A 57,671-nucleotide genomic window follows, 5' to 3' on the forward strand; every position below is an offset into this window, starting at 1 on the left:
TCATTACGAACACGTTTTACTGCTTCACACTCAAGCGCGAAACAGCGACGGAAATCGTCAGATACATAACGACCAGCGCCACGGAATCCTAACATTGGGTTCTCTTCATCTGGCTCATAACGATCGCCACCGACTAAGTTAGCATATTCGTTAGATTTAAAGTCAGACAAACGAACAATCACACGCTTAGGCCAGAATGCAGCGGCCAATGTCGCAATCCCTTCTGTTAATTTACTGATATAATATTCAACAGGAGATTCATAGCCCGCCATCATCTCATTAATTTCAGCTTTTAACGCTTCACTTTGGTCGTCATATTCTAATAACGCACGAGGGTGGACACCAATCATACGGTTGATAATAAATTCTAAACGTGCAAGACCAACACCGTCATTAGGCAAGCCTGCAAAATCAAATGCACGATCAGGATTACCGACGTTCATCATGATTTTCAGATCAAGTTCAGGCATGTTATCGATTGCGGAGCTCTGAATAGAAAAATCCAGTTTACCATCATAGACAAACCCCGTATCACCTTCAGCACAAGAAACCGTAACGACTTGCCCTTCTGTAATACATTCTGTTGCATCACCACACCCCACAACAGCAGGAATGCCTAATTCGCGTGCAATAATTGCGGCATGACACGTTCTACCACCACGGTTGGTCACAATCGCAGAGGCTTTTTTCATGATAGGTTCCCAATCTGGGTCTGTCATGTCAGTAACCAGTACATCACCAGTTTCTATTCTATCCATCTCATTTAAGTTATGAATAACTTTGACTGTACCTGTACCAATGCGATGACCAATAGCACGACCTTCAATAATGACTGAACCACTTTCATTTAGCTGATAGCGTTCCATCACTTGTTGATTAGAGCGAACTGTTTCAGGGCGAGCTTGTACAATGTATAAACGACCATTATGCCCATCTTTAGCCCACTCAATATCCATAGGGCGTCCATAATGACGTTCAATCAATACGGCTTGTTTTGCTAACTCTTGAACTTCATTATCAGTCAAAGAGAAACGATTGCGCAGTGATTCTGGGGTATCTTCAATACGAACCTGTTTACCATGCTCAACACTGTCTGCGTAAACCATTTGGATCTTTTTAGAACCAAGGTTACGACGAACAATGGCAGGTAGACCTTTTGCTAAAGTTGGTTTATGTACATAAAATTCATCAGGGTTTACCGCCCCCTGTACCACCATTTCACCTAAACCATACGCTGATGTAATAAAGACAACCTGATCAAAACCAGATTCTGTATCAATGGTAAACATCACACCTGAAGAAGCAAGATCTGAACGTACCATACGTTGAACACCCGCAGATAAGGCAACACCACGGTGATCATAACCTTGGTGAACACGATAAGAAATTGCACGATCGTTAAATAACGAAGCAAATACGTGTTTGATTGCGACAAGTATGGCATCAATACCTTGAACGTTTAAAAACGTCTCTTGTTGACCTGCAAAAGAAGCATCAGGCATATCTTCTGCAGTTGCCGATGAACGAACAGCAAAAGAAGCTTCTGATTCGCCTTCACTTAATGTGAGATAAGCATCGCGAATATCTTTTTCAAACTGAGGCGTAAAAGGCGTATCAATTACCCATTGGCGAATTTGATTACCTGCCTGAGCTAGTTGATGAACATCATCAACATCAACTCTATCAAGTAATTCATAAATACGCTGATTGATACCGCTCTGTTCCAGAAAATCATTAAACGCTTGCGCTGTGGTAGCAAACCCATTAGGAACAGAAACACCCAGTTCCGCGAGGTTTGTGATCATTTCACCGAGGGAAGCATTTTTCCCACCAACACGATCAACGTCATTCATACCTAATTGGTTATACCAAAGTACATTGCACGGGGTGAGGCTATTGCTGGACATTGAGAACAATCCTTTTTTAAACAATTATGAGAGAGAGAAAAAAAGAAAAACCCGCTGTCAAAATGACAACGTAAATAAGCGTATCACAATGTGATGCTGAATATAGAAAGGTGAATCGATCAACCAGAAAACTTTATTTTTTTATCCTTTATAATCACTAAAAATGCTATAGATAATATTGTTTGATTTGATAATTCAGCTAAAAAAAGGTGAGTGTTATGATATTAAGCTTGAATTCTATTAATTGTGATAATAATGAACCTATTGATAGAACAGTCTTTTTTATCTCTGATGGTACAGCTATTACGGCAGAAGTATTAGGTCATGCCGTACTTTCTCAATTTCCATTAAAAATGAAAAGTTATACATTACCTTTTGTTTCTACAGTGGAAAGAGCAGAAGAAATAAAACAGAAAATCGCTGAAATTTATAAAAAGAGTGGCGCAAAACCCCTTGTTTTTTATTCTATAATTAGTCCTGAAGTTAAACAGATAATAAATAGTAGTGAAGGTTTTTGTCAGGACATTGTGCAATCCCTCGTATTACCCCTTGAAAAAGAAATAGGTATTCAAGCATCACCAAAATTAAACAAAACCCACGGCTTAACAGAAAAAAACCTTAGCAAATATGATGCTCGTATTGCTGCAATCGAATACACCCTTTCCCATGATGATGGCATATCGTTACGTAACCTCGATCAAGCACAAGTGATTTTAATTGGCGTTTCTCGTTGCGGGAAAACCCCCACCAGCCTCTATTTAGCCATGCAATTTGGTATCCAAGCAGCCAATTATCCATTTACGGCAGATGATATGGATTTCTTAAAACTCCCTGTTGAATTAAAAGAGTATCAACATAAATTATTTGGCTTGACCATTGCGCCAGAACGTCTCGCTGCCATTAGAAGCGAGCGCCGCGAAAATAGCCGTTACGCCTCGATTCGCCAATGTAGAATCGAATTAGCGGAAGTCGAAGCACTTTTTAGAAAAAACAATATTCCTTATCTCAATACCACTAATTATTCTGTAGAAGAAATTTCAACCAAAGTCATTGATTCGATGGGATTAGCAAGAAGAATGTTCTAAACCCTAACCATATTTTTTTTATTGATTTTTCTCTAATAACGCTGTTGAAATTAGCTGAATTTCGTTTATTGTGATCTTAATCACTGGGTAGACTTACCCTGTATATTTATTGAGATAAATTATGTTAAAGACAGACGAACTACGGACTAAGGCTTTAGACAGTCTGGTAACACCAGAAACCTTAGCAAAAGAGTTCCCCATTTCTGATGAGATAACTCAAAATATCACATCAGCACGTAAACGAATTGAAGCAATCCTTACCGGCGAAGATAAGCGACTTTTAGTGATCGTAGGACCTTGCTCTATCCATGATCCTAAAGCTGCTAAAGAGTACGCTATTAAGCTTAATCAGCAAAAAGTGCGTTATCATGACCGCTTAGAAATTGTCATGAGAACCTACTTTGAAAAACCACGTACAGTGATTGGTTGGAAAGGTTTAATTTCAGATCCTTACCTTGATAATTCATGCAATGTTAATGAAGGTATCCGCCTTGCAAGAAAATTATTAATTGAGATAAACACGCTGGGTTTACCAACAGCAACCGAATTCCTTGATATGGTTACGGGACAATATATTGCAGATTTAATTAGTTGGGGCGCTATTGGCGCAAGAACAACAGAAAGTCAAGTTCATCGTGAAATGGCATCTGCACTTTCTTGCCCTGTAGGCTTTAAAAATGGCACTGATGGTAATACCCGTATTGCTATTGATGCTATTCGAGCCTCTCGTGTTGGTCACACATTCTTGTCACCTGACAAAAATGGCCAAATGACGATTTACCAAACCAGTGGTAATCCTTATGGCCATATTATTATGCGTGGCGGTAAGAAACCTAATTACCATGCAAGTGATATTGCAGATGCGGTTGATGCACTAAAACAAGTAGATTTACCTGAACATCTTATTATCGACTTTAGTCATGGTAATTGTGAAAAAATTCATCGTCGCCAATTAGAAGTAGCGCGCAATGTCAGTCAACAAATCAAAGATGGCTCACAAGCCATTGTTGGTGTTATGGCTGAAAGCTTTTTACAAGAAGGCTCACAAAAAGTCGTACCAGAAAAACCACTGGTTTATGGACAATCGATCACCGATCCTTGCTTAAGTTGGAATGATACTGAGCAATTGCTTCAATTATTAGCACAAGCGGTTGAGAGTCGATTTCAATAAACGCAATATTGAAATACAGTAAAAAGGAGAGCCTTAGCTCTCCTTTTATTTCCATTATCAGAAAGAAATTATCATATTAACGCAATAATTCACCTTGAGATTGGATAATGCTTTGATACCAATAAAAGCTTTTCTTACGTTTTCTTTCTAATGAGCCTTTTCCTTGGTCGTCTCTATCCACATAAATAAAGCCATAACGTTTAGACATCTCAGCTTTTGACGCACTCACCAAATCAATCGGTCCCCAACTGGTATACCCCATTACATCAATACCATCTTCAATCGCATCACCGATTTGTACCAGATGATCGTTAATATACTGAATACGATAATCATCATTGATTTCGCCTTCCGAAGTGATTTTATCAATCGCGCCAAGTCCATTCTCTACAACAAATAAAGGTTTTTGATAACGATCCCACAATAGATTAAGCACAATACGAATACCTTTAGGATCGATTTGCCATCCCCATTCAGAACTTTCTAAGTAAGGATTTGGCACCATACTGAGAATATTTCCTCGCTTCATCTCATATTCTTCTTTATCTGCGGTAATACAACCGGTCATATAATAACTAAATGATACAAAATCGACCGTTTGTTTGAGATCTTGTCGGTCTTCATCCGTTATCACAACATCAATATGATTATCTCTAAAATAACGCAACATATAAGCAGGATATTGACCACGGCATTGTACATCACCAAAAAATAGCCATTTACGATTTTCGTTCATAGCTTCCCAAACGTCGTCTGGCTTGCATGTTAATGGGTAAACCAATCCACCTAATAACATATTGCCGATCTTTGCATCCGGAATAATACAATGACACGCTTTAACAGCTCTGGCACTGGCAACTAACTGATGATGTATGGCTTGATAAATCTCTGATTGTGTTCTTTCACCCGCTAAACCAACCCCCGTCATTGGTGCATGTAATGACATATTGATTTCATTAAAGGTAAGCCAAAGTTTAACTTTATTTTTATAACGTTGAAAAACGCTGCAAGCATAACGCTCAAAAAATGCAATAGTCTTACGATTTCCCCAACCACCATATTGCGTCACTAAGTGATAAGGCATTTCATAATGAGATAAGGTAATAATCGGCTGAATATTATATTTAGCCATTTCATCAAATACGCGATCATAAAATGCCAGCCCTTCTTCATTAGGTGTAGATTCATCACCTAATGGAAAGATACGGCTCCATGCAATAGAGGTTCTTAAGCAGGTAAAACCCATTTCAGCAAAGAGTGCAATATCTTTTGCATATTGATGATAAAAATCGATAGCAATATCTTTAATACAAAAATCATTTTTTGCTCTTTCAACCACAGGCCCAAAAATACCTTGTGGTTGAACATCTGAAGTACTTAACCCTTTACCTGCAGTTAAATAAGCGCCTTCAACTTGATTAGCAGCAATAGCGCCTCCCCATAAAAATGTATTAGGAAATTTCTTCATTGTTAACTCCTTATTGATGATTAACGCTGATAAGCGCTGAACCCGAATTCACCGGTTTATTTAACTCCAGGCTAGTAATTGCACTGTAATTATCGGTATTGCTCACAATAACGGGGGTTGTTAAATCATAACCAGCCTCAAGAATTTTTTTACGATCAAAAGTAAGTAATAAATCACCTGTTTTAAATGTATCCCCTACTTTAACTTTGGGTGAGAAATACATCCCATTTAACTTAACGGTATCAATTCCAATATGAATAAATAACTCAATACCCTTTTCGCTTAATAAGCCCAAGGCATGGCCTGTTTTAAAAAACGAAGCAACTTCACCATCAAAAGGCGCATAAACCTCGCCAGCACTTGGAATAACAGCGACACCTTCACCTAATAAACCACTCGCAAAGGTTTCATCTGGTGTATTTTTTAATGAAATCACTATGCCTGATAACGGTGAATATACTATTTCCTGTTCTGAGTTTTGCTCAGCACTGCTCAGAGGGTTTGCTGGTGAGTGAATAGTCGGTTCGGACTCTGCGTTATTTTCTTTTTTCAGCCCGAATAAGCGCGTTGCAACGCATGCGAAAACAAATGAAATTGATGAACCAATAATGGCCCCCCATACAGTACTATCAATTCCTGTTGTAGGTATAATTTGTGTGAAAGTAAAAATATTTACTAAACCAAATGAAAAGGTAAGTGTATTGCTATAACCAACTATCGCGCCACCAATGCTGCCACCAATACAGGCAAAAATAAAAGGCTTACGCAACGGTAAAGTGACTCCATATACCGCAGGCTCTGTAATACCAAAAATACCCGCAGTGACTGATGAGCCCGCCATAATACGTAATTTAGTCTCTCGAGTTGCCCATAAAACGCCAAGTGTTGCGCCAACTTGCCCTGCGATTGCTGGTAATAGTAAAGGCACTAGCGCATCTTGACCTAATACACTCAGATTATTAATACTGATGGGGATAATGCCCCAATGTAGACCAAAAATAACGCAAACTTGCCAAATCCCTCCCATAATCGCACCTGCGATAACTGGCGTTACGTTATAAGCGGACTGAAAACCATCAGCAATCAATAAACTTATCCAAGTTGCTAAAGGCCCTATGACTAAAAAAGTCAGCGGTACAATAATTAATAAACACAGTAACGGAGCAATGAAGTTTTTCATGGATGAAGGCAACATGGTATTTAATTTTTTTTCTAATAAACAACTCACCCAAGCAGCAAAAATAATAGGAATAACCGATGCACTGTAATTAATAAATGTAACAGGAATACCTAAAAAATATTCAGTAGTTTCTTGTTGAAATGCTGCAAGCATTAATGGATGAACTAATGCACCGCCAATTGCCATGGTTAAGAATGGATTCCCGCCAAATTTATTTCCTGCGGTATAACCTAAAACAAGAGGAAAAAAGTAAAATAACGAATCGCTTGTAGCAAATAGAATTTGATAACTTCCACTTGAAGCGGACAACCAATTTAAAGTGATTGCTAATGATAATAGTCCTTTTAAAATACCTGACGCTGCCATGATCCCCAAAATTGGAGTAAAAATACTAGATACAATATCTATAAAGTGGCTAAAAATATTGTCCTTACGCTTTTTCTTTTTGTTATTACAAGTATTTTCACTTTGAAAATTTCTATTTTTTACCTCACCAATAAGAGCAACAATCGCCTTATACACCTCACTGACATGATTACCAATAACAACCTGGAATTGCCCACCACTTTCAACAACAGTAATAACCTCCGTATTTTGCTTTAACACTTCGACATTGGCTTTAGTACTATCTTCCAGTTTAAAACGCAAACGAGTTGCACAATGTATCACACTGAGGATATTGTCTTTCCCACCTACATTATTAATGATTTGTTCTGCTAATGTTCGGTATTCCATACTCAATTCCTTTATGACTTAAATAATGAAATGCTTAATCAACAATGAATATGTAAAAAAAAACCTGACTACTCTCATTAACAAATGGGAGTAAATCAGGTTTTGCCTACCGAATATCGGCAGTAACAATCCATCACATTTTAATTTGATATTTTTATATCAACTACACGCTTGATTAATTAATCATGTCGTTTCTTTCTTAATCGCTCAATATGAATAACTAAAAACATACGTTCTTCATCCGTTAACTCACGCTGATATTTATTCAGCAAAAACTGACTGATTTTTTCTGCGCAGCACCAAGAAAGTGGGTAATTTTCTTTGATAACAATATGCATAGAAACATCATCATTAGGCACTGTTTTTCGACTCATCATTCTGTGGGTAAAAAATTTCAAATGTGTGACGAATCGCTGATAGTCTAAAGTATCTTCTTGATATTCAATATTAAAATGATACTTAACGATATTCATGACCTCATGCATGATAGTCATGGTTTCCATCACAATTGGCATATCACCCGTTAATTGTGCATTAACAAAGTGAAGAGCGATAAACCCAGCTTCATCAACAGGTAATGCCACCTGTAATTCTTGTTCAATCCGCTTTAATCCTTCTAGCCCAAGTTGATACTCTTTAGGGTATAAGCGCTGAATTTCCCACATCATAGTATTTGAAATAGCCAACCCTTTTTTCTGCCTTTCAATGGCATAATTGCAGTGATCTGTTAACGCAATATAAATATTTTCATTAAGCTCGCCTAATTGATTACGAGCAACAGAAATCATGCTATCGCAGACCTTCATGACAGAAATTGGAATGTGACTCAATAACTCACTTAAACGAGAAATAAGTTCATTACTGCGTAACTCGAATATTTTCTCAATTTTATCTCGTTCAATGTCTTCATTAACTTTCTTTTGAAACGCTAATCCCCTTCCCATAACAACGAGCTCTTGGTTATTTTCACTTAAGGCAATGACCACATTGTTATTTAATATTTTTGCGATCTTCATTTTATTTCCCCAAAAATGAAAAAACCCGATAGTTCCATAGCAATCTATGGTCTTATCAGGTTTTGCCTGCTAATATCATTAGCAGTAACAATCCGGTAAACTCGTTTTCCTACTGTAAACAAACCTTTTACGTTATTCAAATCACAATTTTAAAAAGTGTGACTTTCATATCACTTTTATGTGATATACAAATTTCAGCAGATTGACTCCTTAATTAAATTTCTTTATGTTCAATAAAATAAAAAGTATTACTCATCATAAATATTCTAAAGAGATATTTTAGAGTAACTTATTCATTTTTCAATTTTATTTATCATCAATAAGGTGTAATAAACTTAATATAGTATTATATTTCAATCATGAAATTCATAATTAATAAGAATATATCTAACTTATTATCCTATGAACTCGATCACACTTATTAATACTAATAATAAATAGTGTTTTTTTTTATTATATTTGGTGCTACCGTTATCGATGTTGGATTGTTACTGTTAAATACAGGCGAAACCTACGTAAGATAAATCGAACAAGCATAATACCGTTTATGCCTGTCTCGTTTCTCTAGCGTAGGTTTTTTTTTGCTTATTAAAAAGACCATTCTATGAGGATTATTATGAAAAAATGGCTTATCGCATTAATTTTAGCAATGAGTACATCAACCAGCTTTGCCACTGAAACAGCGATTAGTGTTAAAGGAGATGACGGTATCACTATTTATTTTGCTCGTCATGGTAAAACATTGCTAAATACTTTTGATCGAGTTCAAGGTTGGGTAGATTCGCCATTAACAGAAGACGGTATTCGTGTTGCTCGTTATTTGGGCGAAGGTTTAAAAGGTATACCTTTTGATAGTTTTTATTCTAGCGATGCCGGACGTCAACGTGAAACAATGAGTGTGATATTAAAACAAATAGGTATCGAAAATTATAAATTAAATGAACTCAGTGGATTACGAGAAGCTTTCTTTGGTGGATTTGAAGGTGGATTTAATATAGATATGGCTGATGCTGGTGCAAAACAGCTCTACCTAAAAGATGCTACAACTTTATTTAATCAAATGAAAGCAGGCACAATTACTGCAGAGGAAAACCAAAATGCTTTAGCCGCTGCTGATCCTAAGAAAATGGCAGAAAATTATCAGCAAGTAAAAGCACGCACTCAAGAGGCACTTTATACTATTGTTAAAAATGCCCAAGAACATGGTGATAAAAATATTCTGGCAATTTCATCGGGTATTGCAATGCAAATTATGATCTCTGATTTAACCGATGATATTGCAAAAAATAAACCACTTTCTAATGCTGCTGTTGTTAAAATTATTTATAAAGATGGCAAATATACCGTGACTGAAATTGGTACACTAAAATATGTCGAGATAGGAAAGCAATCTTTCGCTCAAAAATAAAGTTAATATCTAATTATTCATGTGACATATTCAGGCGAAATAGCTTCGCCTGGGTAACTACGCTTATCCACTGGGGAATATTATGAAAATAAAGATGATAAGTATCATCATAATTTTATTAATTAATCCAATAAAAACATTAGCTAAAATACCAGAAAATAATATTAAAGAAAATCATTTTATAGATACCGTATTTGAAGATCCTTTATTTAGTCAATCTACCATGTCGCTGTCATTAAAAAACTATTGGAAATATTTAAAAGAAGAGGATACCGGTAGTACTCGTGTTCATAATGCATGGGGACAAGGCTTTGGTCTTGATTTTCAATCTGGTTATTTCGCTAATATTATTGGCTTTGACGTTGCTTATTACGGTGCAGTTAAATTAGGTGCAAGTGATTATTTTAATTCTCGTGGTGTACTATATAATCACGGAGAAGGAAATAATAAGAATAATGCGGAAGGCTACTCTAAATTTGGTCAACGTAATATAAAATTACAATATCAACTTGCTGATATTAATTTCAATACGCGTTGGGGATGGCAAACAATAAAAAACGTTGGCGTCATTTCTAATTCAACACGTTTATCGCCAACTACTTATTCAGGTTGGACCGGTTCTGTCAATTATGGTGCATTAACATTACGAGGCGCTTATATTGAAAACGCTATGGATCGTAATTCACCAGATAAAAAACAATTTCAAACCAACAGTGGTGAATATATTAATCACATTGCCAGTAGTGATTTATTGTGGAAAAGTAATAATCTGAATATGCAATATGGGTATGGTGAAAGTGATAATTATCTACGTCGAAGTATCTTATTTTTAAATATGAAGCCCATAAAAGAACTAAATATAGGTACACAAATTTATACAACTCATGCTTTAGATAAATATAAAATAATGTCTACCAATAAGAGAGACTTTGATAATAATGCTTGGCATTTTGCCATCGATGTTAAATGGCAGACAGATAATTGGAGCACTAAATGGGGATTAGGTTATACTAATGCAAATAAATCCAATGAAGTGGGCTTTTATCCACGAGCAATGAGTAAAAACTCACGGGGTACATTTACTTCGATGGCATTTGCCGGAAATGATTATATGCGTGATGGTGAAATTGTACTTTCAACGATGTCAGATTACACCTTAACTCCTGAACTGGTTGTTGGATTTGCTGGTAATATTGCTCAGTTTAACTATCGTGGTAATCATGTTCGTACTGGTGAAATTAATGCCTTCAGTCGCTGGGTTCCGGCTAATTCAAAACTTAAAAACCTCACTGTTTGGGCTATGTTTGGTCCTGGTTGGTCTTATCAAATGAAAGGCAAAACTCCTGTTCTAACTAATGGTAAATATCATCACGCCAATACACTCTCTTCAGAAATTGTCATCGAATATAAATTTAATTTATTTTAACTATTATGTCTCATCATTTTGGTGAGACATCACCCTCTTTTCCTACCGCACCTTTAATACTTAACCACAAGAGTATTATAAAACAACACATTTATCATTTAGGTTATTCATCCGTTGTGTGATTTTTCTTCAGATTTTTTCTTATCTCGCTCAAATGACTCACAATATGACTTAAATTTACCTCTTTGCGTTAAAAAAAGCTTGTTTAAATACTTTTGTTAACGATAATGATTATCATAATGATAACGCTTATTACTCTTGCTTGATTATGAATAAAAAAGCTAATAATTTGGAGAATTCTTTAACTAAACAGAATTCTCATTCTTCAATAATTCAATCTATCAATAGTATTGAATTATTGGGTAAAAATGGCGTGGTTTACATTCAACATAACGGAGAGCTGTATCAACTACGTCAAACAAAAGCAGGAAAATTAATCCTGACTAAATAATCATTTTGACAATAACGTGCAAGCCACCTACCACCACAGCTAGGCAGCCAGCTAAATAACTCCATATACAAGGATTTTTTATGGACATTTATGGTATGTGTATGCTGAAAAAACATTACAAATATTCAGGTATAGCAACAACACTGTGTTTGTTGTACACCCCGATTACCTCTGCACAATCAGACAATACAGAGATGGACTCTCTCACAGTTGTTGGCCATTCTATTGATAAAAAAATTCACGACTTTCATTCCATTCTTGATAGTTCAACACCTCTGGCACAAACTGCATCAACAACCGGTGAAATGCTAAACAAAGTGGCTGGTACAACAATATCCGGAACAGGTGTTACGAATGGTGCCAACATCCTTATGCGTGGCTATGATCAAAAAGGTGTTAAAATTTTGGTCGATGGCATTCAGCAACCTTTAGAAAATACCATAAATAATTTAGGTGGTATTTTTCTTGATCCTTCATTAATAAAGCGCATTGATATAAAACATGGCTCATCACCTGTATTACATGGTAATGGTGCTATGGGTGGTGTTGTTTCATTTCAAACACTAGACCCACGAACTCTATTGCATGCTAATGAAAAATTGAGCGCTAAACTCTTTACCTCTGTTTCATCGGCAGATAAACATTTTACATATGGCGGTATTCTTGCTGGGCGAGTCGATATTGCTGAAGGTTTATTTGCTTATAGCCAGCGTCAACGAGGTCCTATTCATTTAGCTAATGGTGATAAACTCGAAAACCACGAACACATTAAAAACTTTTTTGCCAAAGCCTATCTTTATCCAACAACAGCCCAGACACTTCTTCTGTCTGCTCGTCATTATTATAATGATGGAAAGCAACGTGAAGTATTACACCGTATGGGTGGCTATGGTAAAAATGAAAGTAACCAAGTTGAACGTCGATCTGAACAAAAAAACTATTCTTTAACTTATTATTATGAACCTGAAGCGAATACGTGGATTAATTTAACCAGCCATTTGTATTATTCAGAGTTCAATATTAATCAAACATTTTTAACTGACACATCTCTTTCTGACTATCAACGTAGAAAAAACCAGCAAGGGAAAATAGGTAGAAATGAAGATCGGACACAATCAACTTATGGATTGAAATTCGAAAACAACGCTCAATTTTCCTATTTAGAAAAATTTAATCAAAAGCTCACTTTAGGTACAGAAGCTTATCAGCAAAAAATGGTTTCTAACCAAGCGGCCAAAAACTTTCCTCTTGCAAAAATGATTTATGTTGCTGGTTGGCTAGAAAGTCAACTTTCAACACCACATATTCCTTTAGCATTAACAACTGGATTACGTTATCACTATTACAAAAACAAACCTCAAAGTGAGTTAAATTCGCTTTTAGAAGACTTTAAACAGCATAAACCCGATTTTCATCAAACAAGTGAAAATGAAATTAGTAAAAATATTGCGCTAACCTTTACACCGGCACAATGGCTACAACTCTATACCTCATATTCAACCAATATGAGAGTACCGACACTAAATGAAATGTTTAACGATTCACTTCATTTTGAGATACCCGCTATTTTTGGGCGTACCGCAAAAGGATTTTGGATCCCAAATCCGAATCTTAGACCTGAGAAAAATCGCACTTGGGAATATGGTGGAAAACTAACTTTTTCACACTTACTAACATCTGACGATGAATTTTCTCTAAATGTGGCTTATTTTGATACAAAAGCGATAGACTATATTACGTATGATGTTTGGGATGCTCGTGTATTAACGAAAAAACTTCATCTACAAGCCATTAATATTCCCCAAGCACTTATTGAAGGTGTTGATCTCGGTCTGCGCTATTCACATCCATTCATTTCTATTGGGTTAGGTTATAACCGTACTCAAACCCTTGAATTAACATCTCATGAAACCATTTCACCGGTTCGCCCTGAAATACTGACGACTTTTATTCAACTTCCTGTTGCTAAAACACCATTCTCATTAGGGTGGTCAGGAAAATTTGCCAGCGCAACTGAGAATAGAGGGACGCATAAAGGAAGAGCGCCTCATGTAAAAGGGAAAACCACGAATCGCATGCAAGAGCTAATAACTCAATATCCAGGTTATGGCATCCATGATTTTTCAATTAGTTATCAATCTCAAAACAATAAAGATATTCAAGCTGCATTGGTGCTCGCAAATGCCTTTAATCGAGAATATTTCTCAGCGATGGGCGTACCACAAGAAAGCAGAAATATCAAAATGTCCGTCAGTTATCGCTGGTAGATGAGGAGCAATAATTTATATAACAAAGGGCTGTTTTAACAGCCCATTAAAATAACGGAGATCCATCTACATGTCTCAGTCATCCTTATTAATTAAATTTAGTTTACTGGCTGTTGCTGTTTCTTCTGCTTGTGTGTCAGCACAAGAGAAAACACAAACTAGCGAGGAGAAAAAAACAGAAGTACTTACTGTTTATGCGACGGGTAATGAGCGTGATAGCTTTACGTTACCCATGATGTCAACCGTTATTAAAAATAACAATGCGTTGTCAGAAACCGCAGGTAGTGCTTCTGAACTACTTCGTCATATGCCCGGAATTTCTATTTCAGGCGCAGGTCGTACTAATGGTGAAACCATCAGTATGCGTGGATACAGTAAAAATGGAATATTGACACTTGTAGATGGTGTACGTCAAGGAACTGACACTGGCCATATTGACAGTATTTTTGTTGATCCTCTTCTTATAAAGCAAGTTGAAGTAGTTAGGGGACCTTCTGCATTGTTGTATGGTAGTGGAGCACTTGGCGGTGTTATTGCTTACGATACTGTTGATGCCAGCGATCTACTTTTAAAAAACGAACAAGGTGGTGTGCGTGTCACTGGTCTTGGTAATACCGCGCAACATAGCCAAGGTTTGGGTATTACTGCTTTTGGTAAACACGATAACCTTGATGGTCTCGTTGCATTATCAGCGCGTGATAAAGGTGATACTCGTTATGGTGGAGGTTACCGTGCACAAAATGATGAAACCATTATTAACCTACTCTCCAAAGGGCGTTGGTTTATTGATGATAGTAATACTTTAAGTGGTCAATTCCGCTATTACCATAATAATGCTCATCAACCTAAAAACCCTCAAGTTGCTGGAAATTCCACACTGACAAATGTGGAAACTGACCGGACAACAACACAAAAAGATGCACAGTTAACCTATCAATACAATCCTTCGAATTTACAATGGGTTAATCTAAAAACACAAGCTTATTACAGTGAAATTGATATCAACGCCAAAACAACACAAAAAGGATTTGAAGGTCGAGAGCAGAAAACATATGGCGTAAAACTTGAGAATCGCTCTCAAGTGGGAATGAATAGCTTTGCATCACATGGACTTACTTATGGTGGTGAAGTGTATAAACAGAAGCAATCACCAAGTCAAAATACAAAAAGTTTTCCACAAGCTGATATCCGTTTTATGTCAGGCTGGGTTCAAGATGAAGTCACTTTACGTGATTTGCCTGTCTCCTTCATTTTAGGAACCCGTTTTGATAAATATAAAAGCCAAAACGATCGTTATGATGATATTACCGCTGATAAATGGTCATCCAAAGGAGCTATCAGCATCACACCTACTGATTGGTCAATGATTTATACCTCTTATTCACAAGCGTTTAGAGCCCCCACTTTAGGCGAAATGTATAACGATGCGAAACATTTTGATGCGCCATTCCCAGGAGCACCAACAAATTATTGGCGCCCTAACCCTAATTTAAAGCCTGAAACCAATTCAACCACCGAATATGGATTTGGTTTTCAATTCGACGACTTATTATCTAATAATGATAATCTGAAAATTAAAGCAGCCCATTTCAATACTCGCGCAAAAGATTATATTGATGCAGATGTCGCTATTTTTCAGGGATATACACAATCAACAAATATTCCAAGAGCAACTATTTGGGGGTGGGATATTTCGATGAACTACCAATCTAAATTCTTTAGTTGGGATTTAGCGTATAACCATACCAAAGGGAAAGATAATGCCACTAATGCCTCAATTACCTCGATTGAGCCGGATACATTGACCAGTCGTTTTGATGTTCCAGTTCCCAACACCGATTTTTCTGTAGGTTGGGTCGGCCAATTTACCAAAAAAACAGACTTTACCAAACATGACCGTTTTAATCGCCCAACCCATCGCCAACAAGCAGGTTATGGCGTCAATGATTTTTACCTTCGCTATGAAGGTAACGCCTCCTTAAAGGGGCTAACAACCTCATTTGTACTAGGTAACGCATTTGATAAAACTTATTATTCTTCTGCGGGGATTCCTCAGGAAGGTCGTAATGCAAAAGTACTTGTGAGTTATCAGTGGTAATTAACAATAAAATTAACGATAGATACAATAGGAGTTTCTGTGAATAAACCTCTTTATGAGCGCTACCTGCAAGCAAAAGCGGATAAAAAAGCACCTTATGCCCGTGATCTAGCTACCTACTTAAATGTAAGCGAAGCCGAATTAACACATGCTCGTGTAGGACATGATGCAAAACGCTTACGTAACGATGTACAAGAATTATTAAAAACCTTAAGTAAAGTGGGGGAAGTCAAAGCCATTACTCGTAACGATATCGCCGTTCACGAGCATCTTGGTGAGTACACTAATGCACGTTTTAACGATCACGCAGGTTTAATTTTAAACCCTCGTGCAATGGATTTACGCTTTTTCTTCGCTTATTGGTCAAGTATTTTTGCACTCGCTGAAGAAACTTCAAAAGGAACTCGCTATAGCATTCAGTTTTTTGATATGCATGGCGATGCATTACATAAAGTCTATGCAACCGACAATACCAATATGGATGAATGGAATACACTAATCCAATCATTCTTATCAGAAGAAAATCCAGCTCTCGATATTACCCCTATCGAACCTTATTCAAACACCCCTGTTAGTCATGAATTGGCAGAGCAACTTGAACAACAATGGCGTTCAATGACCGATGTTCACCAATTTTTCAAATTACTAAAAGAAAATAATTTGAGTCGTCAACAAGCTTTTAAAGCTGTTGCTGATGACCTTGCTTATCAAGTCGATAACAGTGCTCTGAAAACCTTATTAACCCTCGCGAAAGAAACACAAAATGAAATCATGATTTTTGTTGGAAGTCGTGGTTGTGTGCAAATTTTTACAGGCCAAATTGAGCGTTTAGTTCCTCACCAATTTGAGAATAGCAACCAAGTCTGGATTAATGTTTTCAACCCTACTTTTACACTTCATTTAATTGAAAGTGAAATTGCTGAAAGCTGGATCACTCGTAAACCAACTCAGGATGGTTTTGTCACCAGTCTTGAAATCTTTGATAGCAAAGGCCAACAGATTGCCCAGCTTTATGGACAACGTACTGAAGGCACTGCAGAGCAACAACAATGGCGCGAGCAAGTTAATACACTTGCCAAAATAGCCTAATCGGAGAATGAGTTAATGAAAAAATGGCTTCTTTTGATCCTGTGTAGCGTCATGTCGTTTGTCAGTTCCGCCAATGAACGTATTGTCACTATTGGCGGTGATATCACAGAGATCGTTTTCGCGTTAGGTGCGGGTGAACAGATTATTGCAAGAGACAGCACTAGTTTAGTCCCTGAACAAGTGAAAGCTCTCCCTGATGTGGGTTATATGCGAATGCTAAACCCTGAAGGTATCTTATCGGTCAAACCAACATTAATTATAACCAGCGAATTAGCTCGCCCTTCTTTGGCACTACGCCGAATACAAGAAGCGGGTATTGCTGTTAAAACAATTACGGGCACACATTCATTAGAAGCCATTAATGAAAAAATAGACACCATTGCCACTATTTTAAATAAACAAAAAGAAGGTAATCAGCTAAAAGAAAAACTCACCCTATCTATTAGCCAAATACCCACAACACCTATAGATAAAAAAGTCATTTATATCATGAGCCATGGGGGTGTTGTTCCTATGGCTGCTGGTCAAGATACCGCTGCAGATACTATTATTTCACTAGTTGGGGGCAAGAATGCAATGCAAGGATTTACAAGCTATCGTCCACTTTCTCAAGAAGGTGTTATTGCAAGCCAACCTGATATTTTGCTGGTGACTAAAGAAGGTATTAAAGGCATTGGTGGTATTGAGAAACTTTGGAATTTACCCGGCATAAAATACACACCAGCCGGTAAAAATAAGCATTATGTTGTTGTTGATGATATGGGGTTATTAGGTTTTACCCTTTCAACACCTGAAGTCATGCATCAAATTCGTCAAGCCTTGGAGCAATAATGTCTCGTTTTCATTCACCGTGGATGAGTATTTTAGTTTTACTCTTTTTGCTCACTACAGTCACATTAATTTCTGTGAATAGCGGTGCATTAGCACTCTCGTTTCATACATTATGGAATAGCTCTTTTGATGATATGGTGTGGCAAGTTTGGTTAGATATTCGCTTACCTCGCGTATTATTAGCCATTCTTGTTGGAGGAGCATTAGCAATATCTGGTGCGATCATGCAAGGGTTATTTAGAAACTCATTAGCCGATCCTGGGTTACTTGGCATAAGTAGCGGTGCAGCACTCATGGTTGCTATCGTGATTATATTACCCTTCTCTTTTTCCCCTATATTCTCATTTTATAGCCATATTGTTGCGGCCTTTGTTGGTGGCTTGATTGTCGCAATGATCATCTTCTCATTGCATCAATTGAGTGATGGCAATTTAGCACGACTATTACTTGCGGGTATTGCTATCAATGCACTTTGTATGTCCTTTATTGGCGTCTTAAGTTATATCAGTACAGACCAACAATTACGCCAATTTTCACTATGGATGATGGGTTCATTAAGCCAAATTGACTGGAAAACCTTATCGATTGCAACGCTTGTGATCATTCCTGTTAGTATTTTGGCCTGTTGGCAGAGTCATAAATTGAACCTGTTACAACTGGGTGACGAAGAAGCACACTATTTAGGATTAAACGTAAGACGAACAAAATTTATTTTATTACTGCTTAGCGCCATCTTAATTGGTTGTGCTGTCGCACTCAGTGGTGTCATTGGGTTTATTGGGCTTGTTGTGCCACATCTTATTCGCATGCGCATCGGCAGTAATCACGTGTGGTTATTACCTGCCACTATTTTAGGGGGGGCCACACTGTTATTAGCCGCTGATACATTATCTCGAACACTGGTTTCTCCAGCAGAAATCCCTGTGGGGCTCATTACAGGATTAATTGGAGGCCCTTATTTCCTTTGGCTTATCTTACGACAACCAGCAGGAAGGATGTCATGATTAAAAAACAAAATACCTCGTTGCTTTATGGAAATAATTTATCGTATCAAATCGGTGAAAAAAACATTATTGATGATGTATCACTTTCACTTAATGCTGGAGAGTTAGTCACTATAATTGGGCCTAATGGTGCAGGAAAATCATCTTTATTACGTTTATTAACTGGCTATACGACCCCGACACAAGGTGTGTGCTATTTTAAACAAAAAACCTATTCGCAATGGGATCGTCAACAATTAGCACAAAACCGTGCTGTTATGCGTCAAAATAGCCAACTCTCATTTTCTTTTTCTGTAGAAGAAGTGGTTGCTATGGGAAGAACTCCTCATGGACAACAACATAAAAAAATGGCAATCGAAACAGCTCTACTACAAACAGATTGTTTAAAGTTTAAAGGGAGAGACTATCGTCAATTATCAGGCGGTGAACAACAACGAGTACAACTTGCCAGAGTATTAGCTCAATTATGGCACCCTACACCACAAGAAGCCGTGTTATTCCTTGATGAGCCGACTTCAGCACTTGATCTTTACCACCAGCAACACAGCTTGCGATTATTAAAACAATTAGCAAAAACACAACGCCTTATGGTTTGTTGCGTTCTACACGATCTCAATTTGGCCTCACTTTATGCCGATAGAATTTTATTATTACATCAAGGAAAATTAGTTTGTGAAGGCACACCATACGAAGTGCTCACAACAGAGAATATCCGAAAATGGTATGGCGCTGATGTAAGTGTTGATACCCATCCAGAGCATTCATCCCCACAAGTTTTTCTTCGCCCTTAAACTATCCTAATTTTACTCAGTTACCTTCTAGTATGCATTTTCTAGATTGTGACTGAGTTAATTTATTTTTATATGCCTATTTATTACAAATAAAATACACTAGTAGCACAACGCCAATTGATTAATAAATCTTATTTTTAAAATTTATTATTTAATCAAATAAATTGAATTTAAAATACATCTTAATCATTGATTAGATTATAAATCACACAAAAAAACATAACAATCTGAAAAATAAATGGTATAACAGGCTTATCATTAAAAAAATAAGCCAATAAATTCAACAAAGTAAAATACATTTAAAACTGTATTTTTAATCAAAATGATTCATTAAACTCTACCTTACTTAAGATATATAGCTTTCTCCTATTGATATGATAATGATTATCAATAACGAAGAGCACTTTTTGCCTACCTGTTATTTTCCCCATGCTTAAAATAGATTATAAATAACATACGTTACTATCCTATTTACTTGGGCATTGTGTCCCCACCATTTTTGTGGGAGGTTTTATGGCTGAAAATGTCGTTAATGATATTCTAAAATGGTTAGAAACCCAGTTACAACGTAACGAAGGTATAAAAATCGATACTATTGCAAATAAAAGTGGCTATTCAAAATGGCACTTACAACGCATATTTAAAGATTTTAAGGGCTGTACATTAGGTGAATATGTCCGCAAACGTCGCTTGTTAGAAGCGGCTAAATCATTACAAGAAAAAGATATGTCTATTTTAGATATCGCTTTAATGTATGGCTTTAGCTCTCAAGCAACATTTACTCGTATTTTTAAAAAACATTTTAATACTACACCTGCTAAGTTTAGAGAAAATGGCACAATGCCAGACGCTCATTGCTTCATGTCATGTGAAAATCACTAATTGACTTAGCACATGTTACTCGCCATAAAAAAACCAGCTTAATAAGCTGGTTTTTTCTTTTATTTTCAGAAAAATTAAGCTATCTCTTTTACTAGCCATTCTTGAAGCTCATCGAGCTCCCCTTTATTATTAGGATAACGCAGAATAAGCTGTTGGATCAGTCCTTTTAAAGACTCAGGTGTATAACGTAGCCCAATTAGCATATCTGATAATGCTTCTAATGGAGCAGGATCTAAACTATCCGTATAGATTTGGCTTCTAACCACATTACCACGCTCAATATCAAAATGTAGTTCAACACCACCCCATTTAAAACGATTATCTAAAAGATGAGAAAATGCCGGGGCTTGCCCAAAATTCCATTCCCAACTACTTTGCTTAGCGAATGTATCTGCAAAACCCGGCAAATCTGGTAATTTTTGCGGTGAAATAACCTCTGCTTCTACTCGCTCACCATAGTATTCAAAAAAGCTTTCGGTGATTGTTTCACAAAGTTTTTCATGAGTAATATCAGGTTTGAGTTCAACCAAATTAGCCACTCGGGAGCGTACAGAAGTGATCCCTTTAGCTTGAAGTTTTTTGGGATCTGGATTGAGGTAATTGGCTAATCTAGATAAGTTAGCATTTATTAATAATGTGCCATGATGAAAACCACGATCTTTCGTCTCTTTATAAGCCGAACCTGAGATTTTTCTTTCGCCCTCTTCTTGCGGCACGACTAAATCATTACGTCCTGATGCTGTCGCTTGTATACCCGCTTTTGATAACCCTTCAAGTATAATTTGAGTTGAGATCGTTTTATTGTATTCCGGTTTTCCTGCCATAAAGGTAAAACAGGTATTACCGAGATCATGGAAAACCGCACCACCACCACTTGAACGGCGAGCTAATTTCACACCATCTTCATCCATTTTACGTGTATTACACTCTTTCCATGGATTTTGTGCTCGACCAATTACCACTGTATTATCATTGCGCCAAAGGAAAAGTACGCGTTGGTCAGCGGGCATTTGCCTAAAAATAGACTCTTCAACAGCAAGGTTAAACCAAGGATCATAAGATTCGGAAATTAACAGTCGCAATTTACCTGACATAAGGAATACCTACATGAAGAAAATAAGGTATAAGATACCATATTTCTCAATATATTAGGCTGTTAAATGGCACGAAATTACAATCGTCGAGCCTGCCAAAATGTTTTTTTCCAATAGACATTATCAAGAGAAGAGCGAGTTACTCCTTTACTGGTTGATGCATGAATAAATGTATTATCAGTATCATAAATACCGACATGAAGCCCATTTTCACCACCACCGGTTTTGAAGAAGACTAAATCCCCTGGCATTAAATCGCTTTTACTGATTTGTGTTCCATATTTGGTTTGATCGATAGTCATTCGAGGTAGTTTAATATCAAAACGATCACTATACGTTTTATACACAAAACCAGAGCAATCAATGCCGGATGGTGTCATTCCACCATAACTATAGGGTGTGCCATACCATTGCTCCAGTTGCGATTTTAATTGTACTATCACCATGATTGGATCAGAGAGTTGTGTTTTTAACGGAGGGGCTGGTGGAATGCGCTTTGATGGACTAGATGAACATCCAGCCAGCAGAATAATACAGAGTAAGAAAGGATAGAAAACGGACTTTCTCATTACATCCACCATTATTGTTACGATAGATTTTAAAATCTATCTGCTTTTTTAAGCAAAAACAAGTTATTGAAGATGAATGAGTGATGATTGGTAGAATAAATCGCACAATTAACAACAAGGATCAGAAAATACATTCTACAATCATTCAGTTAGTGTGATTGTGCTCCTTTCGTTTTTTGGCTTATTAACCATACTCCAACCATGATAAATGCTACACCCGCTGTTTTTGTCCATGATGGTGTTTCTTGAAACCAAGGTAGTATCACAGCAAGGATATAAACAAAAACATAGCTCAAACTAATGAGAGGATAAGCTTTATTTAAAGGGATAATGCGTAAAGTGAACAACCAACAAACCATTGACAGTACATATCCCACAAGCCCAGAAAATACGATGCTTAATGGTGTAATATTGGCCCACAACCATGAGAAATCAAACCACTGTTTTTCTAACTGTAAATCTGGCAGTCCAGACATACCAAACTTTAACAACAATTGAGCAACGGTGACCAATAGCGCACTTCCTATCGCCCATAAATAGCCTTTCATGCTTGCATACTCATCAATACAATACCTATCATAATTGACGTAATACCAATCCAATGTTTTACATTAACAGGCTCTTTATAAACAAATTGGCCAATAAGTGTCACCACAATAAAATTAATGCTCAACATAGGATAAGCAATACTTAAAGGAAGGATTTGTAATAACCGGAGCCAAAATAACATTCCCAAACCAAGCATCGCAATGGCGACAAAAAGCCAGAAAATCGTTTTCCTGGCTTTTGTTAATGAGTCACTTTGCCAGCTGACCACCGCTTGTTTTTGACAAACTTGCCCTATGCAGGTTAAAAAACTCACGATCAGCAATAAAACAAAGGACATTAATTACGCTTCTCATACGTTAAAATAGCAACTCGATGATTTGTCACCAGCTCTTCAGGTCTTGGTAATTGTGCTAACTTTTTCGGATCTTTAAACGTAATAACAACGGATACATTACCTTCTTTTCTTGCTTGCTCTAACCACAGAGCAAAATTATCAGGCTTAATTAGCTTATGCTGTGCATCAGGATAATCTTCAATACCATAAGTTAATTCGCCAGTCCTTTCATAAAGGTAAATATCACTACGCTGTAATTCCCATGCCAATCCAGCACCAATACCCACACTGTTACTCACAATATATTTGCTGGTATTTAATGTATCGATATTTTGACGAATAAATTCTTGAGGTAGTTTTCCATCAACACTACTGTTAGGAATTGCTTGTCCAATGCATAAACTCACCCCTAATGAGCAAGATGCAGCCCACAACCAATGTTTACCATTCAGTGTAGAGCAAAGATAACCGATAATGCCCCATAAAGAGAATGCAACGATAGCTAAAACCCATTTAGACCATTCATAAGGCATATAAATAGGTTTTGAAGAAACAAGCTGAATGACTAAGATAGCGACAACCGCAGCAACACCAATAAAAATATTAATATAGCCATTAATACGCAATGCTTTCATTCTAAATTTACGTGCACAATCTACACCATATTTTGCCATTAACATCGCAAGCGGTGCCATAAAAGGCAACATGTATGTCGGTAATTTGCCTTTCGCAATACTAAAGAATAAGAAAGGAATAACAAACCAGCAAAATAAGAAAAATAATTCTGGACGTTTGCGTCTTTTCTTCCAAGCCCCTATCAATGCACCTGGTAATAATCCAAGCCAAGGGATCACACCCAATAATATAACGGGGATATAGTACCAAAATGGAGCGCTATGCTGAGCATCTTCACCAGAAAAACGTTGAATATGTTCAACCCAAAAGAAGTAATGCCAGTAATCAGGTTCTGCCTTTGCTACAGCCAAAGCCCACGGCAAACTAATCAATGCGGCACTCAACACCGCAAGTAAGCCATAGAGTAACATTTGCGTAAATTGTTTTTGATACAACGTAACAGGTATCATGACAATGACCGGGATAGCTAATGCTAAAAATCCTTTAGTCATAAATGCCATACCACATGCCAAACCTAATGTTACCCAAGCTAATATTCGTGTTTTTACAGTCGTCGCTTTCAGTGCCCAAAAACAACAGACCATACTCGCAGTAATCCAAAGTGCTAACATAGGATCTAACACACTGTAAGTACCTACGCTAAACACAAGGAACATGGACAAATAGATTAAGCTCGAAACAAAAGCAACTTGACGGTTACGCCACATCATTCTTGCCAATAAATAGACAAGTAATGTGCTTAAGAGAATAGAAATTACTGAGCCAAAACGTACAGCAAAGTTAGTGTGGCCAAAAATCAATTGGCTAACATTATTAATCCAATAACCTGCAACGGGCTTCTCAAAATAGCGAATATCGAGCATATGAGGAACAATCCAGTTCCCGCTCACCACCATTTCACGGCTAATTTCCGCATAACGGGTTTCATCTGGTTGCCATAATAACCGGCTGTTCAATGGAAATAAGTAGGTAAGAACAAAAAAAAGAGCCAACAGGATGGCCCCGATTTTACTCGCCCGGTTATTCAACATAGTTTTGTTAGACCTCTTGTTGGCACCCTAACCAGCCTTCTCGACCTGGAAAGTCAGATCGAACAACTTTACCCATCGGAAGCGTTTCTTTATCTTGTGGTAACAAATCGCTTAACGGACAGAATTCGATGCCTTCATTTGCAATCATTGCCAGCAACTGCTCAAACTGAGCCGCTTTTGACATTCCTTCAACTTCGGTATGAATAGTATAAACAGGTATTCCACTGTCTTTTTTGATTTCATCAATAATAAATTGATTAAAATCTTCATCCTTTACCTTTGTACCAACGACTTCATCATAAGTTGGTAATGTTACTGGAATTTGTACCGTACCGATAGAACCATTTTCTAAAATAGGTCTAAAAGGATGTGTACCTCGACAATCGCTATTATAATCGAATTGAAAAGTTTCTTTAACTGTTAATACGCGCTCGTCTGCACGCCATCCAGCAACTGCGGAACATTTTACAGGTTTTTCAAGTGCTTTTTCCAGCGCTTCAACACCTAAACGAACTTGTTGCATTAATTCTTCTGTTGACCAACGCCCGACTTTTGCTTGCCAACCTTGGTGATCCCATGAATGTAACCCCACTTCATGCCCAGCATTTTGGGTTTCTTTCATTAAATAACCTAGATTTTTAGCGATTTTTTTGCCAGGCCATGCTGTCCCTGCCAATAAAATATCTAATCCATACAATGATGCAGCATTAGATCTCAGCATTTTCCATAAAAACTTTGGTTTTAAAAGGCGCCATAAATGGCGCCCCATATTATCTGGACCCACACTAAAGAAGAAGCTGGCATGAATGTTATGTCTGGCAAATACATCCAGTAGTTGTGGAATACCTTGTTTTGTTCCTTGAAAAGTATCCACATCTACTCTTAAACCAACTTTCTTCATTATTTGATCCTATTTATTACCTAATTCTTCAACTGCGCCACGTAAAAAGAAGTCTAATGTTTCTTCTACAGTTTGGCGAGTTTCGATACTTGGCTTCCAATCCAATAAACGTTCTGCGTTTTTAATGCTTGGCTTACGGTGTTCAACATCTTGGTAGCCTTTACCGTAATAACTACTACTTTCAATTTTCTTAAAGCCAGCAAATGGAGGAAAATGACCACGTAACTCGTGTTTTTCAAAACAATCTAACAGCATTTCTGCTAACTCACGAATACTTGCTTCGTTCGTTGGATTACCAATATTGATAATTTGACCATCACATTTGCTATCACGGTTTTCAATAATACGGAATAACGCTTCAATACCGTCATTGATATCAGTGAAGCAACGTTTTTGCTCACCACCATCAACCAATTTAATTGGCGAACCTTCAACTAAGTTCAGAATTAATTGTGTAATGGCACGAGAGCTACCAATACGCGCTGAATTTAAGTTATCTAAACGAGGTCCCATCCAGTTAAATGGACGGAATAATGTAAATTTCAGACCTTCTTTAGCACCATAAGCCCAAATAACTCGATCTAATAATTGTTTAGAAACAGAATAAATCCAGCGTTGTTTATTGATAGGGCCAACAATCAGACGTGAATTATCTTCATCAAATTCTTTATCATCACACATACCATAAACTTCTGATGTGGATGGGAAAATAATACGTTTATTATATTTAACACAATAACGTACAATTTTTAAGTTTTCTTCAAAGTCTAATTCGAATACACGTAATGGATTACGGGTATATTCAATCGGTGTTGCAATCGCAACCAATGGCAGAATAACGTCACATTTTTTAATGTGATATTCAATCCACTCAGTATGAATACTCACGTCGCCTTCAATAAAGTGGAAACGTGGGTTACCAATAAAGCGTTCAATCGCAGAAGAACCAATATCCATACCATAGATATCATAGTTACCATCTTTCAATAGACGCTCGGTTAAATGATTTCCAATAAAACCATTCACACCTAAAATCAGCACACGTTTACGACGTTTAACAAGTGCTGTTGCTTTTGGTCCAACGCGAACATCAGTCACAATGCCCATTTCAGTCGCTAAACGGCTTCCTTGAACATAAAGACCATTTTCACTTTGACCTGTTACCACTTCGATAGCACCTTGAGCACATGCAATCACTAAAGGTTCTGTTGATATTACAGTACCAGGACGTTTACCTTGATTATCAGCAACAGTGCGTGAACGCCAGATAACCATTTTACGTTCACCTAAGAAAGTAAATGCGCCTGGATATGGTTCAGTTACAGCTCGCACTAAGTTGTGGACTGTTTTTGCATCCACATTCCAATCAATTAATCCATCATCAGCACTACGACGGCCAAAATATGTTGCTTGGCTTTCATCTTGCGCTGTTGTTGAATAATCACCTGATGCAATGTGTGGTAATGCACTAGACAGTAATTTCTCAGCGGCTTCCCTCACTTTTTCATGCAAAATTAGTGAAGTATCATTTTCTGTAATAGTTACTTTTTCTTGAGAAACAATATCACCCGCATCAGCTTTCGCCGTCATTTTATGCAAAGTAACACCTGTTTCTGTTTCACCATTAATAATTGCCCAATTAATTGGAGCACGGCCACGGTATTTGGGTAATAGCGAGCCATGTAAATTAAATGCGCCTTTAGGTGCCAAATTCAAGATCTCATCACTTAACATGTGACGATAATAGAAAGAAAAAATGACATCAGGTTTCATTTCACGAATACGTTCAATCCACAATGGGTGATTGACATTTTCAGGCGCAAATACTGTCAATCCCATTTCTGCGCTCACACGAGCAACAGATGAGAAGAAATGATTTTCGTTTGGATCGTCAGTGTGGGTAAATACCGCTTGAATATCATAACCTGCTTTTTCAAGTGCTTTTAAACCAACACAGCCAATATCGTGATAGGCAAATACTATTGCTTTCATTAGTCTTTTTCCTGATCTTCGTTGGGTTTATTAACACCAACCACTTTTTGGATAAAATACCGAGGACGCGCTCTTACATCATTATAAATCCGGCCTATATATTCACCTAATAAGCCCATTGCAACGAACTGCGCACCGATAAACATAAATAAGATTGCGAAAAGTGTGAATACACCTTCAGCTGCCCACATCGCACCGAAAATAATACGTAAAACAATTAAAAGTAACGCTAAAACAAAGCCAGAAACAGCGATTACACTGCCGACAATGCTTAATAAACGTAATGGTGCCGTAGTAAGACAAGTTAAGAGGTCGTACATCAGATTAATTAGCTTTAGAAAGCTATATTTGGAATCGCCATATTCACGCTCTGCGTGTGCGACATCAATCTCAATAGTACGACGAGCGAACGTGTTCGCAAGAATAGGTATAAAGGTACTTCTTTCGTGACACTGTAACATCGCTTCAACAATATGGCGACGATATGCACGTAGCATACATCCATAATCCCCCATAGAACGACCTGTTGCCTTGGTTATCATGGAGTTAATCATTTTTGACGCTGTTTTACGAAACCATGAATCTTGACGGTTACGACGACGAGTCCCTACAACATCATAGCCCTCTTCAGCTGTTGTAACGAGTCTTGGGATTTCTTCAGGTGGATTTTGCAAATCAGCGTCAAGTGTAATGACTAAGTCGCCATCAGCTTGATTAAAACCCGCCATAATTGCAGAGTGTTGACCATAGTTACGATTTAAAATAATCGCAATAACATGATTTTCTTCAATAGCGGCAGCTTCTTCTAACATTTTTGCTGAATTATCACTGCTACCATCATCAACAAGGATCAGTTCATATTCTTGTTCTAATTGTTTACAGCTTTTTATAGTACGCTCTAAAAGCTGAGGAAGGCTCTCTTCTTCGTTATAAACCGGAATTACAACCGATACTTTTTTGATTTTATCAAATGTTGACACTTAGATATGCTCCGAAAGAATTTCATTGATCGCATCTACAACGCGAATAACATCATCATTACTCATATCAGGAAACAATGGCAGCGAGCATAACGTTGCAGAGTTCCACTCTGATTGAGGAAGGGATAAAGCGGGATAGCGCTCACGATAATATTTTTGTGTATGCGCCGCGCGGAAATGAAGCCCTGTGCCAATGTCCTTTTGCTTCAGTTTTTCCATAAAGGTATCTCGATCGATACCACAGATACTCTTATCTACTCTCACCATAAATAGGTGATTTGCATGCAAGTGAGGATATTCAGGAATACTCAACATCTCTAAGGGTGAGTCTTTTAATTTTTCACGATACAGTGTCACTAACTCAGCTCGTTTCGCATTCATTTCCTCTAAACGCCTTAATTGCACCACAGCAATGGCGGCATGAATATCAGATAAATTATATTTATAGCCGGGTTCAACAACTTCTGCTTGAGGTTTGCGTCCTTGAATTTGTCTGTCAAAAGCATCGACACCTAAGCCATGAAATTTTAAGCAACGTACTCGATTGGCTAATTCGTCATTATCAGTAACAACCAACCCACCTTCAGCACACGTGACGTTTTTAATAGCGTGAAAAGAGAAAATAGAGGTTCCTTTTTCACCAATCCATTCATTTTTATAGCGAGTGCCAATCGCATGTGCTGCATCTTCAATAAGAGGAATTCCAGCATCTTGGGCAACTTTTCGTAACGCATCAAGATCGCATGGCGCACCTGCATAATGAACAGGAATGATTGCCTTAGTTCTAGGGGTTATTGCTTTTTTGACGTCTTCTGCATTTACCATCAAGGTATCACGGTCAACATCAATCATTACAGGCTTTGCACCTAGCAACGTAATGATGTTCATGGTTGACACCCATGTTTGTGATGGTGTGATGACTTCATCACCTGCGCCAATTCCCATAGCCATTAAAACAACATGCATACCCGCAGTGGCAGAGCAAATTGCAATCGCATGTTTGCTTCCGAATTTTTCACAAAAATCTTGCTCTAATTGATAGTTCTGAGGGCCTGTTGTGATCCAACCTGAACGCAATACGTCCTCAACGGCTTTGATTTCTTCATCGCCAATCGCAGGGCGAGAGAAAGGAAGGAAATGACTCATAAAAAATGTAGCCTAATTAATGAATGAATAAAAGACAATTATATACAAACTATTGCTCACCGACATCCGTCTTATTAAGAAAATATTAAAAAAACCTTAATAATTACTTTGGGATAAGCTTCACAATAGTCATAATATTAAAAAACCCGCCAATCAATATGATCAACATCATTGATGCATTTGATATTTGTATTAAATGTAGTTGATAATAACTTTTCGTCCAATAAGAGTGCAGATGCTCCAGAATTAACCAAATATCCATTTTTTATGAGCCAAACTCTGTCTGCTTTTTGATAAGAATGATTCAAATTATGTGTGCTCATAATAACGGCACCACCTTGTTGACAAAAAAGATCAAGCCATTTGTCCAAAATCGCCAACTGTACGACATCTAAATTATTCGTAGGTTCATCAAGTAACATTAACTTTCCTTTTAAATCATAACTTGACCATAATTGAATAAATGCGCCAGCGATCCTGATCCGTTGCCATTCTCCTCCGGACAAATGATGAATATTTTTTGACAATAATTTATTAATTTGAAAATCGTTCAACAATACATTTAATTGCCCAACGTCCATTTCCGATACTTTATGATATAAAGCAAGATAATGAAAAACAGGCATAAACGATAAAGCTTCTAATTGTTGTATAACAATGCTTTGCATTCTAGAAAGATCATCATATTTATAATGTCTTATTGAAGTTTCGTTTAGAATAATTCCACCGTTAAACGAAACCGCTCCCGCTATCGCCATTAAAAGTGTGCTTTTTCCAGCACCATTCGCACCAATTAAGTGGATACGTTCACCATAATCCACAAACTCTGTAAATGAGTGAAGTCGATCACCAACACTCAAATTATCAAGCTTCAATAGTGCCATATTACAAACGTCCCATTTCTTTCGTTACTAATAACCAGACAAACAAAGGTGCCCCGAGTGTTGCCGTAATCACACCTATTGGAACTTCAGCACCATTTAGCATTAAGCGAGATAAGAGATCGGCAAACAATAGCAATCCACTCCCCGCAAGTGCGCACGCGGGTAACAGTGTTTTATAATGAGTGATGCCACTCAATCTCAATAGATGAGGCACAACTAGCCCTATAAAGCTGATAGCACCTGCTATAGCCACACTTAGTCCAATCAATAATCCAACCGCTAAAATAAACCCATTCCGCCATCGATTAACGGATACACCTAATTGTTTAGCTCTAAACGAACCTAACGATAAATAATTAAGCGTATCTGCGTGTAAAATAAGGATCACAACTATCGGAATAAGAGCACTAAATAGCACTTGGTGACGCCAATCAATACCACTAAAGCTCCCCATCAACCAATACATTAATTGTCGCAAGTCTAAAGCTGAACTGAAATAAACCAACCAAGTCATTACTGCACTCGCCATAACGCCCAATGCCACACCAATTAATAGTAACTGAGCATTAGACAGTTTTTTTATTTGAGCAAAACACATTAATAAAATGGTCATACCTAACGCACCGAATATTGCCGCACAGCTTATTAACCAAGGATTTGAACCGACGTGTAAAACAATCAGCAAGACAATACACACACCAGCCCCACTACTTACACCTAATAATCCTGGCTCTGCCAATGGGTTTTGAAATAAAGCCTGCATAATAGCACCCGCAATCGCTAAGCTTGCACCGACCATCATGACAGCCAGTATTCTTGGTAGTCGAATTTGCCAAACAAATAATTTAGCTTCATCTGTTAACCACTGATGTGGAAATAAGGAAACTTCACCGAGAGAAAGAGAAAAAACAAAAAGGAGACATAATATTGATGCCATCAAAAATAATTTTTTTCTGTCACTAGTACTTTGTTTTTTTTTAAGTTCAATAAGAGGATTATCTTTACTCATTTTATTCCCTATCATCACTACCATTTTTTTCATCGTTTTATTTACAAAATACTTTTAATGCAACATAACATGTTCGTATTCAATGATGAAAAGCTAATTTTAAAACATCTTAATTGGAGGCGAATAATGATTAGAAGATATGTCTGTTATCACAATATTTATATAAATGATAAACAATAAGAAACGAAGGTATCAAAAAATTCTCAATCTAATTACAAACTATCTATTCAGATAATATTGATAAATAAAACACCTTCTAAATTAGAAGTCTCATAATAAAACTACAGATGAAAAACAAAAAAAACGGCCTTCAATAGAAAGCCGTTTTGGGTGTTTTTAATTTTTACTCTTTTGGTGTTGCGCTCTCGACCCGGCTTTTTAACTTTTGTCCAGGACGGAAAGTAACAACACGGCGAGCCGTAATAGGAATGTCTTCCCCTGTTTTCGGATTACGACCTGGACGCTGATTTTTATCACGCAGGTCAAAGTTTCCGAATCCAGACAGCTTCACCTGTTCTCCATTTTCAAGAGAACGACGCACTTCCTCAAAAAAGGCTTCTACAAGGTCTTTTGCATCGCGTTTGCTAACACCAAGTTTTTCAAACAGATTTTCTGCCATTTCAGCTTTTGTAAGCGCCATAGGTCTAGTCCCTCAAGGATGCTTGGAATCGCTGTTTCAATGCTGCGACACAGCTACTCACTGTTGCAGCAATCTCATCTTCTTCCAGTGTATGCTCGATATCCTGCAAGATTATGCTAATAGCGAGGCTTTTATAACCCTCTGCTACTCCCTTACCACAATACACGTCAAATAAGTTTATGCCAACTATTTGATTTCCGCCAACTTTCTTACATTCGGCTAAAACATCTTCTGCAGCAACATCATTCGGAACAACTACAGCGATATCTCTACGATTCGAAGGGTAACGAGAAACTGCTTTTGCTTGTGGTAAACTGCGATTTGCAATTGCATTCCAACGTATTTCGAATACTACCGTACGACCGTTTAAGTCAAGTTTACGTTCAAGCTCTGGATGAACAACGCCAATACAGCCAATGTATTCATTTCTCAGATAAATCCCAGCACTTTGTCCCGGATGAAGTGCTGAATGATTAGCTGCTTTAAATGTAATTTCATCTAGCTGGCCTGTCAATTCCAGAATTGATTCAATATTACCTTTCAAATCAAAGAAATCAACAGTTTGCTTCTCTAAAGTCCAATGTTCTTCATAACGGTTGCCCGCGATCACACCAGCCAACATAAGTTCCTGACGTATTCCGTATTCTGCTTGATTATCAGGAACAAAACGCAGACCTGCTTCAAATAACCTAACTCTAGATTGTTGACGGTTTTGATTGTATACAGTAGTGGTCAATAATCCCGTCAGTAGAGACAGTCTCATTGCTGACATATCAGCTGAAATTGGATTAGGTAGAATTAATGCTTCTTCATCTGGGTGTAATAAAGCCTGGATTTTCGGATCAACAAAGCTATAAGTAATGGCCTCTTGGAAACCGTTGTCTACTAGCATTGTTTTCACACGTTTTAATGACAAGTTAGCTTCACGATGATTTGTCATCACTAAATCAGCACGTAATGGCACATCAGGAATATTATTGTAACCATAAATACGTGCGACTTCTTCAATAAGGTCTTCTTCGATTTGAACATCGAAACGCCATGAAGGAACGCTTGTTAACCAACCATCATTTTCAACAGTAACGGTGAAACCTAAGCGAGTTAATGAATCAAGAACTTGTGCGTCATCAATCACGTGGCCTAATAAACGGTCTAATTTTTTACGTGTTAATTTAACCGGTGCAATATTTGGCAAATGTGCTTTATTGGTTACATCAATCACTTCACCCACTTCACCACCGCAAATTTCTAACAGTAGCTTAGTTGCACGTTCCATTGCCTTGTATTGAAGCTCAGAATCAACACCACGTTCAAAACGATGAGAAGCATCCGTATGTAAACCATAACGGCGTGCACGGCCTGTGATGGATAATGGAGAGAAGAATGCACACTCTAAAAATACATTCTTGGTTTCTTCGTTAACACCTGATGATTCGCCACCAAAAATACCCGCCATACCTAATGCGTGTTTCTCATCAGCAATAACTAAAACATCATCTTTTAATGTAATTTCATTGCCATCAAGTAAAGTTAGTTTTTCACCATCTTTACCCATACGAACAACGACAGCACCCTCAACGCGATCAAGATCGAACGCATGTAACGGTTGTCCCATTTCAAGTAAGATAAAATTTGTAATATCAACAATTGGGTCAATAGAACGAATGCCACCACGGCGCAATTTTTCTTGCATCCATAAAGGTGTTTTTGCCTTCACATTCATATTAGTGAAAACACGACCTAAATATCGAGGACACGCTTCTGGTGCTTCAACACGAACAGGGAATGTCGCTGAAGAAGTTGCCGCAATCGGCGACATATCAGGTACTTGGCACTCCATTTTATTGATAACAGCGATATCACGAGCAACACCTAAAATACCTAAACAATCAGCACGGTTTGGTGTAATACTAATTTCAATCGCATTATCATTTAATTTTAAGTATTCACGAATATCCATGCCAATAGGGGCATCGGCAGGCAATTCAATAATACCTTCATGATTTTCTGAAATAGCTAATTCAGAAAATGAACACAGCATACCTTCTGATGGTTCACCACGCAGTTTAGCTGCTTTGATTTTAAAATCGCCAGGTAATACAGCACCTACAGTCGCTACGGCAACTTTTAAACCTAAGCGACAGTTAGGTGCGCCACAAACGATATCTAATAATCTATCACCACCTACGTTGACTTTTGTCACACGTAATTTGTCAGCGTTTGGATGTTGTCCACATTCAACAACTTCACCAACAAATACACCGTGAAAATCACCGGCAACGGCTTCAACACCATCAACTTCAAGACCAGCCATTGTCAACTGTTCTGAAAGTTCTTCGCTACTAATCGCTGGGTTTACCCACTCACGTAACCAAAGTTCACTGAATTTCATGAGATAATCCCACCTTATTTAAACTGTTTGAGGAAACGAAGATCGTTTTCGAAGAATGAACGTAAATCGGTGACGCCGTAACGTAACATAGTTAGACGTTCCATACCCATACCGAACGCAAAACCGGAATAGACTTCAGGATCGATACCTACATTACGTAATACGTTCGGATGCACCATACCGCAACCCAGTACTTCTAACCATTTACCATTCTTACCCATTACATCCACTTCCGCTGAAGGTTCTGTAAATGGAAAATAGGAAGGTCGGAAACGAATTTCCATATCTTCTTCAAAAAAGTTTTTCAAGAAATCGTGCAATGTTCCTTTTAAATTAGTAAAGCTGATGTCTTTATCAACAATTAAGCCTTCAATCTGATGGAACATTGGTGTGTGAGTCTGGTCGTAGTCATTACGATATACACGGCCTGGCGCAATAATTCGAATAGGAGGCTGTTTATCCTGCATAGTACGGATTTGTACACCCGATGTTTGTGTACGCAGTAAACGTTTCGCATCAAACCAGAAAGTATCGTGATCAGCCCTTGCAGGGTGATGAGCAGGAATATTCAACGCATCAAAATTATGATAATCATCTTCAATTTCAGGGCCTGACTCTACAGAAAACCCTAATTCGCCAAAGAAAGTTTCAATACGTTCAATTGTACGAGTTACTGGGTGTAGACCACCATTTTCAATACGGCGCCCAGGTAAAGAAACATCGATTTTTTCAGCAGATAAACGTTCGTTTAATAATGCTGATTCTAGATATTCTTTACGGGAGTTCAGTGCTTGCTGAACTTCTTGTTTAGCCTGATTAATGACAGCCCCTGCAGCTGGACGATCTTCCGCGGGTAAGTCGCGCAGCGTGGACATCTGAAGCGTTAAATGACCTTTTTTCCCCAAGTATTCAACACGAACCGAATCCAGCGCAGCAACATCCTGTGCCTCTTCGATAGCTGCTTTAGCTTGAGCAACGAGTTCAGCGAGATGTGGCATCGTTTCCTCTTCCTTTGACCTGATGAGGTCTATTAGTTGTTATCAATGATGACGAATAAAATTGCCCTTTTTGGTTTCTAACCCAGTGTTGAGATCTGAAAACAAAAAAGCCTCCATATTGGAGGCTCAGGCGCTACTTTTCGTTTCTTTTCTTACGCGCAAAAGCCCCTTAATTTAGGCGCTAAAGTAAAAAAAGAAACGGAAAAAAGCGATATTTAACATAAGTAATGTCTCTTCAAATATTAACTTATTGAATTTCTATCATTAAGCCACAAATTTAGACAAAATAAAAGAGGGAGAAAACTCCCTCTTCCATTGACTTAATAATTAAGCCAGAGCACCTTTCGCTTTTTCAACTAAAGCAGCAAAAGCTACTTTGTCGAATACAGCGATATCAGCCAGGATCTTACGGTCGATTTCAATGGATGCTTTTTTCAGACCATTGATGAAACGGCTATAAGACATGCCGTTCTGACGAGCTGCTGCGTTGATACGCGCAATCCACAGCTGACGGAACTGACGTTTTTTCTGACGACGGTCACGGTACGCATATTGACCAGCTTTGATAACAGCCTGGAAAGCTACACGATAGACACGTGAACGTGCACCGTAATAACCTTTAGCTTGCTTTAAAATCTTCTTGTGACGAGCACGGGCAACAACGCCGCGTTTAGCACGAGCCATATTAAACTCCTAAATGTCTATATTCTGTTAAAAAAGTAATACTTATGCGTATGGTAAGCAAGCTACGACCAGACCTAAATCTCCTTTAGAGACCATGCCTTTTGGACGTAAATGACGTTTACGCTTAGTTGATTTTTTAGTCAGAATGTGACGGAGGTTAGCATGTTTGCGCTTGAAGCCACCACCAGCAGTTTTTTTAAAGCGCTTAGCTGCGCCGCGTACTGTTTTAATCTTTGGCATTTCTATAATCCACTTCGCATTGTTAATAACATAAAATAATAAGGCGAATAGCAATCAGCCGTTAAGGCTGACGCTATTACTTGAATTGCCTGACTATTTCTTCTTCGGCGCTAACACCATGATCATCTGGCGCCCTTCAATCTTATTAGGGAAAGATTCAACAGCTGCCAGTTCATCCAAATCTTCACGGATACGGTTAAGCATTTCCATACCGATTTGTTGGTGTGCCATTTCACGACCACGGAAACGTAGCGTGACTTTAGCTTTATCGCCATCTTCAAGAAAACGAATCAGGTTGCGTAGTTTGACCTGATAGTCGCCTTCATCTGTACCAGGACGGAATTTAACTTCCTTGACCTGAATAACTTTTTGTTTCTTTTTCTGTTCTTTGAGAGTCTTACTTTTCTCATAGAGGAATTTGCCGTAGTCCATAATACGACAAACTGGCGGCTCGGCATTAGGACTAATTTCAACTAAATCAGCACCTGCTTCCTCGGCTTTCTCAAGAGCCTCTTTCAGACTAACAACTCCAATCTGTTCGCCATCCAAACCTGTTAAACGAACTTCATGAGCGCGAATCTCACCATTGATGCGATTCTGACGCGTTGATTGAATTCTTTTTCCGCCTTTAATACCTTATTCCTCCAACTGATGAAGACTTCTGCTTCTAATTTCTTGCAGAAGCTTTTCTTTAAATTCGTTAACGTCAATACTGCCAAGGTCTTTTCCTCGACGAGTACGAACCGCAACTTTGCCTGATTCAACTTCTTTATCACCACAGACAAGCATGTACGGAACACGACGTAGAGTATGTTCACGAATTTTAAAGCCAATCTTCTCATTTCTCAAGTCTGCTTTTGCACGAATTCCGGCATCTTGCAATTCTTTGACGAGTTTTTGTACATAATCAGCCTGTCCATCCGTGATATTCATCACGACAACCTGCTGTGGTGCCAACCAAGTTGGGAAGAATCCTGCGTATTCTTCGGTCAGAATACCAATAAAACGTTCTAAGGATCCTAGCACTGCTCGGTGAAGCATAACAGGTACTTTACGCTCGTTGTTTTCAGCGACATAAGAAGCGCCTAAACGACCTGGTAGTGAGAAGTCTAATTGTACTGTACCACACTGCCATGCACGATCTAAGCAATCGTAAAGTGTAAATTCAATTTTAGGGCCATAAAACGCCCCTTCACCTGGCTGATATTCAAATTCAATATTGTTATCAGACAAGGCTTTTGCTAAGTCTGCTTCAGCAACATCCCATAACGCATCTTCACCGATACGTTTTTCTGGGCGAGTAGACAGCTTAACAACGATTTTTTCAAATCCGAAAGTAGAATATACATCATAAATCAATTTGATGCAGTCATTTACTTCACTTAAAATTTGTTCTTCTGTACAGAAGATATGCGCATCATCTTGTGTAAAGCCACGAACACGCATTAAACCATGTAATGCGCCAGATGGTTCATTACGATGGCAACTACCGAATTCAGCCATACGTAATGGCAAATCACGGTAAGAACGTAAGCCTTGTTTAAATATTTGTACGTGCCCTGGACAGTTCATTGGTTTAATACAATATTCACGGTTTTCTGAAGATGTTGTGAACATGTTTTCTTTGTAGTTTTCCCAGTGACCTGTTTTCTCCCAAAGAACACGATCCATCATAAATGGACCTTTTACTTCTTGGTAATCATATTCTTTTAATTTACAACGTACAAATGTTTCTAACTCACGAAAAATAGTCCAACCATCATTATGCCAGAAAGCCATACCTGGCGCTTCTTCTTGCATATGATATAAATCAAGCTGTTTACCAATTTTGCGATGGTCACGTTTTGCGGCTTCTTCTAAGCGATTTAAGTAAGCTTTTAGCTGTTTTTTATCAGCCCAAGCTGTACCATAAATGCGTTGTAGCATTTTATTATCGCTGTTACCGCGCCAATATGCACCTGCAATTTTCTGTAACTTAAAGTTATGACAGAAACGCATGTTTGGAACATGTGGCCCACGACACATATCAACATATTCTTGATGATGATAAAGACCAGGTTGTGAATCTTGACTGATATTTTCATCAAGAATAGCAACTTTATAATCTTCACCACGGGAAACAAATGTTTCACGAGCTTCAGCCCAGCTTACGCGTTTTTTAATAACATCGTAATCTGTTTTCGCCAACTCTAGCATACGTTTTTCTAGAGTTTCTAAATCTTCCTGCGTGAGAGAATGGTCTAAATCGACATCATAGTAAAAACCATTTTCGATAACAGGACCAATCGCCATTTTGGTTTGTGGCCATAATTGTTTAATGGCATGCCCTAATAAGTGAGCACAAGAGTGACGAATAATGTCAAGACCTTCATCATCTTTTGCGGTAATAATCGCCAGATTTGAATCATGTTCGATCAATTCACAAGCATCTACCAGTTCACCATTTATACGGCCTGCAATACATGCTTTCGCAAGTCCAGGGCCGATATCTGCAGCAACATCCATGACAGAAACTGCATTTTCAAATTGACGTTGGCTTCCATCAGGAAGAGTAATAATTGGCATTTAAAATCCTTATTTACAGTGGTGACCCATACGCAAGATCACTTGTAAGCTTTTTATTTCATCTATATTCAGTACGTTACGACAATTTCTCACTTTACCTCGCGAGGTTTGTACTCAGTTATGTACACAATATTAATTTATCAATATCCATCACATTACTGGGTCTTATCGCAACTCGGAGTGAATATTATCACAGACAGTAAAGATTTATAGCTTTATCTCATAGGTAATTCTCATGTTGTATTCTTAATACACAGAGACAGATAGAATTTTTTATTTAATTTGTCTACCATAATAAACAAGCGGAAACCGTGGCTTTAAAAATAATATTCTCTGGGGCGGACCAGTACCTTCATTGTTAATATAAAGGTGTATAACGTGTTTTATCTGAAGCCCCGTTCTCGTAAATTAATTTATGCCATTACCTTTGAAACTTTCGCTATTTTATTAAGTAGTGTTTTACTTGCCTTTTTAAGTCAAAGTCAATCACATAGCTCACTGCCCGTTGCGATTACAGTTTCTGTTATCGCACTCATTTGGAATTATATTTTTAATTCTTTTTTTGAATTTATTGAGTTTAAATTTCACATTGAAAAACGCACTGTCATAATACGCCTTACTCATGCAGTCAGTTTTGAATTAGGTCTCTTCTTCTTTACTATTCCACTTTATATGTGGTGGTATAATGTAAGCTTCACCAAAGCAATCAGTATGGAATTTACCATATTAGTGTTCTTTTTTATCTACACCTATTTATTTACTCTGGTTTTCGATAAATTATGTCCTCGAATTTATTCCACTGAAAATAAAGTGATGTAATGGCTCAGCGTTGTCGGTACTCTGTAGGGCTTTTATTATAATATTGTCGAAATACTTGGCTAAATGCAGAATGCGAATCATACCCTACAGCTAAAGCAATACTTTCAATATTTGTTGCTGTATATTTTAATAATTCAGCAGCTTTGCTAAGGCGATACTGAGTTACATATTGCATCACAGATATACCTAACTCTGCTTTTATTTTGCGTTGCAAGGTGCTTGCTGATGTATTAAATGCCAACGCAATATCATGTGTTGTTAATGGTGTATGTAATTTATTCGCTAGCCACGCATCAAGATTATCACGCCAATTTTTTTGTATCTCCATTTGAGCCAGCAAAAGTCGAGTGATGGTTGAATACTGCTCAGGAGGTTGAGGATATTGATGCAACCACTCTAATAACCCTATGGTCGCGGGTGATAAAGTAAATTGCCCACCTTTCTCAGTTAGTTGCCATTGCGAAGTTGCAGGTAGTTCTAAAATAAGATTTTTATTATCTATATTACCTGAAAAAGCATGATGAATTGTTGGGGGGATAATAAGGCAATTTTGACTAGAGATCAGAAAATCTTCTCGATTGAAATTAACTTCCATCGAACCAGAAAGCCCAAAGATAATTTGCCATAAATTATCATGCTGATGAGATGCTGTCTCTTGCGCATAACATCGCAAATGCAGTTGAGGTAATAACAAAAGACACTCCTTTATATCCATCCCGCAATTTAATAATTACTATAACAAAACTCAGCAGGACATCACTATCTAAGAGTGTCTTATCTTGAAACTAACTTATGCTAAACGTGAGCCATTAGGTAAAGGCAAATTAAATTCGGCTAAGACTATAGCCCCCGTTTCATCAGGTGCTCCGGTAATTAAAACCTCAGATTTTACACCTGCTATACGTTTAACTGGAAAATTACATACACATAAAATACGACGTCCAACAAGTTCTTCTGGTGTATAATTTACAGTAATTTGAGCACTAGAACGCTTTATGCCAAACTCACCTAAATCAACGTCCATAACATATGCTGGTTTGTTAGCTTTTTTATTTACTTCAGCACTAATAATAGTTCCAACTCTCATTTCTACTCGTAAAAAATCATCCCACTCAATTAAATCAGCCATCTTCTTACCAATATTATTTACTATTTGATTATCATTGAATTATAGATTAGCACGCATACTCACAACTCACCTGTCGCAAGATAGTCATTTTCTGTTTTGAAAAAATCACAGCTTTGACAAAGGACACCCTTTTCTGATTACTCCGAGTTTTCACTATTTTCACTCATGACATTAAATTGCAATATCAATTCGTAAATTTGTTATGTATAAAAAGTATTATTTAGAAAACAGTTTTGATTATTCTATTAATAGTAGCTGGGACATTTTATTATGAAAAAAATCACTGAATGGGTCACTCTTGAAGGAAAGTTAGTCCGCTTAGATCCTTTAAGCATGGATCACTACTCAGATTTACTTGAGCTTATTAAAAAAGATAAACCTAATGAGCTTTGGTATACCACAGTACCATCGCCTAGTGCATTACAGCAAGATATTGACCATAAAATTCAACTACAAAAAAAAGGATTAATGTTACCTTTTACAATTATTTCGAAAATAACTGGCCGAGTTGTTGGTGTAACAACCTTTATGAATATTGATAATCAAACACCACGATTAGAAATCGGTTCAACATGGTACGCAAAAGAAGTTCAAAGAACAGGGACTAATACAGAGGCAAAATATTTACTTCTTAGATATGCACTCGAAGATTTACAGTGTATTGCTGTTGAATTTCGTACACACAGATTAAATCAAATAAGTCGAAAAGCAATTGAACGTCTCGGAGCTAAACTTGATGGTATTTTACGCAATCATCGTTTAACCACCAATGGGCAAAAAAGAGATACCTGTGTGTATAGCATAACAGACTATGACTGGCCTTCAGTAAAGACACACTTAGAGTGGTTAATGAAAAAATACTCGTAAATACTAATAATATTATTAGGAAAGTAACTATTAAGAAGTTTAATTTGTTATCATAATTACTTCTTAATACTGTTCCTTAATTGCCTATTATTAGGAGCCTTTATATTCCATGTATTCTGTTTACCAATTTTTTCAAGCAATCGGTCTTGGTCTTATTTTACTTTTACCTTTAACCAACCCATTAACTACCGTTGCGCTTTGGCTTGGTCTTTCTGGAAATATGACAAAAGAACAGCGTAACCAACAATCGTTAATGGCTTGTATATATATTTTCTTTATTATGACCATCGCATTTTATGCGGGACGCGTCATAATGACAACCTTTGGTATTTCGATCCCCGGTCTTCGTATTGCCGGCGGAATGATAGTTGCCTTTATTGGCTTTAGTATGTTGTTTCCTAATACCCCAAATGTAGACGATCCGATTTCTGACGATAACAATCCACATAAAAATCAAACAGAGTCTAATATTGCTTTCGTCCCTTTAGCTATGCCAAGTACTGCTGGCCCAGGAACTATCGCAATGATCATCAGTACCGCGGCTTCAATTCCATCGCGTACAGATATTGCACAGTGGGTATTGTATATTGCCCCTGTTACAACGTTTTTTTTAATTAGCGTGATTGTTTGGCTATCTTTACGCGGTTCAACTCGTATTATGAAATATTTAGGACACAGCGGTATTGATGCTATTTCTCGCGTAATGGGATTTTTATTAATCTGTATGGGTGTCCAATTTATGATTAACGGTGTTCTTGAAATTATTGCTGACTTGCCTGCTTTATTAAAACAGGCTCAAGCCATCGCTAATTTAGCCGATTAATAATCGACACCATGATAAGCCGCTTTTACTTTAGCTAAATAACGTGGTGCTTGTGATGCAGGGTGATTTTTTTCAACATAACGATAAAAATCATCCGCACTCATCGAATTAATTTTAGCTATCGCATTGTTTCTGTCTTTATCAAATGTTCTTAATAAAGCGCCAGCACCATTTACATAAGCAAGGATAGTGGCATAATAAAGCGTTTCGGGATCGATAATCCCGGCAAGATGACGCTCTCTTAGTAGCCGAATATATGCTGTCCCTAAATCAATATTTGTTGCAGGATCCTTTAATTGTGCTGTTGTTGGCTGACCTGCCTTTCCTCTGTTTTGATACACATCTCTTCCTGCTGTTGATGCTTTAATTTGCATTAAGCCAACGGCATTTGATTTACTAATAACCTCAGGCCTAAAGTTAGATTCAACTTGGATAATCGCTTTAATCAATGTTTCATCAACATTATAACGACTTGAAGCTTGCTGTATATGGCTATCAAAAGGGGTTGCTTTCCATTGCGCCGTTGAAATTGAAGCATTATTAACACGATTATCTGTTGTTTTTTGGTTTAAAAAGCGCGGGCTTTCTCTTTGCGCAGTTTGATGGGTATTATCAGCACAACCAGCAAGAAGCAGCATTCCTAGAGAGAAGATAATTTTTGATTTCACGTTTCACCCTTTTGAATAAAATAATTCTATAAAAAGCACAATGATATTAATAAATTACAATTTTATTGTCAGTGTAATTTATCTCGTCATCCCCTTCTTTAAGTCCGCTTTACACTTTATCAGTTGATAGCAATAATGAACTTATCCGACTAATCTTAAAAAGAAAAGAATAAAGTGATAAGCATAATGAGTATATTTAATCGGCTATCTCTCTTTACCTTCTATGTTCTAATTTATCTCTTGCACAAATAGTTACGAACGATTGTTAATTTTTGTGACAAAACCCGACAATCTACTTAACATTTATTGGAATACATGTTGTTATCTTATTTCTAGTCATTATCAAATGAAGCTTTTTGCACCGAGATAACTTGACTTTTTTGAAATGATATTGATAATCATTATCAATTAAGAAGATAACTCTGCAACTATAAGGCAATAATAATATGGATATATTTCGCTCTGTAAACAAATTTTCACTCACGGCTTTATGTCTTATGGCAACCGTGTTTTTAACCACACCTTCACAAGCAAAAGATAAACTTAAAGTTGTCACTACTTTTACTATTATTCAAGATATCGCACAAAATGTCGCCGGAGATGCCGCAATTGTTGAATCCATTACAAAACCCGGTGCTGAAATTCATGATTATCAACCTACCCCAAAAGATATAGTAAAAGCCCAAAAAGCTGATTTAATCTTATGGAATGGTTTAAACCTTGAACGCTGGTTCGAGCGTTTTTTTAATGAGTTACGTAATGTTCCTGCGGTTGTAGTAACTGAAGGCATCACGCCGATGGCAATCAGTGAAGGTGCTTACAAAAACAATCCAAACCCACACGCCTGGATGTCACCGAATAACGCATTAATTTATATTGAAAATATTCGCAAAGCACTTGTTGAACACGATCCTGATAATGCGGCAATTTATAATCAAAATGCAGCAAATTACGCAGAAAAAATTAAACAACTTGATGCACCATTAAGAGAAAGATTATCTCGTATACCACAAAAAGATCGTTGGTTAGTGACCAGTGAAGGCGCTTTCAGTTATTTAACTAATGATTATGGCTTTAAAGAAGTTTATTTATGGCCAATTAACGCAGAAGAGCAAGGCACACCACAACAAGTTAAATATGTCATTGATACAGTAAGAAAACACAATATCCCTGTTGTCTTTAGTGAGAGTACAATTTCAGATAAACCGGCTAAACAAGTTAGTAAAGAAACTGGCGCAAAATACGGTGGTGTTCTTTATGTTGACTCACTTTCCGCTGAAGACGGTGAGGTTCCTACTTATATTGATTTAATTACTATCACTGTGGATACAATTGCGAAAGGATTTGGTCAATGAGTAAAATAAAAACGAATCCAACATTGACAGTTGATAATGCCACTGTCACCTATAACAACGGTCATACCGCTATCTTTGACGCAAGTTTCTCTATTACGGGAGGCACGATTTGTGCCCTAGTCGGTATCAATGGCAGTGGTAAATCCACTCTATTTAAAACCATTATGGGGCTTGTAAAGCCCTCTAAAGGTAAAGTGACATTAAACGACAACCCTATACAACAAGCGTTAAAGCAAAATATGATTGCCTATGTTCCACAGACAGAAGAAGTTGACTGGAATTTTCCCGTCCTCGTTTCTGATGTCGTAATGATGGGACGTTATGGGAAAATGGGTTTTTTTCGTATTCCTTCAAAACGTGATCATGAAGTTGTTGAGGCATCATTAGAGCGTGTGGGGTTATCAGGCTTAGGTCATCGTCAAATTGGTGAGCTTTCTGGTGGTCAGAAAAAGCGTGTTTTCTTGGCTCGAGCAATGGCTCAAGAAGGTACTGTTTTATTACTTGATGAACCCTTTACGGGTGTCGATGTTAAAACCGAAAATGCCATTATTGAGCTTCTACGTAATTTACGAGAAGAAGGTCATCTCGTTTTAGTCTCTACGCATAACTTAGGAAGTGTGCCTGAGTTTTGTGATCATGTTATTTTGATCAATAGAACTGTATTAGACAGTGGACCAACTGAAACCACCTTTACCCAAAAGAACTTAGAACACGCATTTGGTGGTGTATTGCGTCATATCAGCCTATCGGGTTCTGATCTTCACGATGACGACGATCCACGCTCACTTACCGTAATTACTGATGATGAACGCGCGGCCGTTTTTTATGGTCATCAAAAAGAACATACTCCAGCGCACCAAAGTCAGCGCAAACAAGGAGATTAGCCATGCTAGATTTACTCCTACAACCTTTTGAATATAACTATATGGTGAAAGCTATTTGGGTTAGTGCCTTAGTAGGTGCTGTCTGTGCGTTTCTTTCATCCTATCTTATTTTAAAAGGTTGGTCATTAATGGGAGATGCCCTTTCCCACTCCGTTGTTCCTGGTGTTGCGGGGGCTTATATATTAGGTTTACCTTATGCGGTCGGTGCTTTTTTTACGGGTTTGCTCGCCGCATTATCAATGACATTTATTCGCCATATCACACGCCTTCGTGAAGATGCCGTTATTGGCTTTATTTTCTCCACTTTTTTTGCCTTTGGTCTGTTGCTGGTTTCGCTTAAACCGACAGCCGTCAACGTTCAGACCATCATCCTCGGAAATATTTTAGGTATTGCTGATGAAGATGTATGGCAAGTTGTGATTATTACTGGTGTCTCTTTCTTCGTATTATTCTGTATTTGGAAAGACTTGCTGGTCGTTTTCTTTGATGAAGTTCATGCCAAATCAATTGGCTTATCACCTCTAAAATTAAAAATTATCTTTTTTACTTTATTAAGTGCATGTACTGTTGCAGCACTTCAAACGGTTGGTGCCATTCTTGTGATTGCTATGGTTGTCACACCCGGTGCAACCGCTTATTTACTCACAGACCAATTTAAGCGACTTGCAATTATGGCTATCTGTATTGGTACAATAACCAGTGCTGTAGGCGCTTATCTTAGCTATTTCTTTAATGGTGCAACGGGTGGCGTCATTGTCACAATGCAAACACTCCTCTTTTTATTAGCTTTCTTATTTGCGCCTAAACACGGCATGTTAGCGGCTCGTCGTCGTGCTCGCCAAAGCTCACAACAGTTAATCTCACAATCTCATCAGCACCAAGAAGCCCCAAAACAAGAAGAGGTGAAACTATGAATGAGCTAATTGAATTTTTCATTGAACCATTTCAATATCCCTTTATGCAACGGGCTATTATTGCCGCTATTATTATTGGGATCGCCTGCGCTATTTTATCTTGTTATATGGTTTTAAAAGGCTGGTCATTGATGGGAGATGCCATCTCTCACGCGGTGTTACCCGGAGTGGTACTCGCTTATGTCACTGCAATTCCATTAACAGTTGGTGCCTTTCTCTCTGGTTTGTTTTGCTCGTTTGCCACTGGTTATTTAAAAGAACACAGTCGCATTAAAGAAGATACTGTGATGGGAATAGTATTCTCAGGTATGTTTGCTGTAGGTTTGGTGATTTTTGCCAGTGTCGATACAGACCAACATTTAATGCATATTTTATTTGGTAATATTTTAGGTATAACACCAGATGTATTAACTCAAATTAGTATTATTTGTTTAATTACCATCACGATCATGCTAGTTAAGCAAAAAGACTTTATGCTCTATTGCTTCGATCCTAATCAAGCAAGGATCGTCGGTTTACCTGTTACCTTATTGCACTATGGCTTACTGTCTATTTTGGCATTAACTATCGTTGCTTCAATGCAGGCCGTTGGGATTATTTTAGTCGTCGCCATGCTTATTTCACCAGGGATCACTGCGTATTTATTAACACGTAGTTTCTCTCGTATGATAATGCTGGCTATTATATTTTCTGTCGCATCCAGTGTTATTGGTACATTTATTAGTTTCCATATTGATGGTGCAACAGGTCCATGTATTGTGCTAACTCAAGCTATATTCTTTATTATTGCGTTATTCTGTAATCAGATTAAATTAGCAAAAATAAAGCGACAAACAAAACCCGCGAACGCCTGATAATCTCCTTTATCTTCGCAAAAACGGGATAATCATCCCGTTTTTTAGCTTTATACTTTATTGATTTAATTAAAGTGTTATTGTCATAAGATAAACATCGCTCGTTATTATTTTATTTGGGTCTACTAAGTAAACAACTTTGCGAGGTGTAAGTATGTGGCAGAATATAGGTCGTTTACTGGAATCAAACTTAGGATTTTCAGCAAAGATAAACGAAAAAACTCACCTTTCTAGTGGCGATATTCATCATACATGGAAAATTTATTATGGTGATACTCCCATCTTTGTAAAATCTAACTTGCGTGAGTTTCTGCCTAATTTTAAAAATGAAGCAGAACAACTTGACATGTTGGCAAAAAGCCAAACAATTCGTACTCCTCGCGTTCTTGGCATTGGTAATAGTAAAGATGCCAGCTTCTTACTCCTTGAATTTTTACCCGTCCAATCTTTTACGCCTCATAGCGCTTATTGTTTTGGTCAACAATTAGCAAGGCTACATCAATGGGAAGATCAACCTAGTTATGGTTTTGATTTTGATACTCAAATCGACACAACCCCTCAACTAAATGGCTGGGAAAAGCGCTGGAACCACTTTTATTCTGAAAAACGTATTGGCTTTCAACTGCAACTTGCGTCAGAAAAAGGGATGGTTTTTGGCGATATCGATGAGATAACCCAAATTATTCACCATCGTCTTGCTGATCATAATCCCCAACCTTCATTACTTCATGGCAACTTATGGCCCAAAAATTGTGCTGCAATTGGTCAATCTGAAGGTACGGTCTTTGATCCTGCGTGTTATTGGGGAGATAGAGAATGTGATATAGCAATGTTACCGCTTTGTACTGCTGTACCTGCTAATATTTTTGATGGTTATCAGAGTGTCTGGCCATTATCTGAAAAATTTTTATTACGTCAGCCTATTTATCAACTCTATTTTTTCCTCAACCGGTGTAATCTATTTGGCGGTGAAGGCGATTATCTAGAAGTCCGAAAAATCATTGATGATTTATTAGCGACCCCCTAATAAAAAGATAAAAATAGTTCAAAACAGATAACACGCAAAAAAATATAACCTCGCCAGCTCACATTGTGCGAGGTTTATTTTTCCCTTCAGTTAGATAAATGAACTATCCTCGTTCATTATAAATGCCCTATTACCATCCTAAAAATTTCAGTAAGAAATATCCAATTGCAATGACAATAATCGGCGATAGATAAAGCACCATAATTTGAGTAAAAATAGTATGTCGTGGTAATTTGATATTTTGTTGCAATTCTTCTGCAGTAACACCACTTTTCATGGCTCGTTCAATAATAAGCTGATCTTGTATATTTTCTTTTAAATACTTAACTTGGCGATAGATTCGTAATCCCGATGCACTAAACGCCAATCCAACAAACATAAAAAGAAAAATAACAAAGAAAGTGATATTTTCTTGGCTAAACCCCATTTGTGTATTAGGGATAGGTGAGTTTTGCCAAAAGAAATCTAAAAACGGTGTATTAAATTGCGCCATTTCAGCGAGTACACGAAAAAAATCATTGATCACTGCATTAACGCCATCACCACTTGGACGTTGTATTGCAGCCAATCCTATCAACGATACAGCTGTAGAAATAAAAGCAGGAATAAAAATAAGCCAGCCAAGAACGCGCTTTAAAATGGCATATAATCCTGCATATTGATAACTCATCACATCCTCACTAGTAGAATTCGTCAATATTTATCTGTTTATCGTAGTCTAATTAACGGCTAATACGACAATATATTAATAGTAGCCATTCTCTCTATTTATTTTACTAAATAAATAAGAAACTGATTAAAAAGATTTTCTTTGTAACTCTTGCTACAATCGCCATTCGACAACATAGACCTTATTTATGGAGAGTAACATGTCTTTTAAATTCCCTATTGAAGCTGCTATTTTTGATATGGATGGTTTATTAATCGACTCTGAACCATTTTGGCAGCAAGCAGAACATGAGGTCTTTGCTGAATTAGGCGTCGATTTATCCCTTTCATCGGCAATGCCCGATATGGTTGGATTAAGAATAAACGAAGTCATTGATTTATGGTATAAAGCCTCACCATGGCAAGGCGTTTCAAAACAAGAAGCTAAACAAAAAATGGTTTCTCGTGTTGTCAAACTGGTTGAAGAGACCAAGCCACTATTACCCGGTGTCGAGTATGCTTTAGAACTTTGTAAATCATCAGGGTTAAAAATTGCATTAGCATCAGCTTCTCCTGATTTCATGCTTGAGCGAGTATTGGAATTATTTAATATTCGCCATTATTTCTCAGCTGTCGTTTCTGCTGATGAATTACCACACAGTAAACCACATCCAGAAGTCTACCTAAATGCAGCCAAAGCACTTGATCTCGATCCCATTCATTGTGTTTCATTAGAAGATTCTCGTAATGGTATGATTGCCTGTAAAGGTGCGAGAATGCGTTCTATCGTTGTACCCGCTACAACACAATTTAATGATAAGCAGTGGGGTTTAGCGGATGTGAAAATTGCCTCTCTTAATGAGTTAACACAACGACATTTATTAGGCTAGCTTTTATCAATAAAAGGGATATTTTGCTTTATTAGATATCCCTTTTATTTTGCTTTTAACATTTTCCTCATCAATTCTATTCTTTAAGTTTTCTCACTTATTTGACTTAATGTCATTAGTACTAATTTTACTTTTAGCTTTTTATCCTAAATTCGATCATTTTTAAATCAATCAAATAAAATATTTCCGTTATTGCTTAATATTTAAGGCAATTTTTATCTTTTTTGTCTGTTAGTTATCATCAAAACCTTTTATACTTTATCACTGTATAAATGAACAGCAAAAGAACAGACAAGGAATGACTGCAGAAGGACATTTACTTTTTTCTGTTGCAACACTTGTGTTAGCACAGAAACTTGAAATAACGCCAGCTCTTGCTCATGGTGATTGGTTTCACATGATCCCTGCTGTCTTATTAGGCTCACTTTTACCAGACTTAGATCATCCCGGCTCTATCCTTGGACGATTGTTCCGTATTATTTCGTTGCCCTTATCAAAACTTTGTGGTCACCGAGGTTTCACTCATAGCCTACTCGCATTTTGTGGTTTAGCCATTTTATGGGAAACCCAAGTTTCACCACGTTGGGAAATTTCAGTAGATATCTTTCATGCGCTTTTACTTGGTTATCTTAGCCATCTCATTGCCGATATGTTAACCCCTGCTGGTGTTCCTTTCCTATGGCCTTTAAAAATGCGCTTTGCGCTACCCATTTTAGGCAAAAAAAATAATAAAAAAGGTGAACGTTTTATCTCTGTGCTTATTCTTGTAGGTGCACTTTTTTTGCCACCACACCTTACTGTTACATTGCCTTCGCAAGTCAATAGCTGGTTACAGATGTACCACGACAAGCGCACTAATTTTTAACACCCTCTGACAAAACCCTACGATTCTCTATTTATTTATAAATTTTTACACCTTTTTATACCTATTTTCTTGTCTTTATAACTAAACGATTATATAAAAGAATAATTAATTATAAAAAGTTATTAACAATCCTGTTACCCTATAACGAGTTGATGCTGTTATATCCTTTCTTACTATTTAAGAACTCATATCGCATACAATCGTCTAAATTATATAAATAAAGATCTCGTTGGAGAGTTAAGATGAATTTTCCGTTAATCATTAACGTACTCGTCTTTGTTGTGTTATTACTCGTCTTGGCTAAATTAAGTCAACGTCAGTGGAGCCTTTCAAAGAAAGTCCTTGTTGGTTTAGTTTTTGGTGTTGCTTTTGGATTAGCGCTACACGCATTCTATGACTCACATGATCCTATCATTAAAGAATCTATTCTTTGGTTTAATATCGTGGGTAATGGTTATGTCCAGCTATTACAAATGATCATTATGCCATTAGTTTTTGCCTCTATTCTTAGTGCCGTTGCTCGTTTACACCAGGCATCATCGCTAGGTAAAATCAGTGGCTTAACTATTGGTACTTTATTATTTACCACTGCTATTTCTGCATTAATTGGTATTGTCATAGCCAATTTATTTGGATTAACCGCAGAAGGCTTAGTGCAAGGTGAACAAGAAGCACAACGCTTAATTGCACTTGAGCAAAATTACATGGGTAAAGTTTCTGACTTAACCATGCCTCAACTTATCTTGTCATTTATTCCTAAAAATCCATTTGCTGATTTAACAGGTGCAAGTTCAACATCCATTATTAGTGTTGTTATCTTTGCCACTTTCTTAGGTATGGCGGCGCTGAAATTACTCAAAGAAGATCAGCCTCGTGGTGAAAAAGTATTAGTTGCGATTGATTGCTTACAGTCATGGATCATGAAACTGGTTCGCATTGTTATGATGTTAACCCCTTATGGTGTTATGGCGCTGATGACTAAAGTTGTTGCCAGCTCAAATATGCACGACATTATTCAATTAGGAAGCTTTGTTGTTGCCTCTTATGTTGCTATTGGCTTAATGTTTGTGGTTCATGGATTACTGGTCAGTTTTACAGGTTTAAACCCAGTTAAATTCTTCAAAAAAGCGGGACCTTTATTAGCATTTGCCTTTACTAGCCGTTCAAGTGCAGCAAGTATCCCGTTAAATATTGAAACACAAATCAAACGTGTGGGTGTGCCAGAATCTATCGCTAGCTTCTCATCCTCTTTTGGTACAACGATTGGCCAAAATGGTTGTGCAGGTATCTACCCTGCAATGCTCGCTGTCATGGTTGCACCAACCGTAGGCATTAATCCATTAGATCCAATGTGGATTGCTACTTTAGTTGCTATCGTAACCGTTAGCTCTGCCGGTGTTGCGGGCGTTGGTGGTGGTGCCACATTTGCAGCCCTTATCGTTTTACCTGCAATGGGCTTGCCAGTAACATTAGTTGCACTGTTAATCTCTGTAGAGCCATTAATTGATATGGGACGTACCGCGTTAAACGTCAGTGGCTCAATGACAGCAGGTACAATCACTAGCCAAATTATGGGACAAACGGATAAAGCTATCTTCAACCAAGATGAAGAAACAGAACTTACAGTAAAATAAACTTTATCCACCTCTAATGATAAAGCCAGTTCATTTGAACTGGCTTTTTTTGTATCTATATTAAGTGACATATCTTCTATCTATGGTATTTACCAATATCAATAAAAAAAACCTATAAATATAACAAGGTGAAATCGTGCAAAAAATTATGCGAGTTTTGCGAAAGCTCTATAAGTATGAAAACAGTCAGTATGATCCTGAACGACAAGTTTCTCTTTATCATCTTGATGCCCTTTCAGAAAAGGAAAAAAGTATATTATTAGTAGCCAACTGGCAACCTAATGTTATTGAAAAATTTGCGGATCACTCTGATGTTATTAATCAATTAAATACTTTAAAAAACAATCCGTTACTCACTCAAAAGCGTTGTTTAGATGCCTTTGTGGCTGGTGTGGGTGGCAGTTATCTTAGAGGGCGCTCTGTTTTAGGCGCTTTCCATAAATTACAAAATTTGCCATTACATGATTATGATGAAAAGCCGCAATATGCCTGTTGTTGGATTTGTAGTGATAGCAACCAACAAAAGCATATTAATGAGAGTTATTTTCAATATTGCCTCTATTACGGTAATTCTTATACTGGCAATCCCTCTTATGCTTATCTGAATTTAAAGCACTTGCTAACAGTCCCTCCCGTTAACCCAACTCAGGCAGACAAAGAGACCTTTAAGCAATTACTTCATTTATTACGTAACGCCCCTGAAGATGAAACTCCGGGTAAGTTTGAAAAACGATTAAATGAAGCTAAATTAATTTCTGGTGATAAATACACCAAGCGGGGTATTTTACACTCACTTGCTTTAGTGGGTATTATTCCCAATACCTTTATTTCATTATCTTTAAATAGCTGGGCCAATTTCGGTGATATTACCATTGCAGAAAATCAGCTTAATAACACCAAAGGGCGTTCGGATATGGAGATGCCATGGGCAGGATGGAAAGGTAATCTCAAGATTGATGAAGAAAAAACTGTAGCTTATTTTGGGGAATATTTAGATTAACTATATACGCCATAAAAAACGCCCAATACTGTTCATATTGAGCGTTTAAATGTTGGCGTTAATTCATCGCCTTTAATACTTTATTTTAGATACTCACCATTACGTAGTGCTTCAATACGCTTGTCTAATGGTGGATGAGATAAAAATAATTCACTGAATGACTTATTACGGCCATTAATGCAGAAAGCCATCATACTGCTCTCTTCTTGTGGCTCATAGCTCGTTTTTAAACGTTGTAATGCAGCAATCATCTTCTCACGACCAACAAGTTTTGCAGATCCCGCATCCGCATGAAATTCACGGTAACGAGAAAACCACATGGTAATAATGCTCGCCAGAATACCAAACACAATCTCCAATACCATTGAAACCCCCATATAGACCCAAGGGTTACCATTGCTATTTTCGCTCTCTTCATCGCTAGAAATAAAATTAGCAACAAATTGTGCAATAATGCGCGAAATAAAGATAACGAAGGTATTCACAACACCTTGTAATAAGGTCATGGTAATCATATCACCATTAGCAACGTGGCTAATTTCGTGGGCAATAACAGCTTCTGCCTCATCACGACTCATATTGGCTAATAGTCCTGTACTTACAGCCACCAGCGAAGCATCACGACGAGCGCCTGTCGCAAACGCATTAATATCAGGTGCATCATAAATAGCGACTTGCGGCATTTTAATACCGACTTGTTCAGATTGGCGTCTTACCGTATCTAATAACCAGCGCTCTACTTCTGATGTTGGGTTTTCGATAACTTGACCACCCACTGAACGTAATGCCATCCACTTTGACATTAACAGTGAAATAAATGCACCACCAAAACCAAACAAACCCGCCATGATCATCAAACCTTGAACACTGCGACCTTGTACACCAGTTAAAGATAAGATGATCCCAAAAACAAACATTACAGCTAAGTTTGTTAAAAGGAATAACGCAATTCTCATCATATTGATACTGTTCCTATTTTATCTAATTATCACATTGCAAAAGCTATCTTATAAATAAGGCTTTTTTGAATTTTATCAAGTCTTTTAACGTATTTAATACTAAAAACAGTATAACTTTACATTTTGATAAAAAAATAGGATTTAATTACCCACTATTGGCATTATTTAAAACTGAAGAGAGATGAGTGCTCCAAAATAGGCGGGACAACTTTTCGTATTACTTATTTAAAGAGAAGGTTTTGTAACGTTTAATCTAACAATAATAAATTCATCATAAAAGACTGTCCTATTATCGACCCGTTGTATTATCAGCCCCGTTAATTGTATCAGAGATCTTTGTGCACGACTTGTAAGTAATACAAACCGTGCACATGTGATAAGCAATAGCGTGATTAACGCTATAAACTAATTACATTTTAAAACGATATGTGGTTGTCATAGAGCCTGATAATGAATGTGCACGTTGTGAATGACCATCATACAATTTCGGTGTGGTGTAATCATTTTCTTGCTGATGGTGCCAACCGATACCACCACTTAAGGAAACAGAAAGATTTGCTGTTGGTTTCCAATAACTAAATAAACCAAATTGTCCTTGTTTTAATCTTTCACCTGAATAACTGAATTCACTATAGTTAGTGCGCGCACCAACAGACAATTCTTCGTTAACTTTATATGCAGCTTCTAATGCCCCCATAACTTCACCATCACGCACATAGTCAATATCTGCGTAAGCGGGTGAGTTAAAGCGTCCACGAGTATTGCCAATAGGATTACGCGCAAATTGACCAACACCATTCGCTTTTTTCGCATCGGTATAAGTCACACCTGTACGTATCGTCCAAGGTGACTCAGGAATGCGCCATTCCATCGTACCCGCAAAATGCCATGCATCATTATCGAAGTTACGTTTACCTTTATTGGCATCACTTAATGTACGTTTACCATCACTACCATAATCGTGATAATAAACAACACCACCAATAGTCACATCTGAGGTTAATTTATATTTTGCTTCTAAACCTTGTTGGCGGAATACATCATCCGCTTGACCGTAGAAATAAAATACTTTTAACGGTTTGGAGTTGTAATTAATTCCACCGGTCAACACATGATCAATATTGTGTCTAACTCCATTACCATCACTGAAATACATTCTATCAATATTTGGGCTATCACGACGCATTACTTTACCGTCAAGAAACAGTAAATCTAAGCTCCAATCACCTATTGCCGTTTTAGTGGCATAACCATTATAACTGTTTAATGATAAGCGCTGTGAGTTAGTAAAAATACCCGTATTTTTCAGCGTAAACCAACCTGCTTTACCATTAATTAAAACAGGATCTAAATCAAACTTCACTTTTGCGAAACGTTGACCAATTTTGTTATAACCTTTTGCATCACCATCATCATTGTATAGGATTGCACGAGAGGCGAAGTCTTTACTTGCACCTAATTTGATACCACCATAATAAGAGACATCAAACCCGAGAATGCCACCTAAATAACCTGATCTGAAATCTGCTTGGAAGTTTTGCCCCCAAGCATTAGCAACTTGCTTTCTGTAACGTTGCGCTTCTTTATCAAAACGGTTTTCGGTCTTTAGGTATTTCCACATATTGATTGTAGAAAGCTCTAGTTCAGAATCAGAAACAAATGCACTCTCTTTAATTGAGTTTTCCCAATTTCCAGCATTGGCAGCGCTAACAGCTAAAAAGCAAGGGGACAACATAAATAATACTATTCTTTTTACTTTCATTTTAAGTCAACCTGGTTAACAAATATTTGAGTTGATTTATATTGGCTTATATTCAACAAGTTCAACAAAGCACCATTCTTATATTTAGCTAAAAAAACAACTTTTGATTAAACTTCTAGTTACATCAATTCAAATACTAAAGTTATTTTTTGGCATAAAAAATCCAATATGGCTATTTCACCATATTTGTATTTACTCATTTTTTAGCAATGAAAATGCTTTAAGCAAATTATAGGCAATTTGCTATTTAATGATTATTCCTTACTTAGAACATCTACTTCTGAAAATATAATATTTCAGTTTTACATACGACTCTAATAATAGATTTTGAACTAATAGAATAGAAACAACTCATCATTTAGATAAGTTTTCAGCTGTTGCGTCGATGTCTCAAAATGACACTAAATATTTATGTTCTGTATATTATAGTAATTTTATGTCAATTTAAGCGATCATTGTCACAACCTGTTACATTTATTGCAATCAACAACCCTCTAAATGTGATAATAATCACAATAAGCGGCTTATTTATCTTTTTATTTTACTTACCAAACAAAAAACAATCCCATCTCATTATTTGAGAATTTTTTATCTAAACATTAACTTAATATACTTTTACATCTCATAAAACTTATTTGAAATATATTTCAGATTAAAAATCAAGCAACGTAAAGTTAAAATTTAATATTCATATATTAATAATTATTTATATTACAGATGACTTGATAGAGTAAATATTTAAGAAAATAAAAACTCTCAGCCCCCAATCTTGTCCATTGCTTTAAAAAATATCTAGTAACTCACTTTATAAATATTGGTTGGTAATAATAATTTTTATATCTTGATATGTTTAAATATAAAAAAACCCAGTAATTGGCTATCCAACTACTGGGAATAATTTTAAGTATCCGTTTTTGTAACTGATAACTTAATTTAATAGTTTTTTCGGCTTAAGTACCTTTGAAAGATCAACTGCAATTTTTGCAGTTTCATCTAAATAAGGATCAGGACCTTCATAATCCTTAGGTAAATCGTCGAGTGATTTTAATAAAGGTTTACCTTCTAATTTAAAACGCTCATTAATACGATTTAATTTAATAGTTTCTAACTCTTTATTTTC

At 37.2% G+C, this 57,671-nt stretch carries 53 protein-coding genes and 1 other annotated feature (2 of these 54 running past the window's edge); of the genes, 24 read left to right on the forward strand and 29 right to left on the reverse strand.

Translation table 11 applies throughout. The features are described 5' to 3' along the window. On the reverse strand, positions 1 to 1,907 hold the 5' portion of the coding sequence (ppsA, locus tag GWI97_RS04845) for a phosphoenolpyruvate synthase (protein WP_036937320.1). Its footprint begins 466 nt before the window's first position; only the first 1,907 of its 2,373 coding nucleotides appear in the window; the start codon lies at positions 1,905 to 1,907; its stop codon lies off the left edge, out of view. 218 nt (positions 1,908 to 2,125) lie between these two features. Here ppsA and ppsR point away from each other — a divergent pair, with 218 nt between their 5' ends. After that, positions 2,126 to 2,992, forward strand: coding sequence for a posphoenolpyruvate synthetase regulatory kinase/phosphorylase PpsR (gene ppsR, locus GWI97_RS04850; RefSeq protein ID WP_052038510.1), 867 nt, complete (start codon positions 2,126 to 2,128; stop codon positions 2,990 to 2,992). A gap of 121 nt (positions 2,993 to 3,113) precedes the next feature. Next, positions 3,114 to 4,163, forward strand: coding sequence for a 3-deoxy-7-phosphoheptulonate synthase (locus tag GWI97_RS04855; RefSeq protein ID WP_036937325.1), 1,050 nt, complete (start codon positions 3,114 to 3,116; stop codon positions 4,161 to 4,163). Positions 4,164 to 4,239: 76 nt separating this feature from the next. Here the strand turns inward: GWI97_RS04855 and ascB are convergent, their stop codons facing one another. The 3 genes from ascB to licT all read right to left on the reverse strand — a co-directional run bounded on the left by ascB (position 4,240) and on the right by licT (position 8,562). After that, positions 4,240 to 5,631, reverse strand: coding sequence for a 6-phospho-beta-glucosidase (gene ascB / locus GWI97_RS04860; protein WP_087802531.1), 1,392 nt, complete (start codon positions 5,629 to 5,631; stop codon positions 4,240 to 4,242). A 10-nt stretch (positions 5,632 to 5,641) separates the two neighbouring features. After that, positions 5,642 to 7,546, reverse strand: a complete 1,905-nt coding sequence (bglF, locus tag GWI97_RS04865; protein ID WP_036937331.1) for a PTS beta-glucoside transporter subunit IIABC — start codon at positions 7,544 to 7,546, stop codon at positions 5,642 to 5,644. A gap of 179 nt (positions 7,547 to 7,725) precedes the next feature. Beyond that, on the reverse strand, positions 7,726 to 8,562 hold the full coding sequence (licT, locus tag GWI97_RS04870; RefSeq protein ID WP_036937334.1) for a BglG family transcription antiterminator LicT: 837 nt from the start codon (positions 8,560 to 8,562) through the stop codon (positions 7,726 to 7,728). A 616-nt stretch (positions 8,563 to 9,178) separates the two neighbouring features. Here licT and GWI97_RS04875 point away from each other — a divergent pair. The 10 genes from GWI97_RS04875 (at position 9,179) to GWI97_RS04920 (ending at position 20,809) form a co-directional block, all read left to right on the forward strand. Then, positions 9,179 to 9,970 (forward strand): histidine phosphatase family protein, encoded by a 792-nt coding sequence (locus GWI97_RS04875; protein ID WP_161751861.1) that lies wholly within the window; start codon positions 9,179 to 9,181, stop codon positions 9,968 to 9,970. 82 nt (positions 9,971 to 10,052) lie between these two features. Then, the gene (locus tag GWI97_RS04880; RefSeq protein ID WP_036937339.1) at positions 10,053 to 11,396 is read left to right on the forward strand and encodes an OprD family outer membrane porin; all 1,344 of its coding nucleotides are present in this window, start codon (positions 10,053 to 10,055) and stop codon (positions 11,394 to 11,396) included. 268 nt (positions 11,397 to 11,664) lie between these two features. Next, on the forward strand, positions 11,665 to 11,847 hold the full coding sequence (hemP, locus tag GWI97_RS04885; protein WP_036937341.1) for a hemin uptake protein HemP: 183 nt from the start codon (positions 11,665 to 11,667) through the stop codon (positions 11,845 to 11,847). Positions 11,848 to 11,927: 80 nt separating this feature from the next. Continuing rightward, the gene (locus GWI97_RS04890; RefSeq protein ID WP_036937343.1) at positions 11,928 to 14,114 is read left to right on the forward strand and encodes a TonB-dependent receptor domain-containing protein; all 2,187 of its coding nucleotides are present in this window, start codon (positions 11,928 to 11,930) and stop codon (positions 14,112 to 14,114) included. A gap of 70 nt (positions 14,115 to 14,184) precedes the next feature. Beyond that, positions 14,185 to 16,212: a TonB-dependent hemoglobin/transferrin/lactoferrin family receptor gene (locus GWI97_RS04895; RefSeq protein WP_161751862.1), complete on the forward strand. Its 2,028-nt coding sequence runs from the start codon at positions 14,185 to 14,187 to the stop codon at positions 16,210 to 16,212. 39 nt (positions 16,213 to 16,251) lie between these two features. Then, complete coding sequence (locus tag GWI97_RS04900) at positions 16,252 to 17,301, forward strand: hemin-degrading factor (protein ID WP_036937348.1); 1,050 nt, start codon at positions 16,252 to 16,254, stop codon at positions 17,299 to 17,301. 15 nt (positions 17,302 to 17,316) lie between these two features. Next, positions 17,317 to 18,132 carry a heme/hemin ABC transporter substrate-binding protein gene (locus GWI97_RS04905; protein ID WP_036937351.1) on the forward strand — a complete coding sequence of 272 codons (816 nt, stop codon included), beginning with the start codon at positions 17,317 to 17,319 and terminating at the stop codon, positions 18,130 to 18,132. Then, the gene (locus GWI97_RS04910) at positions 18,132 to 19,136 is read left to right on the forward strand and encodes a FecCD family ABC transporter permease (protein WP_036937354.1); all 1,005 of its coding nucleotides are present in this window, start codon (positions 18,132 to 18,134) and stop codon (positions 19,134 to 19,136) included. The genes GWI97_RS04905 and GWI97_RS04910 overlap by 1 nt, the downstream gene beginning before the upstream one ends. Next, positions 19,133 to 19,927: a heme ABC transporter ATP-binding protein gene (locus tag GWI97_RS04915; RefSeq protein ID WP_036937356.1), complete on the forward strand. Its 795-nt coding sequence runs from the start codon at positions 19,133 to 19,135 to the stop codon at positions 19,925 to 19,927. The genes GWI97_RS04910 and GWI97_RS04915 overlap by 4 nt, the downstream gene beginning before the upstream one ends. A gap of 513 nt (positions 19,928 to 20,440) precedes the next feature. Continuing rightward, positions 20,441 to 20,809, forward strand: coding sequence for a helix-turn-helix domain-containing protein (locus GWI97_RS04920; protein WP_036937359.1), 369 nt, complete (start codon positions 20,441 to 20,443; stop codon positions 20,807 to 20,809). Positions 20,810 to 20,883: 74 nt separating this feature from the next. Here GWI97_RS04920 and GWI97_RS04925 read toward each other — a convergent pair whose 3' ends face one another. The 18 genes from GWI97_RS04925 to thrS form a co-directional block, all read right to left on the reverse strand. Beyond that, positions 20,884 to 21,903 (reverse strand): lipoate--protein ligase A, encoded by a 1,020-nt coding sequence (locus GWI97_RS04925; RefSeq protein WP_036937362.1) that lies wholly within the window; start codon positions 21,901 to 21,903, stop codon positions 20,884 to 20,886. A gap of 77 nt (positions 21,904 to 21,980) precedes the next feature. Then, positions 21,981 to 22,472, reverse strand: a complete 492-nt coding sequence (locus GWI97_RS04930; protein ID WP_036937364.1) for a C40 family peptidase — start codon at positions 22,470 to 22,472, stop codon at positions 21,981 to 21,983. 149 nt (positions 22,473 to 22,621) lie between these two features. After that, positions 22,622 to 23,020: a 4-amino-4-deoxy-L-arabinose-phosphoundecaprenol flippase subunit ArnF gene (arnF, locus tag GWI97_RS04935; protein WP_036937366.1), complete on the reverse strand. Its 399-nt coding sequence runs from the start codon at positions 23,018 to 23,020 to the stop codon at positions 22,622 to 22,624. Continuing rightward, positions 23,017 to 23,358: a 4-amino-4-deoxy-L-arabinose-phosphoundecaprenol flippase subunit ArnE gene (arnE, locus tag GWI97_RS04940; protein ID WP_036937372.1), complete on the reverse strand. Its 342-nt coding sequence runs from the start codon at positions 23,356 to 23,358 to the stop codon at positions 23,017 to 23,019. Before arnE ends, arnF begins: the two co-directional genes overlap by 4 nt. Then, the gene (gene arnT / locus GWI97_RS04945) at positions 23,358 to 25,022 is read right to left on the reverse strand and encodes a lipid IV(A) 4-amino-4-deoxy-L-arabinosyltransferase (RefSeq protein WP_087802536.1); all 1,665 of its coding nucleotides are present in this window, start codon (positions 25,020 to 25,022) and stop codon (positions 23,358 to 23,360) included. The genes arnE and arnT overlap by 1 nt, the downstream gene beginning before the upstream one ends. A gap of 7 nt (positions 25,023 to 25,029) precedes the next feature. Further along, on the reverse strand, positions 25,030 to 25,923 hold the full coding sequence (arnD, locus tag GWI97_RS04950; protein WP_036937377.1) for a 4-deoxy-4-formamido-L-arabinose-phosphoundecaprenol deformylase: 894 nt from the start codon (positions 25,921 to 25,923) through the stop codon (positions 25,030 to 25,032). Between the two features lie 9 nt (positions 25,924 to 25,932). After that, positions 25,933 to 27,915 (reverse strand): bifunctional UDP-4-amino-4-deoxy-L-arabinose formyltransferase/UDP-glucuronic acid oxidase ArnA, encoded by a 1,983-nt coding sequence (gene arnA, locus GWI97_RS04955; RefSeq protein ID WP_036937379.1) that lies wholly within the window; start codon positions 27,913 to 27,915, stop codon positions 25,933 to 25,935. Continuing rightward, positions 27,915 to 28,895 (reverse strand): undecaprenyl-phosphate 4-deoxy-4-formamido-L-arabinose transferase, encoded by a 981-nt coding sequence (gene arnC, locus GWI97_RS04960; RefSeq protein ID WP_087802542.1) that lies wholly within the window; start codon positions 28,893 to 28,895, stop codon positions 27,915 to 27,917. Before arnC ends, arnA begins: the two co-directional genes overlap by 1 nt. Beyond that, positions 28,896 to 30,041, reverse strand: a complete 1,146-nt coding sequence (gene arnB / locus GWI97_RS04965; RefSeq protein ID WP_036937385.1) for a UDP-4-amino-4-deoxy-L-arabinose aminotransferase — start codon at positions 30,039 to 30,041, stop codon at positions 28,896 to 28,898. It lies immediately after the preceding gene. Positions 30,042 to 30,178: 137 nt separating this feature from the next. Beyond that, complete coding sequence (locus GWI97_RS04970) at positions 30,179 to 30,925, reverse strand: vitamin B12 ABC transporter ATP-binding protein BtuD (protein WP_036937389.1); 747 nt, start codon at positions 30,923 to 30,925, stop codon at positions 30,179 to 30,181. Between the two features lies 1 nt (position 30,926). Further along, complete coding sequence (gene btuC, locus GWI97_RS04975) at positions 30,927 to 31,934, reverse strand: vitamin B12 ABC transporter permease BtuC (RefSeq protein WP_373369198.1); 1,008 nt, start codon at positions 31,932 to 31,934, stop codon at positions 30,927 to 30,929. 343 nt (positions 31,935 to 32,277) lie between these two features. Then, the gene (gene ihfA / locus GWI97_RS04980; protein WP_036937394.1) at positions 32,278 to 32,574 is read right to left on the reverse strand and encodes an integration host factor subunit alpha; all 297 of its coding nucleotides are present in this window, start codon (positions 32,572 to 32,574) and stop codon (positions 32,278 to 32,280) included. Between the two features lie 4 nt (positions 32,575 to 32,578). Then, positions 32,579 to 34,966, reverse strand: coding sequence for a phenylalanine--tRNA ligase subunit beta (gene pheT, locus GWI97_RS04985; RefSeq protein ID WP_087802545.1), 2,388 nt, complete (start codon positions 34,964 to 34,966; stop codon positions 32,579 to 32,581). 14 nt (positions 34,967 to 34,980) lie between these two features. Beyond that, complete coding sequence (pheS, locus tag GWI97_RS04990; RefSeq protein WP_036937404.1) at positions 34,981 to 35,964, reverse strand: phenylalanine--tRNA ligase subunit alpha; 984 nt, start codon at positions 35,962 to 35,964, stop codon at positions 34,981 to 34,983. Between the two features lie 100 nt (positions 35,965 to 36,064). Further along, positions 36,065 to 36,187: a sequence feature (Phe leader region), on the reverse strand. A 104-nt stretch (positions 36,188 to 36,291) separates the two neighbouring features. Beyond that, complete coding sequence (rplT, locus tag GWI97_RS04995) at positions 36,292 to 36,648, reverse strand: 50S ribosomal protein L20 (RefSeq protein ID WP_036937406.1); 357 nt, start codon at positions 36,646 to 36,648, stop codon at positions 36,292 to 36,294. Between the two features lie 42 nt (positions 36,649 to 36,690). Beyond that, a complete protein-coding gene (gene rpmI / locus GWI97_RS05000) occupies positions 36,691 to 36,888 on the reverse strand; it encodes a 50S ribosomal protein L35 (RefSeq protein WP_004263702.1) in 198 nt (65 codons plus the stop codon). A gap of 93 nt (positions 36,889 to 36,981) precedes the next feature. Then, complete coding sequence (infC, locus tag GWI97_RS05005) at positions 36,982 to 37,521, reverse strand: translation initiation factor IF-3 (RefSeq protein WP_036937410.1); 540 nt, start codon at positions 37,519 to 37,521, stop codon at positions 36,982 to 36,984. Positions 37,522 to 37,524: 3 nt separating this feature from the next. Continuing rightward, on the reverse strand, positions 37,525 to 39,453 hold the full coding sequence (thrS, locus tag GWI97_RS05010) for a threonine--tRNA ligase (protein ID WP_036937413.1): 1,929 nt from the start codon (positions 39,451 to 39,453) through the stop codon (positions 37,525 to 37,527). A gap of 378 nt (positions 39,454 to 39,831) precedes the next feature. On the opposite strand from thrS, the gene GWI97_RS05015 reads away from it, so the two are divergent. Beyond that, the gene (locus tag GWI97_RS05015; RefSeq protein ID WP_036937416.1) at positions 39,832 to 40,272 is read left to right on the forward strand and encodes a PACE efflux transporter; all 441 of its coding nucleotides are present in this window, start codon (positions 39,832 to 39,834) and stop codon (positions 40,270 to 40,272) included. Between the two features lie 4 nt (positions 40,273 to 40,276). On the opposite strand, the gene GWI97_RS05020 is transcribed toward GWI97_RS05015, so the two are convergent. Both GWI97_RS05020 and GWI97_RS05025 read right to left on the reverse strand, forming a co-directional pair. Then, positions 40,277 to 40,966, reverse strand: coding sequence for an AraC family transcriptional regulator (locus GWI97_RS05020; protein ID WP_036937421.1), 690 nt, complete (start codon positions 40,964 to 40,966; stop codon positions 40,277 to 40,279). A gap of 96 nt (positions 40,967 to 41,062) precedes the next feature. Beyond that, positions 41,063 to 41,401: a tRNA-binding protein gene (locus tag GWI97_RS05025; protein WP_036937424.1), complete on the reverse strand. Its 339-nt coding sequence runs from the start codon at positions 41,399 to 41,401 to the stop codon at positions 41,063 to 41,065. Between the two features lie 270 nt (positions 41,402 to 41,671). Between GWI97_RS05025 and GWI97_RS05030 the strand changes: the two genes are divergently transcribed. Beyond that, on the forward strand, positions 41,672 to 42,268 hold the full coding sequence (locus GWI97_RS05030) for a GNAT family N-acetyltransferase (RefSeq protein ID WP_036937427.1): 597 nt from the start codon (positions 41,672 to 41,674) through the stop codon (positions 42,266 to 42,268). A 109-nt stretch (positions 42,269 to 42,377) separates the two neighbouring features. Continuing rightward, the gene (locus GWI97_RS05035) at positions 42,378 to 43,091 is read left to right on the forward strand and encodes a MarC family NAAT transporter (RefSeq protein ID WP_036937430.1); all 714 of its coding nucleotides are present in this window, start codon (positions 42,378 to 42,380) and stop codon (positions 43,089 to 43,091) included. Here the strand turns inward: GWI97_RS05035 and GWI97_RS05040 are convergent. Further along, complete coding sequence (locus tag GWI97_RS05040) at positions 43,088 to 43,759, reverse strand: transglycosylase SLT domain-containing protein (RefSeq protein ID WP_036937433.1); 672 nt, start codon at positions 43,757 to 43,759, stop codon at positions 43,088 to 43,090. The genes GWI97_RS05035 and GWI97_RS05040 overlap by 4 nt on opposite strands. A 497-nt stretch (positions 43,760 to 44,256) precedes the next feature. On the opposite strand from GWI97_RS05040, the gene GWI97_RS05045 reads away from it, so the two are divergent. The 5 genes from GWI97_RS05045 (at position 44,257) to GWI97_RS05065 (ending at position 48,793) form a co-directional block, all read left to right on the forward strand. Next, positions 44,257 to 45,114: a metal ABC transporter substrate-binding protein gene (locus GWI97_RS05045; protein WP_224215486.1), complete on the forward strand. Its 858-nt coding sequence runs from the start codon at positions 44,257 to 44,259 to the stop codon at positions 45,112 to 45,114. Next, entirely contained in the window at positions 45,111 to 45,998 is an 888-nt protein-coding gene (locus tag GWI97_RS05050; RefSeq protein ID WP_036937438.1) for a manganese/iron ABC transporter ATP-binding protein, read from the forward strand. Before GWI97_RS05045 ends, GWI97_RS05050 begins: the two co-directional genes overlap by 4 nt. A gap of 2 nt (positions 45,999 to 46,000) precedes the next feature. Further along, entirely contained in the window at positions 46,001 to 46,912 is a 912-nt protein-coding gene (locus GWI97_RS05055) for a metal ABC transporter permease (protein ID WP_036937441.1), read from the forward strand. After that, positions 46,909 to 47,766: a metal ABC transporter permease gene (locus GWI97_RS05060; RefSeq protein WP_036937443.1), complete on the forward strand. Its 858-nt coding sequence runs from the start codon at positions 46,909 to 46,911 to the stop codon at positions 47,764 to 47,766. The genes GWI97_RS05055 and GWI97_RS05060 overlap by 4 nt, the downstream gene beginning before the upstream one ends. 154 nt (positions 47,767 to 47,920) lie before the next feature. Beyond that, positions 47,921 to 48,793 (forward strand): fructosamine kinase family protein, encoded by an 873-nt coding sequence (locus GWI97_RS05065; protein WP_036937446.1) that lies wholly within the window; start codon positions 47,921 to 47,923, stop codon positions 48,791 to 48,793. Positions 48,794 to 48,923: 130 nt separating this feature from the next. Here the strand turns inward: GWI97_RS05065 and GWI97_RS05070 are convergent, their stop codons facing one another. Then, positions 48,924 to 49,463: a YniB family protein gene (locus GWI97_RS05070; protein WP_036937449.1), complete on the reverse strand. Its 540-nt coding sequence runs from the start codon at positions 49,461 to 49,463 to the stop codon at positions 48,924 to 48,926. Between the two features lie 199 nt (positions 49,464 to 49,662). Between GWI97_RS05070 and hxpB the strand changes: the two genes are divergently transcribed. The 4 genes from hxpB (at position 49,663) to GWI97_RS05090 (ending at position 53,830) form a co-directional block, all read left to right on the forward strand. After that, positions 49,663 to 50,331: a hexitol phosphatase HxpB gene (gene hxpB / locus GWI97_RS05075; protein ID WP_036937450.1), complete on the forward strand. Its 669-nt coding sequence runs from the start codon at positions 49,663 to 49,665 to the stop codon at positions 50,329 to 50,331. 298 nt (positions 50,332 to 50,629) lie between these two features. Beyond that, positions 50,630 to 51,196, forward strand: coding sequence for a metal-dependent hydrolase (locus tag GWI97_RS05080; RefSeq protein ID WP_036937451.1), 567 nt, complete (start codon positions 50,630 to 50,632; stop codon positions 51,194 to 51,196). A gap of 242 nt (positions 51,197 to 51,438) precedes the next feature. Next, entirely contained in the window at positions 51,439 to 52,830 is a 1,392-nt protein-coding gene (locus GWI97_RS05085; RefSeq protein ID WP_036937452.1) for an L-cystine transporter, read from the forward strand. A gap of 136 nt (positions 52,831 to 52,966) precedes the next feature. Beyond that, on the forward strand, positions 52,967 to 53,830 hold the full coding sequence (locus tag GWI97_RS05090; protein WP_258868610.1) for a hypothetical protein: 864 nt from the start codon (positions 52,967 to 52,969) through the stop codon (positions 53,828 to 53,830). 80 nt (positions 53,831 to 53,910) lie between these two features. On the opposite strand, the gene htpX is transcribed toward GWI97_RS05090, so the two are convergent. From htpX to prc, 3 genes are all read right to left on the reverse strand, one after another. Further along, positions 53,911 to 54,789, reverse strand: a complete 879-nt coding sequence (htpX, locus tag GWI97_RS05095; protein WP_036937453.1) for a protease HtpX — start codon at positions 54,787 to 54,789, stop codon at positions 53,911 to 53,913. 409 nt (positions 54,790 to 55,198) lie between these two features. Next, entirely contained in the window at positions 55,199 to 56,551 is a 1,353-nt protein-coding gene (locus tag GWI97_RS05100) for an OprD family outer membrane porin (RefSeq protein ID WP_036937454.1), read from the reverse strand. Between the two features lie 928 nt (positions 56,552 to 57,479). Further along, positions 57,480 to 57,671: the final stretch of a carboxy terminal-processing peptidase gene (prc, locus tag GWI97_RS05105; protein WP_036937456.1), read on the reverse strand. 1,869 nt of this gene lie beyond the right edge of the window; only the last 192 of its 2,061 coding nucleotides appear in the window; the start codon falls outside the window, past its right edge; the stop codon is at positions 57,480 to 57,482.

The organism is Proteus sp. G2300, assembly GCF_009915965.1.
Classification (GTDB): Bacteria; Pseudomonadota; Gammaproteobacteria; order Enterobacterales; family Enterobacteriaceae; genus Proteus; species Proteus vulgaris.

What these genes read in the sequence shown, in the direction of transcription:
- GWI97_RS04855 (WP_036937325.1), top strand. Translation starts at nt 3,114, where the DNA reads ATGTTAAAGACAGACGAACTACGGACTAAGGCTTTAGACAGTCTGGTA.
- arnE (WP_036937372.1), bottom strand. Translation starts at nt 23,358, where the DNA reads ATGTCCTTTGTTTTATTGCTGATCGTGAGTTTTTTAACCTGCATAGGG.
- GWI97_RS05055 (WP_036937441.1), top strand. Translation starts at nt 46,001, where the DNA reads ATGCTAGATTTACTCCTACAACCTTTTGAATATAACTATATGGTGAAA.
- GWI97_RS04915 (WP_036937356.1), top strand. Translation starts at nt 19,133, where the DNA reads ATGATTAAAAAACAAAATACCTCGTTGCTTTATGGAAATAATTTATCG.
- GWI97_RS04930 (WP_036937364.1), bottom strand. Translation starts at nt 22,472, where the DNA reads ATGAGAAAGTCCGTTTTCTATCCTTTCTTACTCTGTATTATTCTGCTG.
- GWI97_RS04925 (WP_036937362.1), bottom strand. Translation starts at nt 21,903, where the DNA reads ATGTCAGGTAAATTGCGACTGTTAATTTCCGAATCTTATGATCCTTGG.
- hxpB (WP_036937450.1), top strand. Translation starts at nt 49,663, where the DNA reads ATGTCTTTTAAATTCCCTATTGAAGCTGCTATTTTTGATATGGATGGT.
- pheT (WP_087802545.1), bottom strand. Translation starts at nt 34,966, where the DNA reads ATGAAATTCAGTGAACTTTGGTTACGTGAGTGGGTAAACCCAGCGATT.
- pheS (WP_036937404.1), bottom strand. Translation starts at nt 35,964, where the DNA reads ATGCCACATCTCGCTGAACTCGTTGCTCAAGCTAAAGCAGCTATCGAA.
- GWI97_RS04905 (WP_036937351.1), top strand. Translation starts at nt 17,317, where the DNA reads ATGAAAAAATGGCTTCTTTTGATCCTGTGTAGCGTCATGTCGTTTGTC.
- GWI97_RS05065 (WP_036937446.1), top strand. Translation starts at nt 47,921, where the DNA reads ATGTGGCAGAATATAGGTCGTTTACTGGAATCAAACTTAGGATTTTCA.
- GWI97_RS05050 (WP_036937438.1), top strand. Translation starts at nt 45,111, where the DNA reads ATGAGTAAAATAAAAACGAATCCAACATTGACAGTTGATAATGCCACT.
- GWI97_RS05030 (WP_036937427.1), top strand. Translation starts at nt 41,672, where the DNA reads ATGAAAAAAATCACTGAATGGGTCACTCTTGAAGGAAAGTTAGTCCGC.
- GWI97_RS04890 (WP_036937343.1), top strand. Translation starts at nt 11,928, where the DNA reads ATGGACATTTATGGTATGTGTATGCTGAAAAAACATTACAAATATTCA.
- GWI97_RS05035 (WP_036937430.1), top strand. Translation starts at nt 42,378, where the DNA reads ATGTATTCTGTTTACCAATTTTTTCAAGCAATCGGTCTTGGTCTTATT.
- licT (WP_036937334.1), bottom strand. Translation starts at nt 8,562, where the DNA reads ATGAAGATCGCAAAAATATTAAATAACAATGTGGTCATTGCCTTAAGT.
- arnF (WP_036937366.1), bottom strand. Translation starts at nt 23,020, where the DNA reads ATGAAAGGCTATTTATGGGCGATAGGAAGTGCGCTATTGGTCACCGTT.
- GWI97_RS05045 (WP_224215486.1), top strand. Translation starts at nt 44,257, where the DNA reads ATGGCAACCGTGTTTTTAACCACACCTTCACAAGCAAAAGATAAACTT.
- arnA (WP_036937379.1), bottom strand. Translation starts at nt 27,915, where the DNA reads ATGAAAGCAATAGTATTTGCCTATCACGATATTGGCTGTGTTGGTTTA.
- arnB (WP_036937385.1), bottom strand. Translation starts at nt 30,041, where the DNA reads ATGAGTCATTTCCTTCCTTTCTCTCGCCCTGCGATTGGCGATGAAGAA.
- rplT (WP_036937406.1), bottom strand. Translation starts at nt 36,648, where the DNA reads ATGGCTCGTGCTAAACGCGGCGTTGTTGCCCGTGCTCGTCACAAGAAG.
- GWI97_RS04875 (WP_161751861.1), top strand. Translation starts at nt 9,179, where the DNA reads ATGAAAAAATGGCTTATCGCATTAATTTTAGCAATGAGTACATCAACC.
- GWI97_RS05100 (WP_036937454.1), bottom strand. Translation starts at nt 56,551, where the DNA reads ATGAAAGTAAAAAGAATAGTATTATTTATGTTGTCCCCTTGCTTTTTA.
- GWI97_RS04895 (WP_161751862.1), top strand. Translation starts at nt 14,185, where the DNA reads ATGTCTCAGTCATCCTTATTAATTAAATTTAGTTTACTGGCTGTTGCT.
- GWI97_RS05085 (WP_036937452.1), top strand. Translation starts at nt 51,439, where the DNA reads ATGAATTTTCCGTTAATCATTAACGTACTCGTCTTTGTTGTGTTATTA.
- GWI97_RS05080 (WP_036937451.1), top strand. Translation starts at nt 50,630, where the DNA reads ATGACTGCAGAAGGACATTTACTTTTTTCTGTTGCAACACTTGTGTTA.
- GWI97_RS05070 (WP_036937449.1), bottom strand. Translation starts at nt 49,463, where the DNA reads ATGAGTTATCAATATGCAGGATTATATGCCATTTTAAAGCGCGTTCTT.
- GWI97_RS05025 (WP_036937424.1), bottom strand. Translation starts at nt 41,401, where the DNA reads ATGGCTGATTTAATTGAGTGGGATGATTTTTTACGAGTAGAAATGAGA.
- rpmI (WP_004263702.1), bottom strand. Translation starts at nt 36,888, where the DNA reads ATGCCAAAGATTAAAACAGTACGCGGCGCAGCTAAGCGCTTTAAAAAA.
- btuC (WP_373369198.1), bottom strand. Translation starts at nt 31,934, where the DNA reads ATGAGTAAAGATAATCCTCTTATTGAACTTAAAAAAAAACAAAGTACT.
- GWI97_RS04910 (WP_036937354.1), top strand. Translation starts at nt 18,132, where the DNA reads ATGTCTCGTTTTCATTCACCGTGGATGAGTATTTTAGTTTTACTCTTT.
- GWI97_RS04970 (WP_036937389.1), bottom strand. Translation starts at nt 30,925, where the DNA reads ATGGCACTATTGAAGCTTGATAATTTGAGTGTTGGTGATCGACTTCAC.
- ihfA (WP_036937394.1), bottom strand. Translation starts at nt 32,574, where the DNA reads ATGGCGCTTACAAAAGCTGAAATGGCAGAAAATCTGTTTGAAAAACTT.
- GWI97_RS04920 (WP_036937359.1), top strand. Translation starts at nt 20,441, where the DNA reads ATGGCTGAAAATGTCGTTAATGATATTCTAAAATGGTTAGAAACCCAG.
- GWI97_RS04880 (WP_036937339.1), top strand. Translation starts at nt 10,053, where the DNA reads ATGAAAATAAAGATGATAAGTATCATCATAATTTTATTAATTAATCCA.
- ppsR (WP_052038510.1), top strand. Translation starts at nt 2,126, where the DNA reads ATGATATTAAGCTTGAATTCTATTAATTGTGATAATAATGAACCTATT.
- htpX (WP_036937453.1), bottom strand. Translation starts at nt 54,789, where the DNA reads ATGATGAGAATTGCGTTATTCCTTTTAACAAACTTAGCTGTAATGTTT.
- arnD (WP_036937377.1), bottom strand. Translation starts at nt 25,923, where the DNA reads ATGAAGAAAGTTGGTTTAAGAGTAGATGTGGATACTTTTCAAGGAACA.
- ascB (WP_087802531.1), bottom strand. Translation starts at nt 5,631, where the DNA reads ATGAAGAAATTTCCTAATACATTTTTATGGGGAGGCGCTATTGCTGCT.
- thrS (WP_036937413.1), bottom strand. Translation starts at nt 39,453, where the DNA reads ATGCCAATTATTACTCTTCCTGATGGAAGCCAACGTCAATTTGAAAAT.
- arnT (WP_087802536.1), bottom strand. Translation starts at nt 25,022, where the DNA reads ATGTTGAATAACCGGGCGAGTAAAATCGGGGCCATCCTGTTGGCTCTT.
- bglF (WP_036937331.1), bottom strand. Translation starts at nt 7,546, where the DNA reads ATGGAATACCGAACATTAGCAGAACAAATCATTAATAATGTAGGTGGG.
- hemP (WP_036937341.1), top strand. Translation starts at nt 11,665, where the DNA reads ATGAATAAAAAAGCTAATAATTTGGAGAATTCTTTAACTAAACAGAAT.
- GWI97_RS05060 (WP_036937443.1), top strand. Translation starts at nt 46,909, where the DNA reads ATGAATGAGCTAATTGAATTTTTCATTGAACCATTTCAATATCCCTTT.